This is a genomic window from Aeromonas taiwanensis, assembly GCF_000820165.1.
GTDB classification, from domain to species: Bacteria; Pseudomonadota; Gammaproteobacteria; order Enterobacterales; family Aeromonadaceae; genus Aeromonas; species Aeromonas taiwanensis.
Window position 1 is genome coordinate 1 of the sequence record NZ_CDDD01000032.1, and the last position, 57,671, is coordinate 57,671.

The following is a 57,671-nucleotide window of genomic DNA, read 5'->3' on the forward strand; positions in this document are numbered from 1 at the left end:
GCTCACAGTGCGCGAGGGCGGCGGGCAGGGACTCCCGGGGGAGGTGACCGCGTCTGACCCAGTCGAGCAGGGTCTGTCTTGAGGTGACGTGCATGGCGAGGCTCCTGATGCCGTCGTGCCTGAAATGTAAGGCATTATGGCATGGCGCCGTGCTGTGGGGCAGATCTGGCGGCGTGAAGGCGACGGCAGGGGGCGCAGAGATGAAAGCGCAGAGATGAAAAAGCCCCCGCCGTGAGGCGGGGGCCGGGGTGACGACCGGGGTGGCGGTGTTGATCAGTGCTCACGCTGATCCCACTGCCTTGTGTCCGGTTCGTCAGACGAAGATCAGGGTGCTGACGCCCAGGCCCACGAAGAGGATGGCGCAGGCGATGCGGATCCCCTTGAGGGGCAGCTTGTCGGCCCCGAGCTTGCCGATCAGCACCACGGGAACGTTGGCCAGCATCATGCCGAGGGTGGTACCGGTGATGACCTGGACCAGGGAATCGTACTTGGCCGCCAGCAGCACTGTGGCTATCTGGGTCTTGTCGCCGATCTCGGCGATGAAGAAGAGCACGAAGGTGGCCATGAAGGGGCCGTACTTGTCCAGGGAACTCTCTTCGTCGTCCATCTTGTCCGGCACCAGGATCCAGGCGGCCATGGCGATGAAGGCACCGGCCACCAGCCAGGTCATCACCTTGGGGTCCATCCAGCGGCTGATGAACTCCCCAATCCAGGCAGCACCCGCATGGTTGAGCAGGGTAGCGGCCAGCATGCCGGCGATGATGGGCCAGGGTTTGCGAAAACGACAGATGAGCAACAACGCCAGGAGCTGGGTCTTGTCGCCGATCTCGGCGATGGCCACGCTCAGGGTGGAGGTTAACAAGGCTTCCATAAATATGACCGGGGGACGGAATTGTTATAAACCAAAGACAAGCCTGCGCCATCCGTCCCCGGTTGTGGCACTGGCCCGTCAAAGGTCTTGTCAAATCCGGCTTTGACCGGATCACCCTGACCATGGTGAGTTGGCACCAAGTATGTTGATCAGGGTCGCGCCGGGTGATACCCGTGGCGAGACTACTCCCCCTCGATGGGAGCCGGCATTCTAGGGAAAAAGCGCGGGAGAGACAAGCAGATCAACCGCCTACCAGCTTGACCTGAAAGCCCGCCTTCTCCAGTTCGGCCTTGATCAGGTCCCGTTTGTCCCCCTGGATCTCGATGACGCCCTCCTTCAGGCCGCCGCCGGTGCCGCACTTCTTCTTGAGCAGGGTGGCGAGGGCCTTCTGCTGATCGGCGGGCACGCCGTGGATGCTGATGACCCCGGCGCCCTTGCGTCCCTTGGTTTCGCGGCGGATGCGCACGACCCCGTCGGCGGGGAAGGGGGAGGCGTTCTGGGCGGGGGCGGATTCCTTGATCATGCCGCCGTCCGTGCTGTAGACCAGGCGGCTGTTGTTGTCGTGACTCATGGCAATTCTTTGTCGGTTAGCGAAGCGGAGTTTGATTTTACGCAAATTAATGTTGGGGGCACAGCTTATAATCCCCCCATTAAAAGCGAATTATTCTTGTTTAACTTCAGGAGCCCGTCATGGTACTCACACAGTTGTCGCCGGGGCAGAGTGCTCGCATCAAGAACATGAACCACCTTGGTCGTCCCCTGCGGCGCAAGCTGATGGTGATGGGGCTGCTGCCCCAGACCGAGATCCTCTATCTGCGTACCGCCCCCCTCGGGGATCCGCTCCAGATCCAGTGTCAGGGGATCTGCCTCTCCATGCAAAAGAGCCTGGCCCGTCAGATAGAGGTGGAGCCGGTATGAATCACGCTTCACATTTCATCGTTTTCTCAATGCCGGGTCTTATCGGAATGAATGCCCCACAAGCACAGAGCCTGGCCCACAACAGTATCGAGGTGACACCGGTATGAGCTACAACCTGGTCACGGTCGGCAACCCCAACAGCGGCAAGACCTCCCTGTTCAACGCCCTGACCGGCGCCCGCCAGCAGGTGGGCAACTGGAGCGGGGTCACCGTCGATAAGAAGATGGGGGAGTTTACCGCCGGGGGGCACGATTACACCCTGGTGGATCTGCCCGGCATCTATGCCCTGGCGAACCAGGAGGCGAGCCTGGACGAGCAGATCGCCAGCCGCTTCGTCCAGCGCCAGCAGCCGGATCTGCTGCTCAACGTCATCGACGCCGCGAACCTGGAGCGCTCCCTCTACCTCACCCTGCAGCTGCGGGAGCTGGGGCTGCCCATGGTGGTGGTGCTCAACAAGCTGGATCTGCTGCAAAAACGCCGCATCACCATCGACGAGGGGCTGCTCGGCCAGGCGCTCGGCTGCCCCGTGGTGTCGCTCTCGGCCCACAACCGCCAGCAGGTGGCGGCCTTCAAGGCCAGGATCCATCAGTTCATCGGCCAGCCCCAGCAGGCCCTGGAGCTCGATTATGGCCAGCCCCTGGAGAGGGAGCTCGCCGAGCTGGAGGCCCTGCTCGCCCCCCACCACCTGAATGGCCGGGGTCGTGCCCTGCGCTTGCTGGAGGAGGACGTCGCCATGCAGGAGACCCTGATGGCGGGTCAGCAGGCCGCCGCCACCAACCTGGTGAGCCGCGCCCACCACGCCCAGGACATCGATCTGCAGCTGGCGGACTTGCGCTACGGCCACATCCATCACTGGTGCCAGCAGGCGTGCCGCCGGCAGGGCAAGCTCACCGTCGCCCAGAGCGAGCGGCTGGACAGGGTGCTGCTCAACCGCTGGGTGGGCATCCCCTTCTTCCTGCTGGTGATGTACCTGATGTTCATGTTCGCCATCAAGGTGGGCAGCGCCTTCATCGACTTCTTCGACATCCTGGGGGGGGCCCTGTTCGTGGACGGGGTGCACCACCTGCTGGGGCTGATGAGTGCCCCCGACTGGCTCGGGGCCGTGCTCGCGGACGGCATCGGTGCCGGCCTGCAGACGGTGGCGACCTTCATCCCCGTGGTGGGCTGCCTCTTCCTGTTCCTCGCCATGCTGGAGAGCTCCGGCTATCTGGCCCGGGCGGCCTTCGTGGTGGACGCCCTGATGCGCCGCCTCGGCCTGCCCGGCAAGGCGTTCGTCCCCATGCTGATGGGCTTTGGCTGCACCGTGCCCGCGGTAATGGCGACCCGCACCCTGGGGTCGGAGCGGGAGCGGCTGATGACCTCGGCCATGGCCCCCTTCATGTCGTGCGGCGCCCGTCTGCCGGTCTACGCCCTGTTCGCGGTGGCCTTCTTCCCCGAGTCGGGCCAGAACCTGGTGTTCGGTCTCTATCTGTTCGGCATCCTGGTGGCCGTGCTCACCGGCCTCTTCCTGCGCAGCACCCTGCTGCCGGGCAAGAGCGACGCCATGGTGATGGAGATGCCGGACTACGAGTGGCCCCGTCCGGTGGACGTGGGTATCCGCACCTGGCAAAAACTCAAGGGCTTCATCTTCGGCGCCGGCAAGACCATCGTACTGATGGTGGCGGTGCTGAGCGTGCTCAATTCCCTCGGCACCGACGGCAGCTTCGGCAACCAGGATCAGGAGCGCTCGGTGCTGAGCCAGCTGAGCCAGTCCGTGACCCCGGTGCTGCACCCCATCGGCGTGCGGGACGACAACTGGCAGGCCACGGTCGGCATCCTGACCGGCATCTTCGCCAAGGAGGCGGTGGTCGCCACCCTCAACAGCCTCTATGCAGGAAGTGCAGGCGACGGGGAGGAGAGTGAATACTCCCTGCTCGGCAGCCTGCAGGAGGCGCTGGCCACCATCCCCGCCAACCTGGCGGACATCGACCCTACCGACCCCATGGGGATCAAGGTGGGGGATCTGGCGGACAGGCAGGCGGCAGCCGAGGCCCAGGAGGTGGATACCTCCACCTACGGCAACATGCAGACCCACTTCGACGGGGTGGCCGGGGCCTTCGCCTACCTCTTGTTCGTGCTGCTCTACATGCCCTGCGCCGCCGCCATGGGCGCCCTGGTGCGGGAGACGGGCCGCCAGTGGGCCCTGTTCACCGCCGCCTGGTGCAACTACGTGGCCTTCCTGTGTGCCACCGTGTTCTACCAGCTCGCGACCTATGCCGCGCACCCTACCCAGAGCCTGATGTGGGTGGGAAGCTACGGCGGCTCGCTGGTGTTGATCTGGTGGCTCGGCCGCCGTCACGGCGACATCGTCGCCCGCAGGGTGGTCACCCTGTGACGGGACTGGCGGGCGCCAAAGAGGAGGCAAGCTCATGATATTGCGGGATCTGGGGGAGTACCTGGCCGAGCATCGGCGGGTGAGCCGGCAGGAGCTGGCCCGGCGCTTTCACACCTCCGAGGATGCGGTGGAGGCCATGCTGGGGGTCTGGATGCGCAAGGGGCGCGTCGCCAAGCGCGAGACCCGGCTCTGTGGCGGCTCCTGCTGCGGCAAGAGCGAGGAGGTGATGTTCGAGTGGTGCGAGCCAGGCCGGATAGGGCTGGTGCAGCGCGGCTGAACACGCATGAAAAAAGGGAACCCGAGGGTTCCCTTTTTGTTGCCTGCTGTGCGGCTAGAACAGATCCTCATCGTCCTTGGTGGGTTCCAGGCTCCAGCCGCTGGCCGCCGCGCTGTTGCCTATCTGCCCCTTCTCGCGCCAGAGTTTGATCTTGAGGCGCAGGTTGTTCTGGGAGTCCGCGTTCTTCACCGCCTCCTCCTCGTCGATGACCCCCTCCACCACGAGATCGAACAGGGTGCTGTCGAAGGTGACCATGCCAAGGGCCCTGGATTTCTCCATGATCTCCTTGAGGCCGCCAAACTCGCCGCGCTTGATGAGGTCGCGCACCGTGTGGGTGCCGAGCATCACCTCCACCGCCGCCCGCCGTCCGCCGTCCGTGGTCTTCACCAGACGCTGGGAGACGAAGGCCTTGAGGTTGTTGCCCAGATCGTTGAGCAGCTGGGGGCGGCGCTCCTCGGGGAAGAAGTTGATGATGCGGTCCAGCGCCTGGTTGGCGTTGTTGGCGTGCAGGGTGGAGATGGCCAGGTGCCCGGTCTCGGAGAAGGCGAGGGCATGCTCCATGGTCTCCCGATCGCGAATTTCGCCGATGAGGATGACGTCCGGTGCCTGACGCAGGGTGTTCTTCAGCGCTGCGTGGAAGCTGCGGGTATCCACCCCCACCTCCCGCTGGTTGATGATGCACTTGTGGTGGCGATGGACGAACTCCACCGGATCCTCGATGGTGATGATGTGGCCGCCGCTGTTGCGGTTGCGGTGATCGATGAGGGCCGCGAGCGACGTGGACTTGCCCGAGCCTGTGCCACCGACGAAGAGCACCAGGCCGCGCTTCTCCATGATGGTATCGAGCAGCACGGGGGGGAGCTTCAGGTCCTCGAAGCGGGGGATCTCGGTCTTGATGTTGCGCGCCACCAGGGAGACTTCGTTGCGCTGCTTGAAGATATTGACCCGAAAGCGGCCTATCTGGGGCAGGGAGATGGCGAGGTTCATCTCCAGCTCCTTCTCGAACTGCTGCTTCTGCTCGGCATCCATGATGCCGTCGGCGATGCGGGCCACTTCACCGGGTTCGAGCAGGGCCTGGCTGAGGGGGCGCAGGGCGCCGTTGAACTTGGCGCAGGGGGGGGCGCCGGTCGAGAGATAGAGGTCGGAGCCATCCTGTTTGGCCAGCATCTGTAGCATGTCTCTCAATTCCATGTGTTGCCTCGTCAATCAAAGGGATAGGGGAGCGCCGTGCTTGAGTGTACAGCCTCAGGCACCGGTCAGTTTTTCACGGAACACAAAAAACACCGCGCCCAGGATGCACAGGCCGGCCCAGAGGTAGTCCCATTTCAGATCCTCTTTGAGGTAGAAGATGGAGAAGGGCACGAACACGGTGAGGGTGATCACCTCCTGCAGGATCTTGAGCTGGCCGACCGACAGCACGGTGTGGCCGATGCGGTTGGCGGGCACCTGCAACAGGTATTCAAACAGGGCGATGCCCCAGCTGACCAGGGCGGCGATGATCCAGGGTTTGTGGTTCATGCTCTTGAGGTGGGCATACCAGGCAAAGGTCATGAAGACGTTGCTGCAGATGAGCAGACCTATACTGGTCACGATAGGGTTCATTAGGTTCTCCTTTAAAATCAATGCATTTTATCTCGACTCCCTGGGTTTCCATAAGGGGCGTCAGAGGGTATTTTTAACCCACAGGATGTCAAAATAAGGTTGAACGGGATGGGCAAGACAAGCCGGGGTGTGCTTGGTCTGCTGTTTGCCAGCTGGGCGCCTGTGATGGTTTTGGCAAAGGGCGCGCCAACCCTGACAGTGGTCACCGATGTGTGGCCGCCATTTCGCATGATCACGCAGAATGATGAGTTCCATGGTCTGGACATCGACATTCTGCGCCAGTTGCAGGCGCGCAGCGGCATAGCGATGACCCTCAAGCGGGTGCCCTGGGGGCGTGCCCTCAAGCAGATGCAGACCGGTCAGGCGGATCTGATGATAGGGCTGGCCCACACAGAGGCGCGGGCGACCTTCATCGACTACCTGCAACCGGCCTATTACCAGTGCCAGCCGGCCTTCTATGGCAAGGCGGCGGCGGTGGCGACCCTGAACACCTACGGGGATCTCCGTGGCCGGGAGATAGGCTATGTGCTCAACTCCGCCTATTTCTCCCCCTTCGACGGGGACACCGGGCTCAAGAAGCACGGCGTGCCCACCGAGGATCAGCTGCAGCGCATGGTGGAGCGGGGGCACCTGCCCCTGATGATCGGCACCGACTGCCAGGTGGACTACGCACTGAGCCAGCACAATGCCGGCGAACTCGTGAAGGCGGCCTATCGTCCCCCTCATCCCGTGGTGCTCTATCTGGGCATGAGCAAGCGCTCACCCCACCACGCCCTCGGCCCCAAGCTGGCGCAGGCGTTGCAAGCCATGGTGGAGAGCGGCGAGATAGCGGCGCTGGCCAAGCCCTACCAGCCTTGACCTCGGGTGGTAACACGCTGTTATCATGCAGCTTTCCTGCCTGTCCCCCGGGGACGGGCATCCGTCTCATCTCGGGGACCCCGCGTGTATCTCGCTCTCATCCATCGCCAGCAGCGCTGGCAGCGCCGCTGGCTGCTCGCCCTGGCGCTGTTGACCCTGGCCCTGTTCCTGCTCTCCCTCGCCTGGGGGGAGTTCGTGCTGCTGCCCTGGCATCCCCTGGGGGAGCTGGAGCTGCGCATCCTGCTGGATCTGCGGCTGCCCCGTGCCGTGCTGGCTCTGCTGGCAGGGGCGGCGCTCGCCTGTGGCGGGGCCGTGCTCCAGGTGATGCTGCACAACCCGGTGGCCGAACCCGGCCTGCTCGGGGTCTCGAGCGGTGCGGGCCTTGCCGCCATGGTGGCCATGGCGGTGGCCAAGGCCCTCGGCATCTACCTGCCGGGATGGGGGCTCTCCTTCGCGGCCTTTGGCGGCGCCCTGGTGGTGACCATGCTGCTCATACAGCTGGCCCGCCGGGCGCGGCTCGGCCATACCCGGCTGCTGCTGTTCGGGGTGGCCATCGGCATCCTCACCAACGCCGCCATGACCTGGCTGATGTACTTTGCCGATGACGGCGCCCTGCGGGAATACATGTTCTGGATGATGGGCAGCCTCGCCTACGGCAGCCAGCAGTTCGCCTGGTGGTGGCTGGTGCTGCCGCTGACCCTCGGCTGGCTCTGCCTGCAGGGGCGGGCGTTGCAGCAGTTGCTGCTGGGGGAGACCCAGGCCCGCCTCATGGGTATGAACGTGGAGCGCATGCGGGTGCGGTTGGTGCTGGCGGTCTGCCTGCTCACCGGCGTGGCGGTGTCCCTGTGCGGGGTCATCGGTTTCGTCGGCCTGGTGGTGCCCCATCTGCTGCGCCTGTGCGGTGGCAGCGATCAGCGCTTCCTGCTGCCCGCCTCGGCGCTGGGCGGCGGGGCCCTGCTGCTCGGCGCCGATCTGGTGGCCCGCTCGGCACTGCACGCCGGGGAACTGCCCATCGGCGTCATCACCGCCTCGGTGGGGGCGCCACTCTTCATCTATCTGTTGCTGAGGCAAGATGCCCATGCCGGCTCCTGAATTGTCGGGCAAGGGGCTCCCCGTGCTGGAGGCCCGCGCCCTCGCCATCGCCCACCGTCTCGCTCCCCTGGATCTCGCCTGGGGCGGGGGCCAGCTGGTGGCGCTGCTCGGCCCCAACGGCAGTGGCAAGTCGAGCCTGCTGGGGGCCCTGGCCGGCATCTTGCCAGCCGAGGGCGTCGTCTTGCTGGGAGGGGAGGCCCTCACAGCCCTGAGCTGGCCCGAGCTTGCAAAGCGGCGGGCCATGCTGCCCCAGCGCCAGCCCCAGCTGTTTCATATCCCGGTGTTCCAGGTGCTGAGCCTGGGGCTGGGGGAAGAGGGGGAGGCGCAGGCGCAGAATCGGGCCGTGGCCGAGATCTGTGGGGCCCTGGAGCTGGAAGCCCTGCTGGCGCGGGACTTCAGTCGCCTCTCGGGCGGGGAGCAGCAACGGGTGCTGATCGCCCGCACCCTGCTGCAGCTGTGGCCGGGCCTGAACCCGGCCGGGCGGCTCCTGCTGCTGGACGAGCCCCTGGCGGGGCTGGATCTGCACCATCAGCTGGCGCTGCTGCGGTTGCTGAAGCGGCTGGCCGGACAGGGGCTGCTGGTGGTGGTCGCCATCCACGACATCAACCTGGCCATCGACTGGGCGGATCGCATTCTCTGCCTGCAGCAGGGCAAGGTGGTGAGCGAGGGGGGCGTCGAGGCCATCGACGCGGCGCTGCTGGAGCGGGTGTTCCAGATAAGGACGGAGCGCATCGAGGCGGCGGGCCGGGTCTGGTTTATGCCGAGTCTTTGAGAACGGAGCGCAGAGGAGAGATAGCGTTTGTAGGGTCGATTAGCGAAGCGTAATCGGCCGCCTGCAAGAATAAGGGGCCAGTATCAGGAATACCGGCCCCTTTGCTTTTATTCGCTGTTCAGCCCAGCTTCTCCAGACGCACCTTGGCGGCCTCTGCCAGCATGGCCAGCAGGGTTTCGGTGTCTTCCCAGGACAGGCAGGCATCCGTGATGCTCTGGCCGAAGGTCGCGGCACAGCCGTTTTCCACGTCCTGACGCCCTTCCACCAGGAAGCTCTCGGCCATGATGCCGGCGATGCCGGTGCGGCCGCGGCGCAGCTGATCGCAGATGTCCTGGGCCACCAGCAGCTGACGACGGTGATCCTTCATGCTGTTGCCGTGGCTGAAGTCCACCACCAGGCGCTCGGGCAGGCCCACCTGGGCCAGGGCTTCACACGCCTCGTCGATGCTGGCGGTGTCGTAGTTGGGTCGGTGGCCACCACGCAGGATCACATGGCCATAGGGGTTGCCGGCGGTACGGTAGATGGTCATCTTGCCGTCCTTGTCCGGGGAGTAGAAGATGTGGCTGTGACGGGCGGCGCGCACCGCATCGATGGCGATGCGGGTATTGCCGTCGGTGCCGTTCTTGAACCCCACCGGGCAGGAGAGAGCGGAGGCCATCTCGCGGTGGACCTGGGATTCGGTGGTGCGGGCACCGATGGCACCCCAGGTGATGAGATCGCTGATGTACTGGCCGGTCACCATGTCGAGGAACTCGGTGGCGGTGGGCATGCCGGTCTCGTTGATGTCGACCAGCAGCTTGCGAGCCAGCTTCAACCCTTCATTGACGTCGAAGCTGCCGTCGAGGCGCGGATCGTTGATGAGCCCCTTCCAGCCGACGATGGTGCGCGGCTTCTCGAAGTAGGTGCGCATCACGATGCACAGGCTCTCTTTGTACTCTTCACGCAGTTTGTTCAGACGCAGGGCGTATTCGTGGGCGGCGGCGGGATCGTGGATGGAGCAGGGGCCGACGATGACCAGCAGGCGCTGATCTTCCCCGGCCAGAATGGCTTCCACTTGGCGGCGGGCATCCAGCAGGTTCTGGGCCACGGTGTCGTTTAACGGGAAGGCGTGCGCCAGCTCGCTGGGCGTGATCAGGGACTCCAGGCGACGGGTGCGCAATTCATCGGTGTGAATGGACATACGACTCAATTCTCGAGTGGATAAGGGGGGCGGGACGCCAAAATGCAAGGGAATAAAATAAAGCAAAACTCCCCCGATGGAAACCTCGGGCGGCTCTGATAGGATGTGAGCCTAAAAGCCATTTCAAATGAGGTAGTTATCGTGGCAAAGCCAGGCGCAACCGGGATCACCCGCATCATCAACGCAACCGGTTACAGCATGAAGGGTCTCAAATCAGCCTGGGTCAACGAGGCCGCCTTCCGCCAGGAGCTGGTGCTGATCCTGCTGCTGATGCCGCTGGCATTCTGGATAGGTGACTCCCTCAACGAGATCCTGCTGCTGGTCTGCATCAGCTGGCTGGTGGTGATCGTCGAGGTGATCAACTCCGCCGTGGAGGCGGTGGTGGATCGCATCGGCTCCGAGCATCACGAACTCTCCGGCCGCGCCAAGGATCTGGGCTCCGCCGCCGTCTTCATCGCCCTGGCCCTCAATGCCCTGGTGTGGGGCGCCCTGGTGGGCCGCAATCTGCTGGGGTGGTGGTAGGTTGCGGGAGCAACCTTTCTCCTGACATAAAAAAGCCCGTCAACACGACGGGCTTTTTGTTGTGCAGATAAGGGCTTGTCAGTGGAGGATACGGGCACGGATGGTGCCGCCGATCTCCTTGAGACGGGCCAGGGCCTTCTCGCTGTGCTCGGTTTCCACGTCGATCACCACGTAGCCGATTTCGCTGCTGGTCTGCAGGTATTGGCCGGCGATGTTGATCCCCTCGTCGGCGAAGATCTGGTTGATCTGGTTCATGACGCCGGGCTGGTTGCGGTGAATGTGCAGCAGGCGGCTGGAGCCCTTGTGACCCGGCAGGGAGACTTCCGGGAAGTTGACGGCAGAGAGGGTGGAGCCGTTGTCGGAGTATTTGACCAGCTTGTTGGCCACTTCCAGACCGATGTTCTCCTGGGCCTCCTGGGTGGAGCCGCCGATGTGGGGGGTCAGGATGACGTTGTCCAGGCCGCGCAGGGGGGTCAGGAACTCCTCGTCGTTGGACTTGGGCTCCACCGGGAAGACGTCGATGGCGGCGCCGGCCAGGTGACCGCTCTTGATGGAGTCGGCCAGGGCCTCGATGTCCACCACGGTACCGCGGGAGGCGTTGATGAAGATGGCGCCCGGTTTCATCATGCGCAGCTGTTCGGCGCCTATGAGATCCTTGGTGGAGGCGGTCTCCGGCACGTGCAGGCTGATGACGTCGGACATGTTGAGCAGCTCGACCAGGTTGGGCACCTGGATGGCGTTGCCCAGGGAGAGCTTGTTCTCGATGTCGTAGTAGTAGACCTTCATGCCGATCATCTCGGCGATGATGCCAAGCTGGGTGCCGATGTGGCCGTAGCCGATGATGCCGAGCTTCTTGCCACGCGCCTCCACCGAACGGTTGGCCAGCTTCTCCCAGACGCCGCGATGGCACTTGGCGTTCTTCTCCGGGATACCGCGCAGCAGCAGCAGGATCTCCCCCAGTACCAGCTCGGCCACGGAGCGGGTGTTGGAGAAGGGGGCGTTGAAGACGGGAATGCCGCGCACGTGGGCGGAATCCAGGGAGACCTGGTTGGTGCCGATGCAGAAACAGCCGATGGCCACCAGCCTGGTGGCGGCGTCCAGCACCTTCTCGGTGATCTGGGTGCGTGAACGCAGGCCCACGAAATGCACGTCACGAATGCGCTCGATCAGCTCCTCTTCCGACAGGGATGTCTTCAGATACTCGATATTGGTGTAACCGGCGGCCCGAAAGGTCTCCACCGTGTTGGGATGGACTCCCTCCAGCAGCAGTACCTTGATCTTATCCTTGTCCAGCGAAAACTTGGCTGTCATGACGTTCCCTCTATTGTTTTTGAAAATGCGTTCAGGCTTGCAGTGTGAAGAAAACCGTAAAGTAGCAAAAACGTTTGGGAGAGGGAATATTTGTGACGAAAGTCAAATTCTTTGAAGTTATCAACGATTTTTGCAGAGGGGCTGCGCCAAGCCATTGAGGGATAAATAGAAACGGCGCCATCAGACGCCGTTGTCCATTCGGGACAGCCAGATTAGGGGAGCCGGCCGCCCGCTGGCCGATCCTTAGCGGGTGACCACGCCCTCGGGCGTACCGATCAGCACCACGTCTGCGCCGCGGTGGGCGAACAGGCCGTTGGTGACCACGCCCACGATGGCATTGAGCTGCATCTCCAGCCCCTTGGCGTCGGTGATGGCCATGCCCTTCACGTCCAGGATGTGGTTGCCGTTGTCGGTGACCACCCCTTCACGCCACACCGGGTTGCCGCCCAGGGCACGGATCTCGCGGGCCACGTATTCGCGGGCCATGGGGATCACTTCCACCGGCAGGGGGAAGGAGCCCAGGACGTCGACGGTCTTGGTGTTGTCGATGATGCAGATGAACTGGTCGGCTACGGCGGCCACGATCTTCTCGCGGGTCAGGGCGGCACCGCCCCCCTTGATCATGTCGCGGGTGGCGTTGATTTCGTCGGCACCGTCCACGTAGACGGAGAGGGCGTCGATGTCGTTGAGGTCAAACACCGGGATACCAAAGCCCTTGAGGCGCTCGGTGGAGGCCACAGAGCTCGATACCGCGCCCTTGATCTGGTCTTTCATGGTCGCCAGTGCGTCGATGAAGTGATTGACGGTAGAGCCGGTGCCGACGCCGACGATGGAACCGGGCACCACGTATTTGAGCGCAGCCCAACCGGCCGCCTTCTTCATTTCATCTTGAGTCATGATGGATCCTTATGGAAAAAGCGGGCGCATTATATCCAAGCCGCCTCCCCAGAGCGACCATGGCGCTCACCTTATGGCGCAAAAATCCCCAAGATGTAAATCGTTTGCCTGTTTATTGAGCCGGGGGGCGGGGAAGGAGGCAATCCTGGCTCCGTCTGCAGGGATCACGCAAAGTGCCAGCAGCGGCTGGGGGTGATGATCTGGGGGAGCGGCACGTCCCACTGCTCCTGCGGCACGGCATCCACCTGCTGGCAGTCGTGGGCCAGTCCCAGGGGCCTTGGGCCCAGCCCGTGCTCGTGCCAGCAGGCCAGGGTGCGATCGTAGTAGCCGCCCCCCATGCCGAGCCGGTTGCCCGTGGCATCGAAGGCCACCAGGGGCGTGCAGATGAGATCCAGCATGCTGTGGGGCACCACCTGCTGCACATCGAGCTCGGGCTCGGCGATGCCGTAGCGGTTGCGGGTCATGGGGCTGGTGGCGGTGTAGCGCAGGAAGAGCAGGTGACCCGGAGTAAAGGGGTGGAGCACCGGCAGGAAGACCTCTTTTTGCTGGGCCCAGAGCCAGTGAATGGCGGGCAGGGGATCGAGTTCCCCGTCGTTGGCCAGATAGAGGGCGATGCGCCTGGCCGCGAGGATCCCGGGGTGTTCCTGGAAACGGCTGACCAGCTGCTGGGCCGCGGCCTGCTGCTCGGCCTGGGTCAGGCTCTTTCTGCGCTGGCGGATGAGCTGGCGCAACGTCTGCCGCTCGGGCTGGGTATCCGGCATGGGGACTCCTGTGAGAGGAAGGGGGTGGCGCTACCTTAACAAGGGGCCGGCGGGATGAAAAGCGCACCGACCAGGGCCGCCTTGGCGGCAGCCCTGGGAGGGACAATCAGGCGCGGGGGGAGGGCGCCGCCACCGCGCTCATCTGGTGCTTGATGAAGACAGCCGCGACGGCGGCCAGGGCCAGCGCCATGGGGTAGAAGCTCATGCTCACCACCGCCAGGGGCGAGAGCGCGAAGATGGAGCCCAGCAGCAGCGCCTGGGCGCCCCAGGGGATGAGCCCCTGCACCACGCAGGAGAAGATGTCGAGCATGGAGGCGGCACGGCGCGGGGTGACCCCGTGCTGCTCGGCGAGATCCCGGGCCACCTTGCTCGCCACTATGATGGCCACCGTGTTATTGGCGGTACAGAGGTTGGTGAGGCTCACCACCCCGGCGATGCCGAGCTCGGCCGCTTTCTCGTTCTGCTCGCCGTCGTGGCTGCGGGTGAAGCGGGCGATGAGGGCGCTGATGCGCGCGCTGATCCAGGCCAGGCCACCCTGGCGCTCCATCAGGGCGCCGAGGCCGCCGATGAGCATGGAGAGCAGGAAGATCTCCTGCATGCTGGTGAAGCCCTGATAGATGTCCTTGCTGAACTGGCCGAGGGGATAACCGCCAATCATCCCCACGCCGCCGGCGGCGATGATGCCGAGCCCCAGCACCATGAAGACGTTCATGCCAGAGAGCGCCAGCACCAGGATCAGCAGATAGGGCGCGACCTTGAGCACGTCCGCCTCGGCGGTGGGGGCCGGCGCCTCCCCCGTGGAGCCCAGCATCAGATAGGCCAGGATCACCAGCACGGCGGCGGGGGCGGCAATCTTGACGTTCTCGCGGAACTTGTCCTTCATCTCGCAGCCCTGGCTGCGGGTCGCGGCTATGGTGGTGTCGGAGATGATGGAGAGGTTGTCGCCAAACATGGCGCCGGAGAGGATGGTGCCCGCCATCAGCACCGGATCGATGCCGGTGGCCTGGGCGACGCCGAGGGCCACGGGGGCGATGGCGCCTATGGTGCCCATGGAGGTGCCCATGGCGGTGGCAATAAAGGCAGAGATGAGGAAGAGCCCCGGCAGCAGGCACCAGCCCGGGATGAGCGACAGACCGAGGGCGACCGTGGCATCCACCCCGCCGGTGGCCTTGGCCACGGTGGCAAAGGCGCCCGCCAGCAGATAGATGAGGCACATGGCCATGATGTTGCTGTCGCCGACCCCCTTGAAGAAGGTCTCCAGGTTCTTGTTGAACCCCTCGCGTCCCAGCATCAGGGCCAGCATGACGGCGGGCAGGGCGGCGACGGGGGCGGGCAACTGGTAAAAGGCGAACTCGACCCCCTGCAGGGTCAGCCAGGTACCGGTACCGATAAAGAGAGCAAGAAAGACCAGAAGGGGCAGCAGGGCTCTGGCACTGGGTTGGGTCTGGATCATGTGTTCCTCGAAACTTGAACAATGACCTCCTGTCGCAACCTGTGTCGGGCCGGATTGACTCTACACAGGGCGGGCATCCTGCCACCATGGGGGGCCTACAGTAGTGAGTCGGGGGCAAGGGGTCAAGATAGACGTCCAGATGGATAATTCTTTTTACTTTATGATTCTGTCCTGGGTTTTTGTTTTGTCGATTATTCGGTGTATTGGTTATTTAGTTGATAAAAAATCGGATGCCCGTGGGTGGCCACGCCGGGCTTTTCAAAGGGGGCGCGGGCTGGTAAAACGGTCTCTTTCCAAAATAAAGAGATGAGAGGGTGGAGATGGACAATCCGATCCGTGTGGCCGTGATGGGCTGTAATGGTCGTATGGGCAAGGTGCTGCTGGAGGCTATCGCCAACGCCGAGGGCGTGGTGGTGGGGGCGGCGCTGGAACGGCCGGGCTCTGCCGTGATTGGTCTGGATGCGGGTGAACTCAACGGCTTGGGCCGTCTCGGGGTGGCCATCAGCGACAGCCTGGACAAGGTGCGCGATGAGTTCGATCTCATCATCGACTTCACCCGCCCCGAGGTGACCCTGGCCAACCTGGCCTTCGCCCTGGCTCACGACAAGCGGATGGTGATAGGCACCACGGGCTTTGACGAAGCGGGCAAAGCGGCGCTGCACGAGGCGGGCAAGCAGATCGGCATCGTCTTCGCGTCCAACTACTCGGTCGGTGTCAACCTGGTGTTCAAGCTGCTTGAGCAGGCCGCCAGGGTGATGGGGGATTACACCGACATCGAGATCATCGAGGGGCACCACAGACACAAGGTGGACGCTCCGTCCGGTACCGCCCTCTCCATGGGTGAGGTAGTGGCGAAAACTCTGGGCCGCGATCTCAAGGAGTGCGCCGTCTATGGCCGCGAGGGGATCACCGGCGAGCGGGATCGCAATACCATCGGCTTTGCCACCATCCGCGCCGGGGATCTGGTGGGGGAGCACACCGTCATGTTTGCCGACATCGGCGAGCGGGTGGAGATCAGCCACAAGGCCTCCAGCCGGCTCACCTTTGCCAACGGCGCGGTGCGGGCGGGCAAGTGGCTCAGTGGCCAGCATGCCGGCCTCTACGACATGCAGGATGTGCTCGGCCTGAAATAAGGTGCCGCGAGGAGAGAGGGAGCGCATCCGCGCCCCCGCCCTGATTGCCAGACCCCGGTTCGCCGGGGTCTTTCGTATAGTTTTTGTAGAAACAAGCCTTAGTCATCACTTTTTAAGTGAACCCGCCTAAATCCTGCAATTCTTACAAACTCGCCAAACTCTCGCGACATGGATGTCATCAAAGGGTAACGGGTTTGGGTCTCAATAGTCCCCTATAACCCCCTTTTTTTCTTGTCATCAATCAGACTAAAAATTCAAACATAGAAAAACGTTTTCCACCGAATTGGTGATTTTTTCTGCCTGTAAAAAGGGGTTTATGTTTAATGTTATTTCTTTTTAAGAAAATCAATTAATTGATTTATATGAAAAAAAATATGATTTGTTTGCTTTGTGGGGCGCACAAAGTGGCTTTTTGTCGGGGTTTTTACTTTTCTTTTCGGGGAGGGGGTTGCAAAGCTATGAAGTGCATAGATAATGGGTAATGTTGCTTGTTTATTGAATTTAGATGCATTTCAGACGAGAAAAGACGTTGAAATGAGATCGTTTTTAAGTAGAATGCGCCCAATTTGCCAGAAATCTGCCGGGTTTGAACCCTGTTTCAAACAGCGTCCGGACCCGCAACACCCAGGTAAATTGCTGAATTTAAAGCTAAATAACTGGAGGTTGTCTTGAATCACACTGCATTGCTAGTGCTGGAAGATGGAACTGTGTTCAAAGGCGTGTCGATAGGCGCCGAGGGATGTTCCGTTGGTGAAGTGGTTTTCAACACGTCGATGACGGGTTACCAGGAAATCCTCACTGATCCCTCTTATTCCCGTCAGATCGTTACCCTCACTTACCCCCATATAGGCAACACCGGCACCAACAGCGAAGATGAAGAGTCCAGTCAGGTCCATGCTCAGGGCCTCATCATCCGGGACCTTCCGATACTGGCCTCCAACTTCCGCAATCAGCAATCCCTCTCCGATTACCTCAAGTCCCACAACATCGTTGGCATCGCCGACATCGACACCCGCAAGCTGACCCGTATCCTGCGCGAGAAAGGTGCCCAGGCCGGTTGCATCCTGGCGGGCAAGCAGCTCGACGAGGCCCATGCCCTGAGCCAGGCCCGCGCCTTCCCCGGCTTGAAGGGAATGGATCTGGCCAAGGAAGTGACCGTGAGCGAATCCTACCGCTGGACCGAAGGCAGCTGGCAGCTTGGCAAGGGGCACGTGACCCCGGCAGAGGGCGACTTCAAGTACCACGTGGTGGCCTACGACTTTGGCGTCAAGCGCAACATCCTGCGCATGCTGGTAGACCGCGGCTGCCGCCTGACCGTGGTACCGGCCAAGACCCCGGCTGCCGAGGTAATGGCGATGAACCCGGATGGCATCTTCCTCTCCAACGGCCCCGGCGACCCCGAGCCGTGTGACTACGCCATCGAGGCCATCAAGAGCTTCCTTGAGACCAACACCCCGGTGTTTGGCATCTGCCTGGGCCACCAGCTGCTGGGCCTGGCCTCCGGCGCCAAGACCGTCAAGATGAAGTTCGGCCACCACGGTGCCAACCACCCGGTGAAGAGCCTGGACGACAACACCGTGATGATCACCGCCCAGAACCACGGCTTCGCAGTGGACGAGAACACCCTGCCCGAGTGCCTGCGCGCGACTCACGTCTCCCTGTTCGATGGGTCGCTCCAGGGCATCCATCGCACCGACCGTCCGGCCTTCAGCTTCCAGGGCCACCCCGAGGCGAGCCCGGGTCCGCACGACTGTGCCGGTCTGTTCGACCACTTTATTGAATTGATTAAGCAGTATCGCGCCTAAGAGGATAAAGAGAGCCATGCCAAAACGTAACGACCTACAGAGCATCCTGATCCTCGGCGCCGGCCCCATCGTCATCGGCCAGGCCTGCGAATTCGACTACTCCGGCGCCCAGGCGTGCAAGGCCCTGAAAGAAGAGGGCTACCGCGTCATCCTGGTGAACTCCAACCCGGCCACCATCATGACCGACCCGGAGATGGCCGACGCCACCTACATCGAGCCCATCACCTGGGAAGTGGTGCGCGAGATCATCAAGAAAGAGCGCCCGGACGCCATCCTGCCCACCATGGGTGGCCAGACAGCCCTGAACTGCGCCCTGGCGCTGGAGCAGCACGGCGTGCTCAAGGAGTTCGGTGTCGAGATGATCGGTGCCACCGCCGACGCCATCGACAAGGCCGAGGATCGCTCCCGCTTTGACAAGGCCATGCGCAGCATCGGCCTGGAGTGCCCGCGCGCCGGCATCGCCCACAACATGGAAGAGGCGTGGAAGGTGCAGCAGATGGTCGGCTTCCCCTGCATCATCCGTCCCTCCTTCACCATGGGTGGCTCCGGCGGTGGTATCGCCTACAACACCGAAGAGTTCGTCGAGATCTGCGAGCGCGGCCTGGATCTGTCGCCAACGAAAGAGCTGCTTATCGATGAGTCCCTGATCGGCTGGAAAGAGTACGAGATGGAAGTGGTGCGGGATCGCAACGACAACTGCATCATCGTCTGTGCCATCGAAAACTTCGACCCCATGGGCATCCACACCGGTGACTCCATCACAGTCGCGCCAGCCCAGACGCTGACCGACAAGGAGTACCAGATCATGCGCAACGCCTCCATGGCGGTACTGCGCGAGATCGGCGTCGAGACCGGCGGCTCCAACGTCCAGTTCGGCATCAACCCGAAAGACGGCCGCATGGTCATCATCGAGATGAACCCGCGGGTTTCCCGCTCCTCCGCGCTCGCCTCCAAGGCGACCGGCTTCCCCATCGCCAAGATCGCCGCCAAGCTCGCCATCGGTTACACCCTGGACGAGCTGATGAACGACATCACCGGCGGTCGTACCCCGGCCTCCTTCGAGCCGGCCATCGACTACGTGGTCACCAAGGTACCGCGCTTCAACTTCGAGAAGTTTGCCGGCGCCAACGACCGTCTGACCACCCAGATGAAGTCCGTGGGCGAAGTGATGGCCATCGGCCGCAACTTCCAGGAGTCCCTGCACAAGGCGCTGCGCGGCCTCGAGACCGGCAAGACCGGCTTCGACCCCATGGTCGACCTCAATGCCCCTGACTCCCTGACCCGCATCCGCCATGAGCTGCAGGACGCCGGCAGCGATCGCATCTTCTACATCGCCGACGCCTTCCGTGCCGGTCTCTCCATGGACGGTGTGTTCCGCCTGACCAAGATTGACCCCTGGTTCCTGGTGCAGATTGAAGAGCTGGTGAAACTGGAAGAGCAGGTGAAAGAGCGCGGCATGGCCGGTCTCGATGCCGACTTCCTGCGCGCCCTCAAGCGCAAGGGCTTTGCCGACGCGCGTCTGGCCAAGATCCTCGGCGTGGCCGAAGGTGAAGTGCGTAAATTGCGCGCCCGTCACAACATCTTCCCGGTCTACAAGCGGGTCGATACCTGCGCGGCCGAGTTCGCCACCAACACCGCCTACATGTACTCCAGCTATGACGAGGAGTGCGAGGCCAACCCCACCAACCGCGACAAGATCATGGTCATCGGTGGCGGCCCGAACCGTATCGGTCAGGGCATCGAGTTCGACTACTGCTGCGTGCACGCGGCCCTGGCCCTGCGCGAAGACGGTTACGAGACCATCATGGTCAACTGCAACCCGGAGACCGTCTCCACCGACTACGACACCTCGGACCGTCTCTACTTCGAGCCGGTGACCCTGGAAGACGTGCTGGAAATCGTGCGGGTCGAGCAGCCCAAGGGCGTCATCGTCCAGTACGGCGGCCAGACTCCGCTCAAACTGGCTCGCGCCCTGGAAGCCAACGGCGTGCCGGTGATTGGCACGAGCCCCGATGCCATCGACCGTGCCGAAGACCGCGAGCGCTTCCAGTCCGCCGTCGAGCGTCTGGGATTGAAGCAGCCGGAAAACGGCACCGTCACCGCCCTGGAGCAGGCCGTGCAACTGGCCACGCGCATCACCTACCCGCTGGTGGTTCGCCCCTCCTACGTGCTGGGTGGCCGCGCCATGGAGATCGTTTATGACGAGCAGGATCTGCGCCGTTACTTTGCCGAGGCGGTGAGCGTCTCCAACGAGTCGCCTGTGCTGCTGGACCGCTTCCTGGACGACGCCACCGAGGTGGACGTGGACGCCATCTGCGACGGTACAGACGTGGTCATCGGCGGCATCATGGAGCACATCGAACAGGCCGGTATCCACTCCGGTGACTCCGCCTGCTCCCTGCCGCCCTACACCCTGTCCAAGGCCATTCAGGACGAGATGCGCGAGCAGGTGCGCAAACTGGCCCTGGAGCTCGGCGTGGTCGGCCTGATGAACGTGCAGTTCGCGGTGAAAGACAACGAGATCTACCTCATCGAGGTGAACCCCCGTGCCGCCCGTACCGTGCCCTTCGTCTCCAAGGCCACCGGTGCGCCGCTGGCGAAGATCGCCGCCCGCGTGATGGCAGGTCAGAGCCTGAAAGAACAGGGCTTCACCACCGAGATCATCCCGCCTTACTACTCCGTGAAAGAGGTAGTGCTGCCGTTCGCCAAGTTCCCGGGTGTCGACCCGCTGCTGGGGCCGGAGATGCGCAGTACAGGTGAAGTCATGGGGGTGGGCAGCAGCTTCGCCGAGGCGTACGCCAAGGCCCAGCTGGGTGCCGGCCACCAGGTGCCGCGCGAAGGTCGCGCCCTCTTGTCCGTGCGCCACGGCGACAAGGAGCGGGTGGTCAACCTGGCCGCCAAGCTGCTGGAGCTGGGCTATGACCTCGACGCCACCCACGGCACTGCGGTAACCCTGGGGGAAGCGAGCATCAACCCGCGCCTGGTGAACAAGGTGCACGAGGGTCGTCCGCACATCCTGGATCGCATCAAGAATGGCGAGTACACCTACATCGTCAACACCGCCGAGGGGCGTCAGGCCATCGAGGACTCCAAGCAGCTGCGCCGCGGCGCCCTGCAGCACAAGGTGGCCTACACCACCACGCTGCACGCGGCCTTCGCCACCTGCATGGCCATCACCGTCGATGCCACCGCCAACGTGAGCTCGGTGCAGGAGCTGCACGAGAAGGTGAACAACCGCTAAGAGCGCCGGCAGCACGCTGTCCGCTCGATGCACGCAAACCCCGCCAGCGATGGCGGGGTTTTTTATTGCCTGCGCCCTGTCAAACCAGAGGTACCACCCGGAAGCAACATGGGTGACATGGCGAATAATGCATCATGGGTGGTGATACTCACCCCATTAATGGACTTTTACTGTATCAACATTGCTTAATTGGCATATTAAAGTGCAATCTTCGCAATCTCTCTCCCTCCCGGCCTCCCTATACTGGGTTCTCATACAAACAAGGTCGTCTGCACCGACATGCCCCCGGGCCTCCCGGGCACTGTGCGAGAGGATCAGCGCCCGCAGCCCAATCCGGCTGTCGTGGCCGGCCCCGGTGACCGACCGGGGCCACCGGAAAACCGGTCGCGGGGTTACCGCCGCGCGACTCGTCAGGGCCGGCGTTACCGCGCCAACCCGCTTCCCCTCCTTGCCCCGCCCGTTGTCCGTCGCCTCGCATATCAGCCAAGGGAATCAGAATATGAGCTTCGATCATCGCAAATACCGTCGTGCCCCCGTGATCAACCTGGCGGATCGCCAGTGGCCCAACCGGGTGCTGGAGCGGGCGCCGCTCTGGTGCGCCGTGGATCTGCGCGACGGCAACCAGGCGCTGGTCGAGCCCATGACGGTGGCCCAGAAGCTGCAGATGTGGGCGCTGATGACCCACATCGGCTTCAAGCACATCGAGGTGGGCTTCCCGGCGGCCTCCCAGCCCGACTTCGACTTCGTGCGCGAACTCATCGAGCGCAACCTCATCCCCGATGACGTTACCATCCAGGTGCTGGTGCAGGCCCGGGAAGATCTCATCGCCCGTACCTTCGAGGCCCTCAAGGGGGCGAAGCGGGCCATCGTCCACGTCTACAACTCGGTCAACCCGACCCAGCGCAACTATGTGTTCAACACAGGTCGCGACGGGGTCAAGGCCATCGCCGTGCAGGGAGCTCGCTGGGTGCGGGAGTACGCGGCCCGCAACCCTGGCACCGAGTGGAGCTTCCAGTATTCCCCGGAGAGCTTCAGCAGCACCGAGGTGGAGTTCGCCGTCGAGGTGTGTGACGCTGTTATCGACGAGTGGCGCAGCGCTTCCCGTCCCATGATCCTGAATCTGCCCGCCACCGTCGAGGTGAGCACCCCCAACGTGTTTGCGGATCAGGTGGAGTGGTTCTGCCGAAACCTCAAGGCGCGGCCCGAGGTGAGCATCTCCATCCATACCCACAACGATAGAGGCTGCGGGGTGGCCGCCGCCGAGCTGGCCGTGCTGGCGGGGGCGGATCGCATCGAGGGTACCCTGCTCGGCAACGGCGAGCGCACCGGCAACATGGACATCGTCACCATGGCCATGAACCTCTACAGCCAGGGGATCGACCCCGAGCTGGACTTGTCCGACATGGATGCCATCGTCGCCACCGTGGGGGCCTGCACCCAGATTGCCCTGCACCCGCGCCACCCCTATGCCGGCGAGCTGGTCTACACCGCGTTTTCCGGCAGCCACCAGGATGCCATCCGCAAGTCCCTGGCGGCGGAAAAACCGGACCATTACTGGGACGTGGCTTACCTGCCCATCGACCCTGCCGATCTCGGCCGCAGCTACGAGGCGGTGATCCGCATCAACAGCCAGTCCGGCAAGGGAGGGGTGACCTATCTGCTGGAACGGGACCTCGGTCTGCAACTGCCGCGCTGGCTGCAGATCGACTTCAGCCGCCGGGTTCAAGCCGAGGCCGAGGCCAGCAGCAGCGAGATCAGCCCGGAGCAGATCCGCGCCCTGTTCGAGCAGCACTACCTCGAGCCCGCTCACGGCTATCGCATCGGGCGCTTCCAGCTCGGCCACGACAGTCAGGAGAGCCTGCGCCTGGAGCTGCAGACCCCCCACGGCACCCTGCAACTGTGCGGTGAAGGGGAGGGGGCCATCACGGCCCTGGTCAACGGCTGGCAGCGCCAGACCGGCATGCACATCGACGTGCTGGATTACTCCGAGCATGCCCTCACCGCCGGCACCGAATCCCGCGCCGCGGCCTATGTGCTGCTGAGCGTCGAGGGCACCCGCATGTGCGGGGTGGCCGTGGGTCGCGATGTGGTCAATGCCTCCCTGCAGGCGGTGATCAACGGGGCTGCCCAGCATCAGGCCCTGCGCCGTAGCGCCTGAGCTAGCACGTCTCTTCGCCCATAAAAAAACGCCACCGCAAGGTGGCGTTTTTTTATGGCTGTCCGGCTCAATCGGCCAGGGCATTGCGCCCGCGCGGGCGGGGCAGGGCGCGCCACAGCTTGCGCGCCGTCACCAGGAAGGGGCGCAGGATGAGCACGCTCAGGCGGCTGTAGCGCTCGTTGTCCCTGGGACCGACCCCGAAGGAGAGGGGCTCGGGCTGGCTGCTGGTCACATAGAGGGTGCCAAACCACCAGTCCCAGAGGGAGAGGTTGGTGCCGAAGTTGTGGTTGAAGTGGCGGGGATCCCGGCTGTGGTGGATCTGGTGCTGGGCCGGGCTGTTGAAGACGTGCTCGATGACGGGGCCAAACGAGAGCCAGACATGGGTGTGGCGCAGGTTGGCGGCCAGGGAGTTGAACACCAGCACCAGGTAGCTCACCCCGAACAGGGTGTAGGGGCGCACGGTGCCGCCACACAGCCAGTGGAAGGCGCCGGCGTAGAGGGCGAGACAGCTCCCCTTGACCAGCATCTCGCACAGTTTTTCCACCAGATGGATGCGGCTTGCCGTCGGCGGCACCATCACGGTCGCGCTGTGGTGCACCTTGTGAAACTCCCAGAGCCAGCGACTGTGGAAGGCGCGGTGTAGCCAGTAATGCACCAGATCGCTGATGAGAAAGACGCCCAGACCGTAGAGCATCATCAGCCAGCTCGTCTCGGCCAGCCGGGGACGCTCACCCCACAGCCGGGTCAGGGCCGACTGGACATCCTCCGCCTGCAGCAGCCAGGGGTGGAGCAGGGCCAGGATCGGCAGGATCAGCGCCACATGGAGCAGCGCCCGCACCAGATAGTACTGGTAGTCGAGCAGGGCCGAGGGGTGCAGCCAGACGGCCCGCCCCCCGAGAAAACCGGCAAAGCTGCGGGCGCCGGGATCCCCCTGGCGGCGACGATGGCGATAGAGCAGATAGGCGACCGTGCCCGAGATGAGCAGAAAAGGGGCTCCCAGGCGGCCGTTGAGATCGAGCAATCCGGTGAGGCAGTGCCAGAGCGGTGTGATCAGCCACTGCTGCACGGGGTCAAAGAGAAGGGTCAGTCTGTCCATGGGATCCATACCGTGAGCGTCCGGGCGGCGGCATTCTAAATGTAAATCACTCTCGATAAAAGCCCGTGTCGTGCTGTTCATCGGCTTGCAAGGGATGCGACAGAGGTTGCTTGAGCGAGGGTGGTGCCGCTGCCATCAGGCTTTAGCCTTGCGGATCAATCCTCTACAATGAGCGACCATTTGCTCGCCTGACGCAGGTCGGGCACAGTCTCTGTACCGGATGCCTTGATGATCATGTCTCTCTCCTCTCATTCTGTTGTCGTGCGCGGGTTGCCGCTGCTCGTCACCTTGCTGCTCGCCGGTTGTGCCAGCGAGCCGCCGGCACCGACCAGCCCGGCGACCCCGGCGGGGCGCCCCATTCCCAAGGCGATGCAGCCACAGAAGCCGGCCGACATGAAGACCCGCATCGTGCACTTCCTGCCCAAGCAGGTGCCGGACAAGCAGGGCTGGGCCAACGACGTGGTGACCTCCCTCACCACCCAGAACTTGACGGTGAGCGATCACAACGTCTGTACCGTGCTGGCGGTGGCGGAGCAGGAGGCCACCTACCAGGCCGATCCCGTGGTGCCAGGCCTTGGCAAGATAGCCTGGAAGGAGATCAACGCCCGGGCCGGCAAGCTGCTCATCCCCGAGTTCATGGTGCGCACCGCGCTCTCCATCAAGTCCCCGACCGGCAAGTCCTATGCCGAGCGGATCGACAAGCTGCGTACCGAGCGGGAGATGAGCGAGATTTTTGAAGACATGATAGGCACAGTGCCCATGGGCAAGCAGCTCTTTGGCAACATGAACCCGGTGCGTACCGGGGGCCCCATGCAGGTGAGCATCGCCTTTGCCGAGGCCAACGCCCGCGGCTACCCCTATTCCGTGAAGGAGAGCATCCGCCACGAGGTGTTCACCCGTCGCGGCGGCATCTGGTTTGGCACCAGGCACATCTTCGGCTATCCGGCCGACTACCCCGACACCCTCTATCGCTTCGCCGACTTCAATGCGGGCTGGTACGCAAGCCGCAATGCCGCCTTCCAGGCCGCGGTCAGCCGCCTGAGCGGCAAGACCCTGGCGCTGGACGGGGATCTCATTCGCTACAACTCCGACAAGCCTGGCAATACCGAGCTGGCGGTCTACACCCTCGCCAGCCGGGTCAACATGAGCAAGACGGCCATCAGCCAGAGCTTGAAACTGGGGGATAGCAGCGACTTTGCCAAGAGCGATCTCTACCACAGGGTCTTTGCCCTGGCCGACAAGCAGGCGGGCAAGCGGCTGCCCCGCGCCATCCTGCCCGGCATCCAGCTGAAAAGCCCCAAGATCACCCGCAACCTCACCACCGCCTGGTTTGCCAAGCGGGTGGATGAGCGCGAGCAGCGCTGCGTGCAGAAGATGGCGACGATCCGCTGATACCTTTAACCAACAAGGGCGGCCCATTGGCCGCCCTTCAATTGTGCATCCCTCGCTCCGTCTTTCCTTCTACCTCATCAGCGCTCTGATCCCCCGGCATGCCGGAAAATCACGGCATCCCCAGAACCGTTTTCCCTTGTTGTCACCCCGACTGGCGGTGCGCAGCACCATGGGGCTGCCGCAGTTGGGGCACATGGGGCTCTGGTTGTTCGCCTGATGGATGGCCGTTGGTTGAGCCGGGTTGTGAGCGGTCGGGGTGCTGGCGGACACAGGCTTGACGGGGGCTTCCCCGTGGCGCGCCTTGAGCTGTGCCACATGTTGTCTGTGGGTCTGCCAGTTGGCGGCCAGTCGTCCTCGCTGGATGGTGTCGATCACTAGGGGGACTTCGGCAGGAGTTAAAACCGGTGTGGTTTTGCCTTTGATATAACGAATGAGCCCGCGGTTCATCACGTTCTGTGGCATGGGGGTCTTGAAGGTGCAGTCCCCGATAAAGAAGATGACGGAGTGAAGCTGGTGGTCCGCCAGCCCCAGCAGGGATTTGAGCGTCATCATGTGCAGGTGGTTCTGGCGCAAGGGGTTCTGAAAGCTGTGCCTGCGGCGATAGATCTGCTGGGTCCAGCTTTGATGGGCCGGGTTGCCGAAGATCCACCCCTTCATGTTCTTGGTCTCGATGACGAAGACCCCGAAGCGGGAGACGATCACGTGATCGATCTGGGTCGTGCCCTGTGGGGTGGGCAGGGTGACGTCCTTGAGCAAGCGGTATTCCCGTCTGTCGAGAAAGAGGCGGATGCTGACATTGATAAACCACTCCCCGATCATCCCCTTGAACCAGGGCGTCTTGATCACCATGGCAATCAGCAGCAGGGGGAGCAGATAACCGAGTTGGGACAGCAAGGGGGCAATCACGGGAGTGAAGTCCATGTCATCGATCCTTCATGGGGGGTTGCTCAAGGGGCAGGCATTGACAGGGCACGGGTGGCGAGACTTGGAGCATCCAGATCCAGAGGTGGTTGTCAGCCTCTCGGGCGCTTGGAACCACAGCCTGCCTAGACCCGCAAGCTGCCGCGAAAGCCCCTGGCGGCATAGTAGGACTGGGCTCCGTTGTGGTACAGGAAGACGCAGTCATAGCGGCGATCGCAAAACAGGGCGCCGCCGAGCGCCCTGATCTCCTCGGGGGTCTGGATCCAGCTCGAGGTCTTGGCATCGAAGCAGCCGAGCGTCTGCAGCGCCCGATACTCGGTCTCCGTCAGCAGCGCTATGCCCATCTTCGCGGCCATTTCGGTCGCAGCTCCTGCCGGCCTGTTCTCCTTCCTCGACTCCAGCGCTGCCCGGTCATAGCAGAGGCTCCTGCGTCCAGCGGGGCTCTCTGCACTGCAGTCGCAGAAGATGAACTGCCCGGTCTTTGGATCCTGGCCGATGACATCGGGCTCACCGCCGCTGCTCTCCATCTCGTGGAGCGAGCACAACGACTGGGGGTTGGCATCCAGCCTGGCGCGTACCTGTGACCAGCTGATCCCCTCGTGGCGATGTTCGTGCTGTTCGAAGCGGGTCTGCAGCGTCGTGAGCAAACCGTCCATCTGCGCATTCGTCACACTCATGTGTCACCTCGTTTTCGTGTGGCCCTGCTGCCTAGAAACTCATCGCCAGCCCGAGGGAGTAGCCGCTGGTGTTGTTGCTGAACATATAGCGGGCCACCAGGCGGGTGCGGGTGACCAGCACCTTGTATTTGCTGCTGTCGAGTTCGATGCCAAGGCCGAGGGAGTTGAGGTTGCTGAAGCCGAGCTGCCCCCGTTGCGCCCCCAGGTATTCGGTTCTTGCCCCCTCCAGCACGTAGCGCAGGGGCCTGTCCAGCAGGGTCCAGTTCCACATGGGGGCGCGGCGGCGCAGGTACAGGCCGAGGTTTTCCGCCTCGGCATGACCCGTGATGCTGTCGGCGGTGCCGGTGAAGCTTTGCAGGTGCTGGTAGGAGTAGCGCAGCTCGGCGTCGATGTCCTGGGACTTGGAGAAGAGCTCGTAGTCGAGCATGAGGGAGCCCCCGAGACCATAGACATTGAGGGTGCCGCCGTCGAGAAAATCGAGGCTCTTGCCGGTCTTGTGCTTGATCAGGGCCGCCCCGATGCGCAGGTCGCTGGCCACCGTGCCCAGGGTGAAGTTGGCGATGGGGCGCAGCACCAGGTTGCCGCCCAGGCGGTCGCGGTGCAGGTTGAAGTCCCAGCCGATGCCGCCGGTGGCGCTCAGGCTGTTCCACTTGGTGGGAATGGTGCGAGTCTCGTTGCCGTTGGTGAACACGAACTGGGGATCGTAGCGGCTGTATCCCAGGGTGCCCTCGAGATAGATGGGGAAGCTCTCGCTCATGGTGGCGCCGCCGCCGAGCTGGGTGATGGTCAGGGCCGCGCTCTCGTTGGTGCCGCTGCCGATGTCCAGGTTGCTGGCGGTGATGTCCGGCACCACCGTGTAGCTCATCAGGGAGACGACCGCATTGGCGCGTTGCTGCACCAGGCTCTCGTCGCTGGCGTGTGCGCCAGGGCAGAGCAGCCAGAGTCCGGCCATCAGAACGGGGATTGCATGAGAAGAGGGGGTTCGCGCCATACCTAGCTCCATGAGTCTCCCCGTCCACTGGGGAGTCCTCACACTGTAACGTTTTTCGCGGGACTTGGCAGCCAGGCCGGGTGTCAACTGACCATAATCTCTGCCCCGTGATGGCCAAGGTTCGCTGCCGGGCATCTGACGAAGGCCCGGGTCGGCCGACCTCGATGCCCTGCCGATGGGCAGAAATAGTGATCATTAATTTATTGTTCAGTTCCCCGGGTGTATAAGAGGCCTCCCATACGAACTTTGGGGTGGTATCAGGGATGGATTACCAGGCGGGGCCTTAGGGTCATCACGACGAATGCGCATTACGTTGATGGGAGTCGCACCAGATGCAGGACATGCTGCTTGCCATATGGCATCAGGATTTTGATCAGCTTATACAAATGCAGGCAATCGGCCTGCTCGTCACCTGCCTGGTGGTGATCCTCTTTCTCGAGTCGAGCTTCGTCTTTCTGCCGTTGCCGGGCGACAGCCTGGTGTTGCTGGCCGGTGGGCTGGTGGGCATGGGGGTGCTGGGGCCCGAGGTGACGCTGCTCTACCTGCCGCTCGCCGCCGGGATAGGCAGCGTGCTCGCCTACTGGCAGGGCCAGGCGCTTCATGGCACCCGCTTCATGGGCCATGTGGAGCGGATGATCCCGGAGGGGAGCCTGCCCCGGGCCTCCAGACTGCTCGATCGCTACGGCTTCTGGGCCATGTTCGTCTCCCGCTTCATCCCCTTCGTCCGGGTACTGACTCCCATGCTGATGGGGGTGTCACGCCTCAACTTGCTGCGGGTGGCGATGGTCAGCTTTGCCAGCGCCTTCCTCTGGTCCCTGCTGCTCAGCCTGGTTGGCAAGGCCATGATGGCGACCCCGGTCCTGGCCAATCACCACGAGCTGTTGACCAAGTGCCTGCTGATCACCTCTTTTGCACTCTTCATCATCGCGGTGGCCGCCATCGGCATGCGGCTGCTCAAGCGCCCGACCAAGCGTGTGCGCTGACCCCGCTCCTCGGCGGCGCCTTCCCTCGGGCGGGCGCCGTCCATGGAAAAATACAGGCCATTTGAGGCGGCAATCCCGCCGCCTATCTGTTACACTTCGCGCCCGCCATTTTCCGGCTCACTTTCTGACGTGATGTCAGTCCCAGCCGTCCTTGGCCCCAAGCCGCGCCAACGCAGGGCCAGACGCCCGCTCAGGCCACTCACGCCAACTACAGCCCAGCTGGAACACAGGAACCCAAGATGAGATTTGAATCGTTCGATTTTGCCCCCGAGATTTTGCGCGCCATCTCAGATTGCGGTTATCAGGAGATGACCCCTGTGCAGCAGCAAGCCATCCCGGCCGTGCGCCGTGGCCGCGACCTGCTGGCGAGCGCCCAGACCGGGACCGGCAAGACCGCGGCCTTTGCCCTGCCCATCCTGCAACGCCTGGTGGACAATCCGGCGCCGGTGCAGCCGTCCAACGCCCGGGTGCTGATCCTGACCCCGACCCGCGAGCTGGCGGCCCAGGTGGCGAGCAATATCAATGACTTCGCCAAGTACCTGGATATCACCACCCTGACCCTCGTTGGTGGTGGCAAGCAGGACGTGCAGGCCAAGCGGCTGAAAGCGGGCGCTCACATTATCGTGGCGACCCCGGGCCGTCTGCTCGAACACCTCACCGCCTGCAACCTGAGCCTCTCCGGGGTCGAGACCCTGGTGCTGGACGAGGCGGACCGCATCCTCGACATGGGCTTCAGCGCCGATGTGCAGCAGATCCTGCAGGCGGTCAACAAGACCCGTCAGAACCTGCTCTTCTCCGCCACCTTCTCCGAGGCGGTGAAGAAGCTCGCGAACCTGATGCTGGACAAGCCCCAGGTGGTGAGCGTCAACAAGCAGAACTCCACCGCCGACACCGTCAGCCACACCGTCTATCCGGTGGAGCAGAAGCGCAAGCGCGAGCTGCTCTCCGAGCTCATCGGCAAGCAGAACTGGCAGCAGGTGCTGGTGTTTGCCAGCACCCGCGAGAGCTGTGACGAGCTGGTGGAAGAGCTGAACCTCGACGGCATCAAGTCTGCCGTGGTGCACGGTGACAAGGCCCAGGGCAGCCGTCGCCGCGCCCTGCGCGAGTTCACCGAAGGCAAGCTGCGGGTGCTGGTGGCCACCGAAGTGGCCGCCCGCGGTCTGGACATCCCGGATCTCGCCTACGTGGTCAACTACGATCTGCCGTTCCTCGCGGAAGATTACGTGCACCGCATCGGCCGTACCGGCCGCGCCGGCAAGAGCGGCATGGCCATCTCCTTCGTCAGCCGCGAGGAGGAGCGCACCCTGCTGGAGATCGAGGCCCTCATCGGCCAGAAGATCCGCCGCATCATGGTGCCGGGCTACGAGGTGAGCAGCCGCGACGACCTGATCAAGCAGCTGCAGGAGCGCCGCCGTTTCGGCAAGCGCCCGGAGCGCGCCGACAATGCCGCCGCCCAGGCCATGGCCGAGTCCAGGTTGCAGGGGCAGCGCCTCAAGCGCCTGGCGGCCGCCAAGAAGCCCCGCCAGCCGAAGTAAGCGCGCCGGGCCACCCCATTGCACTGCAAAGGCGCCACCGGCGCCTTTGCCATCTCTGTCATCACGCGAGGATCCGCCATGACCCTTCCCACCTACAACCAGGCCCTGTTTGACATGGCCAGCCAGAGCCTGGCCGAGCTGGCCCGCACCGCCGCCCAGAAGAGCGGCAAGCGCACCCCGGCCCAGGAGAGCCACTTCCTCTGCACCTGGATGGCGGACTCCCTCAAGGAGAAGCGCTTCTCCCGGCTGGTGATGGAGGACTTGAAGGCGTGGGTGCAACTGGGCCGCACCCTGGGGGCTGGCGCCGATCTGAAAGGCTTGCTGGAGCGGATCCTGCGCCAGTACGAGCGCGCCATGGCCGAGCCCGTGCAGCTGGGGGCCCGGCTGGCCGACCTGCTGGCGGAGCTGGAGGCGGCGGGCTGGCTGGTGCTGACCACCAGCGAGGTGAACGCCAAGCTGCGCCTGCAATCGGGTGGCCAGTCGAGCCTCATCATCAGTGCCAGCGAGTATCAGGGCCACATCGAGGCGGGCGAGCTGGTCAAGCCGCTCACCCTCTATGTGCGCGGTGACGAGCGGGTGCTGGCCGAGGCGGCCTTCGCCCGCGGCCTGCTGCTGAGCCAGGGCAACAAGAAGACCAGCCTCGTCAAGCACCACAAGAGTTATCGCGTGATGCCGGGCAACGAGCAGCCGGCCCTGGCGCTGCTGGCGGGCGCCTGATCCCGGTCGCCACCCGGCATGACCTTCACTACCCGGCCCTGTGCCGGGTTTTTTATGGATGCTCGCCGGTGGCAGGAGGGCGTCATGATGCAGCGCCAAGGGGGCAGCTTTTGTCGTAGCCGGGGAAGGCCCCCTCTGATGGGGGGCGTCCCCCATATGGAGGGGGGGAGGCGCCGTGCTTCTGCTCTAGGGTGGATGGGCCCCGAAGAGGGCCACATGGAAGCAAACCGCCTGATGGCGCCACTCAATGAATGAGGAAAAATGATGAAAGCGACTCCCCTTGCCCTGCTGCTGGCCGGCGTGATGGCCTCTCCGCTCTGCGCCGCAGGGCTCGACGCCCGGCTCACCCTGGTGGATGGCAGTACCGACGACGTGCGCGTCAACCTGACCCTGACCAATACCGGGGACAAGCCGGTCCGTCTGCTCAAATGGCAACTGCCGGGCAGCGAGGATGCTCCCCTGTTCCTGGTGGAGCGGGATGGCCAGAAGGTGGGCTACGAGGGTGCCCTGATCAAGCGGGCGGCCCCGACCGACAAGGACTTCCAGCTGCTCAAGGCTGGCCAGAGCCTGACGGTGCAGGCGGAGGTCTCCGGTCTCTACGACATGAGTGCCCAGGGGCAGTACAGCATCCGCTACCTGCTGCCAGCCGTGCCGCAGGAAGGCAAGGCCGCCAAGGCCAAGCAGGCCCAGGCGAGCGAGTCCAATGCGGTGACCCTCTGGGTGGAAGGGGTAAACGATGACAGGGTACAGGCCAAGGTTGCCGTCTCCGAGCCCCAGGCGGTGACCGCCTCGGTCAGCTTCAGCGGCCGCTGCACCAATACCCAGAAGAGCGACATCCTGGCGGCTCTCGATGCGGCCAGCAGCATCACCAACAACGCCAGCAGCTATCTGGCGGTCGACAAGCCGAGCGGCCAGCGCTATCGCAGCTGGTTTGGTGCCTATGACGCCTCCCGCTGGGATCAGGCCGAGACGAACTTCAGCAAGATCAAGGATGCCATCGACAACAAGCCGCTCACCTTCGACTGCGGTTGCAAGCAGAGCTACTTTGCCTATGTCTATCCGGATCAGCCCTACAAGGTCTATCTGTGCAAGAGCTTCTGGACCGCGCCCGTCAACGGGACCGATTCCCGCGCCGGCACCATAGTCCACGAGCTGAGCCACTTCAACGTGGTGGCGGGCACCGACGATCTGGGGTACGGTCAGGCCAATGCCCGCAACCTGGCGAGCACGGATCCCCAGAAGGCGCTGAACAACGCCGACAACCACGAGTATTTCGCCGAGAATACCCCGAGCGAAAACTGAGTCACGAACAGGGGCCCCCAGGGCCCCTTTTTTGATGGAGGCACCATGATGACACTCCTGCTCACCACCCTGGCGCTGGCCCCCCTGCAGTGCGAACTGTCGGTCAAGGCCGAGAGCGGGGTGAACGAGCCCCTGCCCCTGGTGATGACCCTGACCAACCGGGGGGAGGGGGCGCTGCAGGTCCTGACCTGGTTCACCCCCTTCGAGGGCTGGTTTGCCGATGCCATCGAGCTGCAGCGCGATGGCAGGCCTGTGCCCTACAAGGGGCCCCTGGCCAAGCGCGGCGCGCCCGGGGCCGACGACTTCCTCCTGCTGGAGCAGGGCAGGCAGGAGAGGGCGGATGCGGATCTGACCCTGGTCTACGATCTGTCGCAGCCGGGCCACTATCGGCTCAACTACCGCCCCCTGCCGCTGGCCCTGACCGAGGGAGTGGCGCCCAGCTGCCCTACGGTGAACTTTACCCGGGTGGCTACACCCTGAGGCTGTTGACTATCAGCCAGAAAAAAACAGCCCCGCATAAGCGGGGCTGTTTGTTGGTTGGTACAGATCAGGGATGGCGGGTTACACGGCCAGATAGTCCATGATCCCTTCGGCCGCCTTGCGACCCTCGTAGATGGCGGTCACCACCAGATCCGAGCCGCGCACCGCGTCACCACCGGCAAACACCTTGGGGTTGCTGGTCTGGAAGGCGTACTCGGCCTTCTCCGGTGCCTTGATACGATCCCGGTTGTCGAGCTCGACCCCGTGCTCTGCCATCCAGGGCTGGGGGTTGGGCTGGAAGCCGAACGCCATCACCACCGCATCGGCGGGCAACACCTGCTCTGAGCCTTCGATCACCACAGGGTTGCGTCGGCCATTGGCATCGGGCTCACCGAGCGCGGTGCTCACCACCTTGATGCCACAGGTGCGGCCATGGGCATCCAGTTCGACCCCGACAGGTTGCAGGTTGAACATAAATTCCACCCCTTCCTCCTGGGCGTTCTTCACCTCCCGCTTGGAGCCCGGCATGTTCTCGGCATCCCGGCGGTAGGCACAGATCACCCGATCGGCCCCCTGACGGATGGCGGTGCGCACGCAGTCCATGGCGGTGTCACCGCCCCCCAGCACCACCACCTGCTTGCCGGCGAAGTCGATGTAGTCGGCTTGCGCCTTCTCGAAGCCCAGCAAGCGGTTCGCGTTGGAGATGAGGTAGGGCAGGGCGTCGTAGACCCCCGGCGCCTCTTCGTTGGCAAAGCCGCCCTTCATATATTTGTAGGTGCCGACCCCGAGGAAGACTGCATCGAACTCGCCGAGCAGGTCGGCGAAGGTGACGTCACGGCCCACTTCGGTCTCGAGGCGAAATTCCACCCCCATCCCCTCGAAGATCTCGCGACGGCGCTGCATCACTTCCTTTTCCAGCTTGAAGGAGGGAATGCCGAAGGTGAGCAGGCCACCTATCTCCGGGTATTTGTCGAACACTACCGGGGTCACGCCGTTGCGTGCCAGCACGTCGGCGCAGGCAAGGCCGGCAGGGCCTGCACCGATGACGGCGACCCGCTTGCCGGTCTTGACCACCTTGGAGAGGTCCGGGCGCCAGCCCATCTCGAACGCCTTGTCAGTGATGTATTTTTCGATGTTGCCTATGGTCACGGCACCGAATCTGTCGTTGAGGGTGCAGGCACCCTCGCACAGACGGTCCTGCGGGCAGACGCGACCGCACACCTCCGGCAGGCTGTTCGTCTGGTGGGAGAGTTCCACCGCCTCCAGGATGCGCCCCTCGTTGGCCAGTTTCAGCCAGTTGGGGATGTAGTTGTGGACCGGACACTTCCACTCGCAATAGGGGTTGCCGCAGTCGAGGCAGCGATCCGCCTGCATGCCGACCTGGGCCTGGTTGAAGGGCTCGTAGATCTCCACGAACTGGATCTTGCGGATCTTGAGCGGCTTCTTGGGCGGGTCGACCCGCTGGACATCGATAAACTGGAATACGTTCTGGCTCATAGGGTTCCCTCCTTATTGCGCCTGGATTCTGAGTTCTGCACTGGAACGGCTGGTGTGGCCCAAGAGGGACTTGACGTCGCTGGACTTGGGTTTGATCAGCCTGAACTTGGGCACATAGGAGTCGAAGTTGGCCAGGATCTCCTCGGCGCGCGAGCTGCCGGTTTCGTTGAGGTGCGCCGTGATGATGCCGCGCAGGTGCTCCTGGTGGATGGCGAGATCCGCCACCTCCAGCAGCTCGACCAGCTCGGGGTTGGTGCGCTTGGCGAAGCTGCCGCACTCGTCGAGCACGTAGGCAAAGCCGCCTGTCATGCCCGCCGCGAAGTTGACGCCGGTCTCGCCGAGCACGGTGACGATGCCGCCTGTCATGTATTCACAGCCGTTGTCGCCGATCCCCTCGACCACAGCGAGGGCCCCTGAGTTGCGCACCGCGAAGCGCTCGCCGGCGGTGCCGGCCGCATAGAGCTTGCCGCCGGTGGCGCCGTAGAGGCAGGTGTTGCCGATGATGGCCGCCTCGTGGGACTTGAACGCCACGCCGACGTGGGGCTTGATCACCAGCTTGCCGCCGGTCATCCCCTTGCCCACGTAGTCGTTGGCATCCCCGGTGAGGATCATCTCAAGACCGCCCGCGTTCCAGACGCCGAAGCTCTGGCCTGCGGTGCCGTTGAAGTGAACCCGAACCGGATCAGCCGCCATGCCCTGGTTGCCATGGCGTTTCACTATCTCGCCGGAGAGGCGCGCACCCACGGAGCGGTCGGTGTTGCGGATGTCGTAGCGGAACTCGCCGCCACTCATGTTCTCGACGGCCTCCAGCAGGTCTTCCACCATCTTGAGGTTGAGCGGCCCCTTGTCGAAGGTGGGGTTGTGCTGCTGGCTGAACAGGCTGGAGCCTTCCGGTGCCACCGGGCGGGCCAGCACGCCGGACAAGTCCAGCTTGGCCTGACGGGCGGTGAGGCCGGGCAGGGCTGCCAGCAGGTCGGTACGGCCAATCAGGTCAGTCAGCTGGGTGACACCGAGTTCGGCCATCAACTCGCGGGTCTCCTCGGCGATGAACTTGAAGTAGTTCATCACCATCTCCGGCAGGCCGGTGAAGTGCTCGCGACGCAGCTTCTCATCCTGGGTGGCGACGCCGGTGGCGCAGTTGTTCAGGTGGCAGATACGCAGGTATTTGCAGCCCAGCGCCACCATGGGGCCGGTGCCGAAGCCGAAGCTCTCGGCGCCGAGGATGGCCGCCTTGATGATGTCCAGACCCGTCTTGAGACCGCCGTCCACCTGCAGGCGCACCTTGTGGCGCAGGCCGTTGGCGACCAGGGCCTGCTGGGTTTCGGCCAGGCCCAGCTCCCAGGGGGAGCCGGCGTATTTGACCGAGGTGAGGGGGCTTGCACCGGTGCCGCCGTCGTAGCCGGAGACGGTGATGAAGTCCGCGTAGGCCTTGGCCACGCCGCAGGCGATGGTGCCGACGCCGGGCTCGGAGACCAGCTTGACCGACACCAGGCAGTTCGGGTTGATCTGCTTGATGTCGAAGATGAGCTGGGCCAGATCCTCGATGGAGTAGATGTCGTGATGCGGCGGCGGCGAGATCAGGGTTACGCCGGGCACGGAGTAACGCAGCTTGGCGATCTGGGCCGTCACCTTGTCACCGGGCAGCTGGCCACCTTCGCCGGGCTTGGCGCCCTGGGCGACCTTGATCTGCACCACGTCAGCGTTCATCAGGTAGTGGGGGGTAACGCCGAAGCGACCCGATGCCACCTGCTTGATGCGGGAGTTCTTCTCGGTGCCGAAGCGCTTGGGATCTTCGCCACCTTCGCCGGAGTTGCTCTGACCGCCGAGGCGGTTCATGGCGATGGCCAGGGCCTCGTGGGCTTCCGGGCCCAGGGCGCCGATGGACATGGCGGCGGAGTCGAAGCGGGGGAACAGCCTGGCCGCAGGCTCGACCTGATCCAGCGCCACCGGTGTGGTCTCTTTCTTGAGCACCAGCAGATCCCGCAGGGTGGCGACCGGGCGCTCGTTCACCAGGCGAGCGTACTCCTTGTAGTCGGCATAGTTGCCGGAGCGCACCGCCACTTGCAGGGTCTGCACCACGTCCGGGTTGTAGGTGTGGTATTCGCCGCCGTGGACGAACTTGAGCAGCCCGCCCTGGGCCAGCGGCTTGCGACCGAGCCAGGCCAGGCGAGCCAGGTTCACCTGATCCTGCTGGATGTCGACAAAATCGGCACCCTGGATGCGGCTCGATACGCCGCGGAAGCAGAGCTCGACCACGGCGCTGGACAGACCCACCGCCTCGAACAGCTGGGAGCAGCGGTAGCTCGCCACCGTGCTGATGCCCATCTTGGACATCACCTTGTAGAGGCCCTTGTTGATGCCGTTGCGGTAGTTGAGCATGGCCTGGCGCAGGCTCATCTTGAGCACGCCTTCTTCTACCTGCTTGGCGAGGGTCTCGTAGGCGAGATAGGGGTAGATGGCGGTGGCGCCGAAGCCCAGCAGGACGGCGAAGTGGTGCGGGTCGCGCACGCTCGCGGTCTCCACCAGGATGTTGGCGTCACAGCGCAGGTTGTTGTCCACCAGGGTGCGCTGCACCGCCCCCACCGCCATGGCGGCCGGGATGGGCAGGGTATCCGGGCTGATGTCACGATCCGACAGCACCAGCAGCACGGTGCCGCTGCGGGCCGCGGCCTTGGCCTCTTCGCACAGGCGCTCCAGAGCCGCCTGCAACCCCTCTTCGGGCTGGTAGTTGAGGCTCAGCACCGCATGGCGATAGTGCTCCCCTTCCAGGGCCAGCAACTGGTGGAAGTCGGAGTAGAGCAGGATCGGTGACTGGAACAGCACCCGGTGGGCGTGGCCGAAGGTCTCGTTGAACACGTTCTGCTCGCGGCCGATACAGGTGGCCAGGGACATGACGTGGTTTTCACGCAGGGGATCGATGGGCGGGTTGGTCACCTGGGCGAACATCTGGCGGAAGTAGTCGTACAGGGTGCGCTGGCTGGAGGAGAGCACCGCCATGGGGGTGTCATCCCCCATGGAGCCCACCGCCTCCTGGCCGTTCTCGCCGAGCACGCGGATCACCTGATCCAGCTCCTCGTAGGAGTAGCCGAACAGCTTCTGATAGGTCTTGAGGCGGTCGTCCGGGAACTCGCGGGCACCGGTGCTGGCGTCATCCATCTGCTCGAACGGCACCAGTCGCTTGCAGTGCTTGTCCATCCACTGCTTGTAGGTGTGACGGCTCTTGAGGTCGTCGTCGATCTCGAAGCTGGTCCAGATCTTGCCGTTGCTGGTGTCGACCACGAACAGCTCGCCCGGGCCGACGCGGCCCTTCTCCAGCACTTCGTCCGGGGTGTAGTCCCAGGTGCCGACCTCGGAGGCGAGGGTGATGAACTTGTCCTTGGTGATGACGTAGCGGGCGGGACGCAGGCCGTTGCGGTCGAGCGCGCAGGTGGCGTAGCGACCGTCGGTCATGACGATGCCGGCCGGGCCGTCCCAGGGCTCCATGTGCATGGAGTTGAAGTCGTAGAAGGCGCGCAGGTCGTCATCCATGTTCGGGTGCTTCTGCCACGCAGGCGGGATCAGGAGGCGCATGGCACGGAACAGATCCATGCCGCCAGCCAGGAAGAGATCCAGCATGTTGTCGAGACTGGAGGAATCCGATCCCGTGGTGTTGACGAAGGGGGCGGCTTCCTGCAGATCCGGGATGAGCGGGGTCGCGAACTTGTAGCTGCGCGCCTTGGCCCACTGGCGGTTGCCGGCGATGGTGTTGATCTCGCCGTTGTGGGCGAGGTAGCGGAACGGTTGTGCCAGCGGCCAGCGCGGGCTGGTGTTGGTGGAGAAGCGCTGGTGGAAGACGCAGATGGCCGCCTGCATGCGGATGTCGGCGAGATCCAGATAGAAGCGCGGCAGGTCCACCGGCATACACAACCCTTTATAGACGGTGACCAGGTTGGAGAGGCTGACCACATAGAAGTAGTCGTCGCTGATGCGCTTTTCGATACGGCGGCGAACTATGTAGAGGCGGCGCTCGAGATCCTTGTCGACCCAGCCCGGGGGGGCGTTGACAAAGACCTGTTCAATGCTGGGCAGAGAAGCCTTGGCGATGGTGCCGAGTACATTGGTATCGATGGGCACCTTGCGCCAACCGACCAGACTCAGGGTTTCCTTTTCCAGCTCCTCGTCGATGATGTCGCGCGTGGCCTGGGCCAGGATGGGATCGGGGTTCAGGAACAGCATGCCGACCGCATAGTTGCGGCCAAGGTGCCATCCCTTCTCTTCGGCGACCGCTCTAAAGAAGCTGTCGGGTTTTTGCAGCAACAGGCCGCAGCCGTCGCCGGTCTTGCCGTCGGCGGAGATACCGCCACGGTGCTGCATGCGAGCCAAGGCTGACATCGCGAGACGGACAAGCTTGTGGCTGGCTTCCCCTTCCATGTGGGCCAACAGGCCGAAGCCACAGTTATCCCTCTCCAGCTTTGGATCATATAGTGACATTGCATTTCTCCCTTGCTCGGCCTTCCATCGCACTGTCATCAACAGATTGCATAAATTGCGATTGGCTCTTGTGGTTCCGTCCGCCTGAGGTGGCGAATCTCCAAACTAATGGGATTTTTCGGCAAGGTCAATTGGACATCCCGCCTGTTTGCAATGTTACATCGCCATAACAAAATGTGGGTTTCAGAGACTCGATTAGGATTTTTATGTATTTAATGCTGCGTATCAGTTGTTGTTTGGTCATATTGACTGTTATTGGTGGCTTTGATGGTTGAGTGCTTCGCTGCGGAGAACTGTAGTAATTTTACAAATCCATGCGGCCTGGGTCCGACAGGGATCACATTTCAGGATCCTGCACCTTGCATTTGCCCAGATGCGGTCTAATCAGGATTTTTTCATTTTGAACAGATGCTTATAGGTTGGTTGCACTTTCTTTTTCCGTTCGGTGTGGCGCTTCGCTAGTTTCCAAAAGTAGCCATAAATGCCTTCTATTGGGTATTTATCCTGTCTGATTTGAATATTTATATGGTTTTGGGGGAGGGTTGCCCTTGATCCAGCGCAGCCTGTCAGGCGACCCGTCCCGGTAAAATGGCGTCTCATTTCGGAGGTGTCATGCAGTTACACGAACTCATCAATACGTTTGGCCAGGATCTCAAGCAGCGTCACGGCCAGAAGATCCACAAACTCTCCATTCATGGCGCCTTCACCTGCCCCAACCGGGACGGTACCCTGGGGCGCGGCGGCTGCACCTTCTGCAATGTCTCCTCCTTCGCCGACGAGTCGGCCCAGCAACTCTCCGTGGTGCAGCAACTGCTGGCGCGCCGGGACGAGGTGACCCGTGCCAGGCGCTACCTCGCCTATTTTCAGGCCTACACCAGCACCTATGCCGAGGTGGAATACCTGCAACGCATGTATGAGGAGGCGCTGTCGGTCAGCGACATGGTGGGGCTATGCGTGGGGACTCGCCCCGACTGCGTGCCGGACGCGGTGCTCGACCTCCTGGCCGGCTATCAGGCCCGGGGCTACGAGGTGTGGCTGGAGCTCGGGCTGCAGAGCGCGAGCGACAAGACCCTTGCCCGCATCAATCGGGGCCATGGCTACGCCGCCTACGCCGATGCGGTACGGCGAGCCCATCTGCGTGGCATCAAGGTGTGTGCGCACCTTATCGTCGGCTTGCCAGGTGAAGTGCCCATGGACAGTCTGGAGACCCTGCACCGCGTCGTGGAAACCGGGGTGGAGGGGATCAAGCTGCATCCGCTCCACGTGGTGCAGGGTAGCACCCTTGGCAAGGCGTGGCAGGCGGGCAGGCTGGAGGTGCTGACCCAGGAGCAGTATGTGGAGGCGGCGGTCGCCATGATCCAGCACACGCCCCCCGAGGTGGTCTATCACCGCGTGTCGGCCTCGGCGCGCCGACCGACCCTGCTGGCCCCCGCCTGGTGCGAGAACCGCTGGACCGCCATGGCGGCTATCGCCGCCGAGCTGGCTCGTTCCGGCCCCCAGGGGCAGCGACTGGGGCGCCCCTTCACCCTCTCAGATGCATGAACATCAGCTCTAATTTCATTAAAAAAACAGAGGGTTATTAGATGATTTTCAGTCTTTGCAGTATAGTTTCGGGCAGGTCGCCTTGATAAGATGGTCGGCTTAAAAAGATATGGTTATCAATAACTCTTTGCCCTTGATGTGCCGTGCGAGCCTGTTTCGCACGCAGTGGCAGGTTCTTTGACGACACCGCGAGCCCTGCCCCCTTCCCGGCATGAAAACAGGTGAGTCTGGCTATGGCATGCCATCTCAATGCCCGATGCGCTGACGGGGGTGCCGGTGTATGGCGGGGCCTGCCCTGTGTGCATGGAACGCCGCACGGTGCCGGGAGAGGATGCCAGTGACCACCTTCTGAATCATGTTTTGATGGGATGCTATGCAAGCTGAAACCAGCCATATAGATGAGCTATTGGAGTGCCTGGTCTTTTTGACCCGTTTTTATGGGGTGCCCAATAGCCAGGATGCTCTCACCACGGGCTTGCCACTGGTCTCGGGCCGTCTGAGTACGGCCCTCTTCAGCCGCGCCGCCGAGCGTGGTGGTCTCTCCGCCCGGGAGGTGATCCAGCCCCTCGAACAGATCTCCCCCCTGCTGTTGCCCTGTGTGCTGCAGACGCGCAATGGCGGGGCCTGCATCCTGCTGGAATGGAATGAAGACCGCAGCCAGGCCAAGGTCATCTTCCCCCAGGCAGGGGATGCGGCCCAATGGGTCAGCACTGCCCAGCTTGGTGACGAATACAGTGGCCGGTTGTTTTACGTCAAGCGGCAGTTCAAGTTCGATGAGCGTTCTCCCAAGGTGCTGGAGACCCGCGACGGTCACTGGTTCTGGAGCACGCTGTTCGAGTCCCGCGGCATCTACCGTGATGTGCTGGTGGCGTCCATTCTCATCAATCTGTTTGCCATCGCCAGCCCCCTGTTCACCATGAACGTGTACGACAAGATAGTGCCGAATCTGGCGTTCGACTCCCTCTGGGTGTTGGCCGTCGGGGCCATGGTGGTCTTTACGTTTGACTTCGTGATGCGCCAGCTGCGCAGCTATTTCATCGACATCGCCGGCAAGAAATCCGACGTGCTGCTGTCGGCCAAGATCTTCGCCAAGGTGATGGGGATGAAGATGGAGTCCCGTCCGGCATCGACAGGTGCCTTTGCCAAGCACCTGCAGGAGTTTGAATCGGTGCGGGAGTTCTTTACTTCGGCCACCGTCTCCACCCTGATCGACCTGCCGTTTGCCATCTTCTTCCTGTTCATCATCTGGCTCTTCGCCGGCGTCATGGTGGTGGTCCCCATCGTCGCCATCCTGATCCTGGTGGCCTACAGCTTCTATATCCAGGCGCCGCTCAAACAGTCCATCGAGGAGGGATCCCGCCTCGCCTCCCAGAAAAACGCCAACCTGATCGAGAGCATCTCGGGCCTAGAGACGGTGAAGATCTTCGGGGCCGAGAGCATGTTCCAGCACCGGTGGGAGCAGGCGGTGTCCCACATTTCGACCTGGGGTGTTCAAACCCGGCGCATCACCAACTCCATGTCGTCGCTCGCGAGCTATATCCAGCAGGTGGTGACTGTGGGGCTGGTCATCGTCGGCGTCTACCAGATCTCGGAGGGGTTGGTGACCATGGGGGGCATGATAGCGGCCGTCATGTTATCGAGCCGTGCCATCGCCCCCATGGTGCAGCTCTCCGTGCTCTCGACCCGCTACAACCAGGCCAAGTCTGCTCTGGAGATCCTGGAGAAAATCATGATGACCCCGGGGGAACAGGAGGAGGGCAGGCAGTACATCCACCACCCCGTGATCCAGGGCCGTATCGAGTTCGAGAATGTCTCCTTCAAGTATCCGGGCATGGAGAGCAGCACCCTGCACAACATCAACCTGCGTATCGAGCCGGGCGAGAAGGTTGCCATCATCGGTCGGATAGGGGCGGGCAAGACTACCCTCGAAAAACTGCTGATGGGGCTCTATCGCCCGACGGATGGCCTGGTGCGCCTGGACGGGTTCGAGCTGGATCAGCTGCCACCGACCGCCATTCGCCGCAACATCGGCTGCGTGCCGCAGGATGTGACCCTCTTCTTTGGCTCGGTACGTGACAACATCATGCTGGGCAATCCCCTGGTGGACGATACCCGGGTGTTGCGCGCCGCCAAACGGGCAGGGGTGACCAACTTCACCAACCGGGATCCCAATGGTCTCGACAGACAGATTGGCGAGGGGGGGCGTCAGCTCTCCGGTGGTCAGCGACAGGCCATCCTGCTGGCCCGTGCCCTGCTCAACGATCCGCCCATCCTGGTGATGGATGAGCCCACTTCCAACATGGACAACCAGTCAGAGATGCACGTCAAGCAGGAGCTGGCACGCCTCGGGCCAGAGACTACCCTGATCCTCATCACCCACAAGACCTCCATGCTGGACGTCGCCTCCCGGGTCATCGTCGTGGAGCAGGGAAAAATCGTGGCGGACGGTCCCAAGGAGGCGGTGCTGCAACAGTTGAAGGAAGGCAAGGTGCGGGTGCAGGAGACGGCTAATGTCTAACAACTGGTTCAAGAAGGCGAGTTCGGACACCGTCTTGCCCGCACCCGAGCACCTGGAGTTCGTGGACGACGGTGCTGCCGCCGTCCTGCTGACGACGCCGACCCGTGCCAGGGTACTGCTCTGGGCCTGCTTCCTGTTTTTCATGAGTGCCATCGTCTGGGCCGCCTGGGCCGAGCTTGACGAAGTCACCGTTGGCCAGGGCAAGGTGATCCCGTCGCGTCAGCTGCAGGTGATCCAGAATCTGGAAGGGGGGATCGTCAAGGAGATCTTCGTCAAGGAAGGGGACATCGTCGAGAAGGGACAGCCTCTGCTGCGCATTGACGACACCCGTTTCAAGTCCGATTTTCGCGAGCGGGAGCAGGAGCTGGTCACCCTCAAGGGGGATATTGCCCGCCTGCGCGCCGAAATCCGCAGCGTGGTGGTCAAGAACGAGCCCAATCTGGGCTGGCGTGAGCAGGTCGTCATCGACAAGCAGGCCATCGACTTCCCCGAGGGGTACGAGAACGTGTTTGCCGAATATGCTGCCCGTGAAAGATCGGTGCAGGAGGCGCGGCTCAACAATCTGAAGAACCAGCTCTATATCCTGGGGCAGCAGATCGAGCAGAAAGAGCAGGAGACGATCGAACTCAACGCCAAGATCAGGACCGTGAGCCGCAGCGTGGATCTCGCACGTCAGGAACTGAACATCAGTCGCCCCCTTGCAAAAGAGGGTATAGTTCCCCAAGTGGAGCTGATAAAGCTGGAGCGGCAGGTGAACGAGATGCAGGGAGAGCTGGAGGCGAATCGTCTGCTGGTGCCCAAGCTCAACTCCGTGCTGCGGGAGACCATCTCCAAGCGCAACGATATCGCCCTGAAATTCAGGGCCGACTCCCAGACCGAGCTCAATGAGCGTCAGGGCAAGTTGAGCCAGCTGTCCGAGGGGCAGGTTGGCCTGCGAGACAGGGTCGATAGAACCAGCGTGATAGCGCCTCTCAAAGGCACCATCAAGAAGCTCAAGATCAATACCCTGGGAGGGGTTGTCCAGCCGGGCATGGACCTGATGGAGATAGTGCCGCTGGAGGACACCCTGCTGGTGGAGGCCAAGGTATCACCCAAGGACATTGCGTTCCTGAGACCCGGATTGGAGGCAGTGGTCAAGATAACCGCTTATGATTTCACTGTTTATGGAGGTTTACATGGAAAGGTTGAACAGATAAGCGCCGACTCTATCCAGGATGAGGAGGGCAACTCCTTCTATCTGGTGCGAGTACGAACCGAGAAGAGTTATCTGGGCGATGAGCTTAACGCACTTCCCATCATCCCCGGTATGTTAGCCAGTGCAGATATCATTACTGGTAAAAAAAGTGTCCTAGACTACTTGCTGAAACCCATCTTGAGGGCTAAGCAGTCGGCACTGAGAGAACGATAAGCCAACAATCAAAAAACAACATGACTGGAGATACCATGAAGAAGACGATTGTTGCCATGCTGGTTAGTGGCACCATACTGTTCCCGGGCCTGAGCCAGGCACAGACGCTGGAACAGTCAGTGGCACAGTCCCTGGCTACCCATCCGAAAATCAAGGAAGCTTTTGATCTCTATCAGGCACGGCTGTACCAGCATGATGGAGCCAAGGGCGGCTACTATCCCACCATCGATCTGCGTGGTGGCGTCGGCTACGAGAAGACCGACAGCCCCACGACCCGTGCAGCAGGCGCCAATTCGCAGACGATCGATGATTCCATGACCCGCAAGGAGGCCGGGATCAGCCTGCGCCAGATGCTGTTTGACGGTTTCGATGTCAGCAACAACGTGGCCCGGACCGACGCCGCAGCCCAGGCACAACGCCTGGCCCTGATCTCCGAGGCGGAGAACACAGCGCTGCGCGTGGCGGAGGTGTACCTCAACATGCTGCGTCAGCAGGAGATCCTGGAGCTCTCCAAGCAGAACCTGGAAACCCACGAGCAGATCCGCAGCGACATCCAGAAACGGACCGACTCCGGTCTCGGGTCGACGGCGGATCAGACCCAGATCGACGGCCGGGTGGCGCGTGCCTATTCCAACCAGGCGGCAGCGGAGAACAACTATCGGGATGCCGAGAGCGAGTTCATCCGTGTCGTGAATGAAGTGCCCAAGGACTTGGTGCAGCCCGTCCCGAACGCCCAGCTGTTGCCCACCACCCTGGAGGATGCGCTGAAGACGGCGACCGAGGTACACCCGACCCTGCTCTCTTCCCTGCAGGATATCGAAGAGGCCAAGTATCAGCATGAAGGTTCCAAGTCCGGGTTCTACCCGAATGTGGCCTTCGAAGTGGATCAGAACTGGAACGAGGATATCGATGCAGTCAAGGGTCGCAACGACGATCTTACCGCCATGGTCCGGATGCGTTACAACCTGTTCCGTGGTGGCTCCGATCTGGCCGAAAGCAAGGCCACCTCTGCGCTCTATTCCCAGGCAAAGGACATTCACCTGAATGCCTTCCGTCAGGTGGAGGAAGGGACTCGTCTGGCCTGGAATGCCAAGGAGTCGCTGGCCAAACAGAAAGTCTTCCTGAAAGAGCACGTGGACGCCAGCTACGACACCGTGCAGGCATACAAGAAGCAGTTTGGCCTGGGACAGCGGACCTTGCTGGACGTCCTGAACACGGAAAACGAACTGTTCGAGGCGCGCCGCAGCTACATCACGGCCGAGTATGACTCCCTGCTGGCGGATTATCGCATCCTCAATGCCACGGGGGGTCTGCTCAATGCCATGAATGTGCAGCAGCCAGCCGAGTGGCAGGCCAACAACAACTGATGGCCATCGCGCTGATGCAATGTCAGGCAAGAGGAATGGCTGCAGCTTGCTGCAGTCATTCTTTTATGTGTCCGGCGTTCACCTGAAGAGTGTGATGACATGCTGCAGGGAAACCGTGTTATATCGGGAGACAAGTTCGAGGGCATGCTGCGTCGACCGTGGTGGCGCATCCGCCCGACGCTCCCCTGGTCTTTCCGCGTGTTGTGGCTGGCTCTGCTCGCCATTCCCCTGTTGCTCAGCGCCAGCCAGCCCTTGTCATCGGAGGATATGAAACTGGTCAAGCGGGCGGAGGAGACCTATGGTCCTCGCGCCGGGAAGCGGGTGACCAGTTGGCGTACCCTGGCGGTTCAAAACAAGGCTGCGGGTCTGACGGACAGGCAGAAGCTTGAAAAGGTAAACCAGTTTTTCAACCAGATGCGCTTTGTCGATGACATCAAGTTGTGGCGCAAGAAGGATTATTGGGCGACACCTCTGGAGTTTCTGGGGGCTGCGGGCGGAGATTGTGAAGACTTCAGCATTTCCAAGTATTTTACGCTGCTGGAGCTTGGCATTCCGGATGAAAAAATGCGAATGGTATATGTCAAGGCATTGGATTATAACCAGTTTCATATGGTTGTTGCCTATTATGAGACGCCAGCATCAGTTCCTCTCATTCTGGACAATCTTGTCGGTTCCATTCGTCCGGCCAGCCAGCGGGCGGATCTGAAACCAATATACAGCTTTAACGGTAGTCACCTGTGGTTGATGAAAGAGCGTGGTCAAGGGGAAATGGCCGGCCAGTCATCGCGCCTGGGACTATGGAATGACTTACGCAATCGCATGACTTCAGGGCGATTGGCTCGGCCTGTGGTGAATTTGGATGGTTAACCTATGACGCTCTACAAACAACTATTGGCAACCATGCTGTTGCTGTTCGGATTGCTGTTTGCCGCCACTTACTGGGTGCAGTTCGATTCGACCCGCAGCTATCTGGCTCAGCAGCAGGAGACCACCGTCATCAATACGTCCACCGCACTGGGTCTGGCACTGACGCCTTATCTGGAGAACGGTGACAAGGTCGGGGCCGAGTCAGTCATGAAGGCCGTCTTTGACGGGGGTTACTACAAGCTGGTCCGCCTCGATTTGCTGGCATCCAAAGATGTCATCGAACTGGAGAACAGCAGCAATATTCAGGGGGTGCCCCAGTGGTTCATCGGGCTGGACCTGTTCCCTGAGGTATCCAATGAATCGATTCTGACCTCGGGTTGGTTGCAACTGGGCAAGTTGAAAGTTGTGGGGCACCCCGGGCAGGCCTACTACAAGCTTTGGCAGGGGATGAGCGAGCTGGCGACCTGGTTCCTGATCGGGTTCCTTGTCACGACACTCCTGTTGATGCGGGCGCTCAACTTCCTGCTCAAGCCACTCAAGCTTATCTGCGATCAGGCGGTCGAGATAGAGCTGCACCATTTCGGTCACGCCATTCCCGAACCCAGAACCCGTGAGTTGAAGCAGGTGGTGCAGGCCATCAACACCCTCTCGAGCAAGCTGGCTGTGCAATTCAAGGAGCAGGCTGACGAAGCGGAGAGCCTGCGTGCCCGTGTCTATGTCGATGCGGTATCCGGACTTGGCAACCGTTCCTACTTCGTCGGGCAGGTCAATGCCTGGATTGCCGAGGCAGGCCAGGGCGGGGTGATGCTGGTGGCCGTCGACATGCTGGACGATCTCTATCGTGACGAGGGTTTTGCCGCGCGAGACAACATGGTCAAATCCATTGCCCAGGTGCTGAAGGAGCTGTTGGACGGCTGGAGCGGGGCGGCCCTTGCCCGGATCTCGGCCACGGAATACGCCTTGCTCTGTCCTACCGATGATCTGTCACAGCTCAAGGATATGGCGGAACTCATCAACAGCCGTATCGCGGACCTGGTGGTGAATCCCATGGGAGAACGCGGAGCGCTCTCCGTGGTCGGGATCGCCGGGCGCGATGGCAACGACGATCTCTCTGCCCTGCTGACCAAGGCGGACAATGCGCTGGGCAAGGCGCGCAACGAACGACGGGGGGCCGTTGTCATGGAGGGCGGGGCCGATCAAGGCCTGATGGGACGCCTGGCCTGGCGTGATCTGGTGCAGGACGCCATTACCAGAAACCTCTGGCGTTTCAAGGCGCAGCCCGCTTGCCGTTTCGATGATGGCGCGCGTCTGCATGCCGAGCTGTTCGCCTCTATTTCACGAGATGGGACCGACTACTTCGCTGGCCAGTTCTTGCCCGCCATCGAGCAATTCAAGATGGGGGCCGAGTTTGACAAGGCGGTGCTGGACGCTTGCCTCCCCTTGTTCAGGCAGCAGCCTGAGCTGGTGCTGGCGATCAATATTACGGCAGGCTCTCTCTGTTCAGATGACTTCCTGTCATGGCTGAAGGAATATCTGACGCAAAATGGCGAGCTCAAGGAGCGGCTGCTGTTCGAGATCCCCGAAGCGGCCATCATGAAGCACAGGGAACATGTGACCCGCCTGGTTGAGGCACTGAGAGAGCTGGGCTTCCAGTGGGGGGTCGATCACTATGGCCGCCACTTCCAGTCCCTGGGTTATCTGGAAGAGCTGGCCCCCGCTTACGTCAAGGTGGATCATGGCTATACCAGTCAGGTGATGGAGCCAGGTGCAGACACCTCCTTCCTGGCGGCCGTATGCCGGGCTGCCCACAACGCTGGGGTGACGACCATCGCGACCCGGGTGGAGGATCAGCAACAGGTTGAGGTACTCTCCAGCCTGCACATCGATGGTTATCAAGGCTTCGTTCACCCGGCCTTCCCACTGCCATAAACAGCACTACACGATAGAAAGGGGTCCATTAAGGGCCCTTTTTTATATCTATTTGAAATATATGCGTCGTTATTGTGCAGTAGATGAACAAAAGCGCGGCTGGTCTGATTGGTATTTCATTGATTTTTAAATGTAAAAAATATTCGTTCGATTTGCTTCATCGCATGAAGCCAAAGAGATTCGATTCCATACATTTTTGCAACGGAATCATGATCCACGGGCATATAGAGTGTAGGCATCAAGATCTGTCACCCTGGAGCAATGGATATGCGCACCCAAATCATCGACAAAACCGTCGTCGTCTCTTCAGTAGAAGGCAATGTTCAGATCCTGCTTGCCGATGGCAGTAGCCGTCCTCTCCAGCCCGGCGAGATCTTGCAGCCGGGCGCCAGGCTCAATATTGCTGACGACGCCAAACTGATGTTGGCCCCCTACGATGACAGCCAAGCCCCTGCCAATGCAGCTCCAACCGGGCCAGAGACACCGGCAGATGGACAGCCCTCCTCATCGGTAGCCAATCAGCAGCCCGGTTCGCCAGAGGTGTCACCTGAAATAGCGGCCCTGCAACAATCCATCTTGCAAGGGGTGGACCCGACCAAGAATTTTGAGGCGTCTGCCGCAGGTGGTGCACCAGCAGCGGGTGGCGGTGGTGGCGGCGTAGGCGGGGTGGCAGGAGCCAGCGGCAACGGAGGCTTCGTCACGATCGATCGGATAGGTGATGCTACCATCGCCGAGGCCGGTTTTGACACCGGCCATGACGCCCTGGCCCTGCAGAATATCTTGCAGGAGGATCAACTGCCGCTGGGCAATCAGCTGGATGACCAGGATGAAGTCGTTGCTTCCCTGGAAGAGCAGGCCATCAGTGGCAATCTCCTGGACAACAGCACCAACCTAGATGGCCCCCTGGATACCTCGGTCGTCTCCTACAGCTGGGGCAATAATGTCGATGTCGCCCCGGGCGTCGAGACGACACTGGAGGGCATCGGCACGCTTATCATCAATGCCGATGGCTCCTATACCTTTACCCCGTTTTTGAACTACACGGGGCCCGTGCCTGTGGTCAGCTACACAGTAACGGATGGTGATGATACCAATGATTCAACCCTGACCATTACCATTACCCCCGTGGATGAGCCCGTCATTCTGGAGGGGTTGCAAGTAACAGGGGGTGAGCTTGTTCTGAATGAGGCAGCCCTGGTAGAGGGCAGTGCTCCTGATGCTGCAGAGTTGACCAAAGGCAGCACCTTCACCTTCAGTGCGGCGGATGGCGTGCAGAGCCTGACCTTGGGTGGAGTGACCCTCATCAGCAACGGCCAGGTCATCACCTCGTTCCCTCAATCGATCCCCAGCCCCCTGGGCAATCAATTGGTGGTGACGGGGATCAGCTTCAATCCTGTGACGGGGGCAGGGAGTGTGTCTTACAGCTACACCCTGCTCGATAACGAGGCCCATGCTCAACCAGCGGATGACACCGCCCTGAGTGAAAGCTTCAGCGTCGTATTGACGGACAGCGATGGCGATAGCACCAGTGCAAGTCTGGATGTCGTGATCCGGGATGATGTCCCGAGTGCGAAAGATGATGCTGGCGGGAGTGTCACCGAAGATGCTGCTGGCAGTTTGAGCGGCAGCGTGCTTGGCAACGACTTTGCCGGTGCCGACACTCCCACGGCCTTTGTGGGGTGGAGTGCGAGCGGGCATGACAATACGGCAGCCCTGGCTGCGTTGAATACCTATGGCACCTTTACCCAGAATCCTGACGGAACCTGGGCGTATGCGCTGGACAACACCATGGTGGCAACCCAGGTGCTGAATGCTGCATCGAGCCTGAGCTATGACGTCTGGTACACGATGACGGATGCCGATGGGGATCAAAGCATCGCCAAACTGACCGTCAATATCCAGGGGGCCGATGACTCTGCCAAAGTAACGGTGGCAGCGAGAGGGGCTGATACGACTGTATTCGAAGCCGGGCTGAATCCGAACGGTTCGGCTGCCCAGACCAATGCAGAAACAGACGGTAGTACCTTCCAGGTATTTGCCAGCGATGGCATCAAGCAACTGGTGATTGGCGGCGCCATCTTTACGGTAGCGCAGTTGCAGGATCCTGCTTATCTGGCGGCTCATCCCATCAATACCGGCGAAGGAACGTTGACGCTGACGGGCTATAGCAGTGCGGACGGCAAGACGGCGGCCATCACTTACAGCTACACCCTGGATGCCGCCCAGACACACACTCAGCCAGAAAATGGCACTATTCTGACTGACCAGATTCCAGTTTCTGTCATTGGAGTTGGCGGTAGTAGTGCAGCCGGAACTCTCAAAATCGACATCGTAGATGACACCCCGCTTGCAAACAATGATACCGGTGGCACGGTCACGGAGGATGGTGCCGGCAGCCTGAATGGCAACGTGTTGGACAACGATGTGTCCGGTGCAGATACCCCGGCGGTGTTCGTGGGTTGGAGTGCGGCCGGGCATGACAACAGTGCTGCGGTCAGTGCCCTTGGTACTTACGGTACCTTTACCCAGAACCCGACCACTGGCGCCTGGAGCTATACGCTGGACAACAGCAAGGCGGCCACGCAGGCGCTGACGGCGGGCTCGAACCTGAGCTACGACGTCTGGTACACGATGAAGGATGCGGATGGGGACGAGAGCATTGCCAAGTTGACCATCAACATCAAGGGGGCGGATGACAGCCAGAGTGTCACTGTCGTGGCAGCCGGTGGGGCCACCACAACGGTCTACGAAACGGCGTTAGCGGATGGGCGCAATGAGCTGTCAGACCCGGCCCTGAACAGTGACACCCGAGAGGCGGTGAGTGGCACCTTCACGGTGAGCGCAACCGATGGTGTGGCGAGCATCACCGTGCTGGGTCAAAACTTTGTACCGGGCGGCGTGTTGCCACAGGGCATCAATACCGGTAATGGGTTGCTGGATATCACCAGCGTGACGTTGAGCGCGGATGGCAAGAGTGCGACGGTTGGGTACACCTATACCTTGTCGGACAATGTGCTGACCCCGCCGGCAGCCACGGATCATTTCGACGACATAGGTAACTTCATCACGGTGACTGGGGTCAGTGGTGTGACCTCGTCGGCAGCTGACCTGCAGATCCGGATTGTCGATGACGTGCCGACGCTGGGCAACTTTATGTCAGGTTTCATGGCAAATGAACCGATGACATCCCTCAAGGGGTTCTTTGATATAGAGCCGGGAGCTGATGGCCTGTCTGCCTTCAACATCACTGGGCCAGCCATAACTGGTGTGAGTTATAGCTCATCCAGTGCATACAATCTGGATGGCAGTTTGTTGAGTACCACCTTGTTGGCAAGCGCCAGTGGGAGTGGCTTGTTCTCCTTGACCGTATTTGCTGACGGGCATTATCAGTTCAATCTGATCAACTCGGAGGTCGCCCGTGACGAGACGTTCTCGTTGTTGAATCTCACGGCAGGGGGGCCGCAGCCATGGGTACAAACGACGGATGGGCGGATAGAGTTTACGGGTACCAGTAATGGTGTGAACTCTTCTACCCAGGGTTTTGGTATCGATAACCAGTTCCTGGGCAATGGTGAGAGTGTCACCATGGAGTTTCATAATGTGGGGGCTGCTGGTGACAACCCTTCTACATCCGATCCCAAGTTGATCGATAAATTGACGCTGACCAATAACAGTATCAATGGTTCTTTGACCATACAGTGGACTGCCGTAAACACCCTACTGGATCCGTCAGACCCTCTGTATACCCAGACGGGCACGATGGTGGTGAGCGGTACGAGTACGGTGATTGATCCATCGATCAGCTTCAACGTAGTAACAATTACAGGTATCAGTGGATCAGGGCAAGGTGTGCGTTTTACGGAAGCAATTGTCTCGACACGGATTTTGCCTGCTAATCAGGATCTGTCTTTTGGCATTCAAGGAACGGATGGAGACGGTGATACAACAGCCACTTCGACTCTCCACATTGGCGTCGTATCGGGGGATGGGAGTTATACCCTGACAGGCACTGGCGGTGATGATGTTCTCGCGGGTAGCTCACAAGATGATGTGATCTCCGGCGGTGGGGGACATGACTTGGTGGATTACAGCGACGACGGCGCTGCGCATACCATCAATCTGCTCACTGGTACCGGTTCTGGGGGCGATGCAGAAGGAGATACATATAGCTCCATTGAAGGTGTGATTGGTGGAGCTGGCAGTGATACTTTGATCGGCAATGGGGCAGATAATTTACTGATTGGCGGGTTGGGCAACGATATTCTGACAGGAGGAGATGGCAAGGATACCTTCAAGTGGCAGTCTGGTGAAGCTGGTAGCACCGACGTCATCAAGGACTTCACCACGGGGGCCAATGGAGATGTGTTGGATCTGAGTGAGTTGCTGAGTGGCGAGCATGCCAACGCAACTTCCCTGGATCAGTATCTGAACTTCGCCTCAGGTCCGGGGGTGAACAAATCGACCCTGACGATCGATCTGGATGGTTCGGCCGGAGGTACTGCGACCCATACCATCTTCTTTGACAACGTGGATCTGACGGTCAATTCGACACGGAGTGACCAGCAGATTATTCAGGATTTGTTGAATCAGGGAAATCTTAAGGTCGATCCTTAATCAAGCCAGGGGCCGGGCTTGCCCGGTCCCTGTTATTTGGTTGAGAGGATGGCTAAGATAGCGGCAGTATCGGGAGAGAGTCACCATGCAGTCATTCAACTGGGTCGACATCGATGGCATTCGTTATAGCTGGGACGGGCAGGACAACATTGTCTGCACCGGCCGTTTCGGCTATCAGGCCACCATGACGGGTGACAAACTCAACGGTCTGGAGCTGGAGAGCGAGGATGGGGACGTGGCAGGACTGCTCGACGTGGACTTTGCCGCCCCCAGCATTCACTTCACGCCTGCCGAGGATGCGCCTTTGCCCCACATGGTGGTGCTGGTTGGCCACGAGTGGGGGCAGCAGGAGTATTCATTGCAGAGTCTGAGCAGCACCTCCTTGCAGGGACTACTCAGCCACAATGAAGAGATCGACTGGAGTGGTCTAATGATGGCGACTGCCCCGGAGTCGAGTGCGCCATCGCAAGGTCACGTTCTGTCGTGGGACTCTTTCCACTTCGACGATGAGCCCTTGCTCGGAGCACAGGTGCCTGTGTCCGTGATGTCGAGCCATGGCAGCCCGCTTGGCAACGAGATCAGCATCAACATCGACATGACCAACCAGGTGCTGGAACAGCTCCCTCCGTCGCACGAGATATGAATCCCAATCGACGACGTGCATAATGGCCTCCATCTAATCGATGGAGGTTTTTTCTATGTGGCGTCCCCTTCTTACCCTGTCTGCGCTGGTTGTCAGTACCCCGCTGCTTGCCATCGAGGTGCCGCAGGCGCCCCATCTTGTGGTCAGTGGCTATGCAGAGCAGAAGGCCGAGCCCGATATGCTGACGCTGAATGTGGCGGTGACCGCGCTGGAGAAGCAGGGCATCAAGGCCAAGCAAAAGGTGGATACCAAGGTCGCCGCTTTCTTTGGACAGCTGGAGAGTCTCGGCATCAAGCGCAGCGATGTGGAGGCCGGCAACCTGGTGATCTCCCCCGAGTACCAGTATCCCCAGAACAAGCAGCCCGAGATGGTGGGCTATCGTGCCCAGCGTCAGCTGGCGGTCAAGCTCTATCAGCTCGACAAGCTCAGCCAGTTGATGGACACCGCCCTCAAGGCGGGCCTGGAGTCCGTCACCCAGATTGAATACGGCCTCAAGTCACCCCAGGTCATCAAGGAGCAGGCACGCCTTGGCGCGGTGGCGGATGCCACGAGCAAGGCGGAGTCTCTGGCCAAGGCCTTTGGCATGAAGCTTGGCAAGGTATACAGCGTCGAATATCGCAACAGCTCCCCTGTCCCTGTCTATAGCCGCGCCATGAAGGCCGCCGCTGCCCCTGCCGGCGACATGATGGAAAACAGCTACCAACAGCAGCAGATCAGCATCACGGACAACGTGGAAGCCGTCTTCCTCCTGGAGTGACGGACAGCAACCCTCTCTGTACTTGACCCAAACCCGGGGCCCTGCCTCGGGTTTGTCGTTTATGGGCCAAGGCGGGGCTATCGGCGTCAACAAACCAAGGTCGGTTGCTAACTCGAGCCAGATCAGGAAAAGAAGGGTGGCCGATATCACGCAAGCAGAGGCAGCAAGAAAAATGCCGGTCAGTGACCGGCATTCTGAGATGGCAGTGAGGGATCAACCGAGGTTGGTGGCTACCCGGCGCTGGCTCTTCTGCTTGAGCAGGTAGCCGATGCCGAGAACCAGGACCCAGGCCGGGATCAGCTCGACCGAGATGCGGGTGCCGTCGTTCATGTACATGATCACCAGGATGGCGGCCATGAAGGCGAGGCAGAGGTAGTTGCCAAACGGGCTCCACAGTGCCTTGAACTTGGTGGTGACCCCTTCGGCGGCCTTGACCTTGCGGAACTTGAGGTGTGCCAGGCTGATCATGGCCCAGTTGATGACCAGGGCGGAGACCACCAGGGACATCAAGAGGCCGAAGGCCTTGCCCGGGATCAGGTAGTTGATCAGCACGCACAGCAGGGTGGCCGCGGCCGAAATGGTGATGGCAGTCAGGGGCACACCGCTCTTGTTGGTCTTGAGCAGCGCCTTGGGACCGTTGCCCTGCTTGGCCAGGCCAAACAGCATGCGGCTGTTGCAGTAGACGCAGCTGTTGTAGACGGACAGCGCGGCGGTCAGCACCACCAGGTTCAGCACGTTGGCTACCAGGTTGCTGTCCAGGGCGTGGAAGATCATCACGAACGGGCTGCCGCCTTCCACCACCTTGCCCCAGGGATAGAGGGAGAGCAGTACGGTCAGGGCGCCGATGTAGAAGATGAGGATGCGGTAGATCACCTGGTTGGTGGCCTTAGGGATGCTCTTCTCGGGGTTGTCCGCTTCCGCCGCCGTGATGCCGACCAGCTCCAGGCCGCCGAAGGAGAACATGATGAAGGCCATGGCCATCACCAGCCCGCCGACGCCGTTGGGGAAGAAGCCGCCCTGGGCCCAGAGGTTGCTGACCGTGGCCTCGGGGCCGCCGCTGCCGGAGAACAGCATCCAGCCGCCGAATCCGATCATGCCGAGAATGGCGACGACCTTGATGATGGCGAACCAGAACTCCATCTCGCCGAACGCCTTGACGTTGGAGAGGTTGATGGCATTGATCAGCACGAAGAAGAAGGCCGCCGACATCCAGGTCGGGATCTCGGGCCACCAGTACTGTACATAGATGCCGACCGCCGTCAGCTCGGCCATGCTCACCAGCACGTAGAGCACCCAGTAGTTCCAGCCGGAGGCGAAGCCGGCAAAGTCACCCCAGTACTTGTAGGCAAAGTGGCTGAACGAGCCGGCAACCGGCTCTTCCACCACCATCTCGCCGAGCTGGCGCATGATGAGGAAGGCGATGAAGCCGCCGATGGCATAGCCCAGCAGCACCGAGGGGCCCGCCATCTTGATGGTGTCGGCAATGCCGAGGAACAGGCCGGTCCCGATGGCACCGCCCAGTGCGATGAGCTGGATGTGGCGGTTTTTCAGGCCACGCTTCAGCTCTTCGCCTTGTTGTTGAAGATCCATTCTTCCTTCCTTACGTCGCTGAATTCACTCGTTTTCGCCTCGTCGGCCATGGCACTTCCTGTGCCCGGCGCAGCATCTTGTGCCGAAAACGTGACGAAATCCGTATTTATATCGTTACGATTTGCCGCTGGCTGTTTTTTGTAGCGGCTACCAACCCGAGCAGAATAGTGATAAACGCCCCCTCATGCACCTGTTTTCATCATCATTGGCTGGCTTTTTGTGCGCCATGCAGGTTTTTTATGATCTGGGAAGGGGTTTTGGAAGTGATTGCTGGCTTTATGAGCGATTGATATTTCTGGTATTGACATGTTGGTGCGTTGGTGAGCTGATGGCCTTTTCTCAAGAAAGGACTCATATGATCGAACGTATTGTCGCCGGGCTGTGGAGCGCCGTGCTGTGGCTGGGGGTCTGGCTCTCCCCCATGTTGTTGACGATGGCGATGGCCTGCCTGCTCGTCTGGGGATGGCAGGGGGCGGATTATCTGGTGAGCCACATTGCCATGGTCCTGGCCCTTGCCGCCGGCCTGGGGTTGCTCCCCGCATGTTGGTTGAGCGAGCGGGTGCGCAGGCGCCACGGGCTGCTCCGCTTTCACGGCATGTTGATGAACAACAGGGAGCTCAACCAGCCCCCATCCCGTCCTCTCCCCTGAATGCCGTGACGCCTGCCAGCCGCAGGCGTCATCGCTCTTCTGTCTGGTTGTCTCGTTATCTTGCCACGGGGCTGATCCGGTGCGCGTCCCGTGCGTATCAGGCTGCCAGCACAGCGTTCCTTTAGCAGAGTTGGCGGCGCAGGCCGGTCGCCTCCAGGATCTTGGCGCTGATCTCCTCCACCGAGTGGGAGCTGGTATCGAGGAAGCGGATCGCCTCCTGGCGGAACAGCCGCTCCACGCTCGCCAACTCCTGTTCGCACTGTTCCAGCGAGGAGTAACGGCTGTTGGCCCGTCGCTGGTTGCGGATCTCGTGCAGCCGCTGGGGCGCAATGGTGAGGCCGAACAGCTTGTGGCGATTGGCCTTGAGGGCGGCGGGCAGATCCAGTGTACCCATGTCCTGCTCGATGAAAGGGTAGTTGGCGGCACGAATGCCGAACTGCAGCGCCAGGTAGAGGCTGGTTGGCGTCTTGCCGCAGCGGGAAACCCCGATGAGGATGATGT

44 protein-coding genes (1 of these 44 running past the window's edge) are annotated in these 57,671 nt (G+C 61.8%); 27 read left to right on the top strand and 17 right to left on the bottom strand.

Annotated features, from left to right (window positions below; genetic code table 11):
* Positions 1 to 313 precede the first annotated feature (313 nt).
* Positions 314 to 871 (bottom strand): TMEM165/GDT1 family protein, encoded by a 558-nt coding sequence (locus tag BN1136_RS05570; RefSeq protein ID WP_043759638.1) that lies wholly within the window; start codon positions 869 to 871, stop codon positions 314 to 316.
* A gap of 241 nt (positions 872 to 1,112) precedes the next feature.
* Entirely contained in the window at positions 1,113 to 1,442 is a 330-nt protein-coding gene (locus BN1136_RS05575; RefSeq protein WP_043759639.1) for a translation initiation factor, read from the bottom strand.
* Between the two features lie 119 nt (positions 1,443 to 1,561).
* Between BN1136_RS05575 and BN1136_RS05580 the strand changes: the two genes are divergently transcribed.
* The 3 genes from BN1136_RS05580 to BN1136_RS05590 all read left to right on the top strand — a co-directional run bounded on the left by BN1136_RS05580 (position 1,562) and on the right by BN1136_RS05590 (position 4,440).
* Positions 1,562 to 1,789: a FeoA family protein gene (locus BN1136_RS05580; protein ID WP_043759641.1), complete on the top strand. Its 228-nt coding sequence runs from the start codon at positions 1,562 to 1,564 to the stop codon at positions 1,787 to 1,789.
* 103 nt (positions 1,790 to 1,892) lie between these two features.
* On the top strand, positions 1,893 to 4,163 hold the full coding sequence (gene feoB, locus BN1136_RS05585) for a Fe(2+) transporter permease subunit FeoB (RefSeq protein WP_043759642.1): 2,271 nt from the start codon (positions 1,893 to 1,895) through the stop codon (positions 4,161 to 4,163).
* 34 nt (positions 4,164 to 4,197) lie between these two features.
* Positions 4,198 to 4,440 carry a FeoC-like transcriptional regulator gene (locus tag BN1136_RS05590; protein WP_043759644.1) on the top strand — a complete coding sequence of 81 codons (243 nt, stop codon included), beginning with the start codon at positions 4,198 to 4,200 and terminating at the stop codon, positions 4,438 to 4,440.
* 54 nt (positions 4,441 to 4,494) lie between these two features.
* Here BN1136_RS05590 and tapW read toward each other — a convergent pair whose 3' ends face one another.
* Positions 4,495 to 5,631 (bottom strand): type IVa pilus ATPase TapW, encoded by a 1,137-nt coding sequence (gene tapW, locus BN1136_RS05595; protein WP_043808178.1) that lies wholly within the window; start codon positions 5,629 to 5,631, stop codon positions 4,495 to 4,497.
* Between the two features lie 54 nt (positions 5,632 to 5,685).
* Positions 5,686 to 6,042 carry a DMT family protein gene (locus BN1136_RS05600; protein WP_025327402.1) on the bottom strand — a complete coding sequence of 119 codons (357 nt, stop codon included), beginning with the start codon at positions 6,040 to 6,042 and terminating at the stop codon, positions 5,686 to 5,688.
* A 108-nt stretch (positions 6,043 to 6,150) separates the two neighbouring features.
* On the opposite strand from BN1136_RS05600, the gene BN1136_RS05605 reads away from it, so the two are divergent.
* From BN1136_RS05605 to BN1136_RS05615, 3 genes are all read left to right on the top strand, one after another.
* Complete coding sequence (locus BN1136_RS05605; protein ID WP_043759646.1) at positions 6,151 to 6,900, top strand: substrate-binding periplasmic protein; 750 nt, start codon at positions 6,151 to 6,153, stop codon at positions 6,898 to 6,900.
* An 84-nt stretch (positions 6,901 to 6,984) separates the two neighbouring features.
* Entirely contained in the window at positions 6,985 to 7,992 is a 1,008-nt protein-coding gene (gene btuC, locus BN1136_RS05610) for a vitamin B12 ABC transporter permease BtuC (protein ID WP_043759648.1), read from the top strand.
* Complete coding sequence (locus BN1136_RS05615) at positions 7,979 to 8,764, top strand: ATP-binding cassette domain-containing protein (RefSeq protein ID WP_052365670.1); 786 nt, start codon at positions 7,979 to 7,981, stop codon at positions 8,762 to 8,764. Before btuC ends, BN1136_RS05615 begins: the two co-directional genes overlap by 14 nt.
* A 118-nt stretch (positions 8,765 to 8,882) precedes the next feature.
* On the opposite strand, the gene BN1136_RS05620 is transcribed toward BN1136_RS05615, so the two are convergent.
* Positions 8,883 to 9,944 (bottom strand): 3-deoxy-7-phosphoheptulonate synthase, encoded by a 1,062-nt coding sequence (locus BN1136_RS05620; RefSeq protein WP_043759650.1) that lies wholly within the window; start codon positions 9,942 to 9,944, stop codon positions 8,883 to 8,885.
* Between the two features lie 141 nt (positions 9,945 to 10,085).
* Here BN1136_RS05620 and BN1136_RS05625 point away from each other — a divergent pair, with 141 nt between their 5' ends.
* Positions 10,086 to 10,466 (top strand): diacylglycerol kinase, encoded by a 381-nt coding sequence (locus tag BN1136_RS05625; RefSeq protein WP_043759652.1) that lies wholly within the window; start codon positions 10,086 to 10,088, stop codon positions 10,464 to 10,466.
* Between the two features lie 78 nt (positions 10,467 to 10,544).
* Here BN1136_RS05625 and serA read toward each other — a convergent pair whose 3' ends face one another.
* The 4 genes from serA to BN1136_RS05645 all read right to left on the bottom strand — a co-directional run bounded on the left by serA (position 10,545) and on the right by BN1136_RS05645 (position 14,888).
* A complete protein-coding gene (gene serA / locus BN1136_RS05630) occupies positions 10,545 to 11,777 on the bottom strand; it encodes a phosphoglycerate dehydrogenase (protein WP_043759653.1) in 1,233 nt (410 codons plus the stop codon).
* Positions 11,778 to 12,020: 243 nt separating this feature from the next.
* Positions 12,021 to 12,674 carry a ribose-5-phosphate isomerase RpiA gene (gene rpiA / locus BN1136_RS05635; protein WP_043759655.1) on the bottom strand — a complete coding sequence of 218 codons (654 nt, stop codon included), beginning with the start codon at positions 12,672 to 12,674 and terminating at the stop codon, positions 12,021 to 12,023.
* Positions 12,675 to 12,838: 164 nt separating this feature from the next.
* Positions 12,839 to 13,435 carry a 5-formyltetrahydrofolate cyclo-ligase gene (locus BN1136_RS05640; RefSeq protein ID WP_043759656.1) on the bottom strand — a complete coding sequence of 199 codons (597 nt, stop codon included), beginning with the start codon at positions 13,433 to 13,435 and terminating at the stop codon, positions 12,839 to 12,841.
* Positions 13,436 to 13,541: 106 nt separating this feature from the next.
* A complete protein-coding gene (locus BN1136_RS05645; RefSeq protein WP_043759658.1) occupies positions 13,542 to 14,888 on the bottom strand; it encodes a Na+/H+ antiporter NhaC family protein in 1,347 nt (448 codons plus the stop codon).
* Positions 14,889 to 15,208: 320 nt separating this feature from the next.
* On the opposite strand from BN1136_RS05645, the gene dapB reads away from it, so the two are divergent.
* The 4 genes from dapB (at position 15,209) to leuA (ending at position 23,225) form a co-directional block, all read left to right on the top strand.
* Positions 15,209 to 16,021 carry a 4-hydroxy-tetrahydrodipicolinate reductase gene (gene dapB, locus BN1136_RS05650; protein ID WP_043759660.1) on the top strand — a complete coding sequence of 271 codons (813 nt, stop codon included), beginning with the start codon at positions 15,209 to 15,211 and terminating at the stop codon, positions 16,019 to 16,021.
* Positions 16,022 to 16,689: 668 nt separating this feature from the next.
* Positions 16,690 to 17,826: a glutamine-hydrolyzing carbamoyl-phosphate synthase small subunit gene (gene carA, locus BN1136_RS05655; protein WP_043759662.1), complete on the top strand. Its 1,137-nt coding sequence runs from the start codon at positions 16,690 to 16,692 to the stop codon at positions 17,824 to 17,826.
* Positions 17,827 to 17,842: 16 nt separating this feature from the next.
* Positions 17,843 to 21,067: a carbamoyl-phosphate synthase large subunit gene (carB, locus tag BN1136_RS05660; RefSeq protein WP_043759664.1), complete on the top strand. Its 3,225-nt coding sequence runs from the start codon at positions 17,843 to 17,845 to the stop codon at positions 21,065 to 21,067.
* A 499-nt stretch (positions 21,068 to 21,566) separates the two neighbouring features.
* Complete coding sequence (gene leuA / locus BN1136_RS05665; protein WP_043759666.1) at positions 21,567 to 23,225, top strand: 2-isopropylmalate synthase; 1,659 nt, start codon at positions 21,567 to 21,569, stop codon at positions 23,223 to 23,225.
* A gap of 67 nt (positions 23,226 to 23,292) precedes the next feature.
* On the opposite strand, the gene BN1136_RS05670 is transcribed toward leuA, so the two are convergent.
* Positions 23,293 to 24,321 carry a sterol desaturase family protein gene (locus BN1136_RS05670; protein WP_043759673.1) on the bottom strand — a complete coding sequence of 343 codons (1,029 nt, stop codon included), beginning with the start codon at positions 24,319 to 24,321 and terminating at the stop codon, positions 23,293 to 23,295.
* 228 nt (positions 24,322 to 24,549) lie between these two features.
* Between BN1136_RS05670 and BN1136_RS05675 the strand changes: the two genes are divergently transcribed.
* On the top strand, positions 24,550 to 25,713 hold the full coding sequence (locus tag BN1136_RS05675; RefSeq protein ID WP_043759674.1) for a DUF1615 domain-containing protein: 1,164 nt from the start codon (positions 24,550 to 24,552) through the stop codon (positions 25,711 to 25,713).
* A 69-nt stretch (positions 25,714 to 25,782) separates the two neighbouring features.
* Here BN1136_RS05675 and BN1136_RS05680 read toward each other — a convergent pair whose 3' ends face one another.
* The 3 genes from BN1136_RS05680 to BN1136_RS05690 all read right to left on the bottom strand — a co-directional run bounded on the left by BN1136_RS05680 (position 25,783) and on the right by BN1136_RS05690 (position 28,302).
* Positions 25,783 to 26,634, bottom strand: coding sequence for a nuclease-related domain-containing protein (locus BN1136_RS05680; protein ID WP_043759676.1), 852 nt, complete (start codon positions 26,632 to 26,634; stop codon positions 25,783 to 25,785).
* 125 nt (positions 26,635 to 26,759) lie between these two features.
* The gene (locus tag BN1136_RS05685) at positions 26,760 to 27,311 is read right to left on the bottom strand and encodes a DUF4256 domain-containing protein (protein WP_043759678.1); all 552 of its coding nucleotides are present in this window, start codon (positions 27,309 to 27,311) and stop codon (positions 26,760 to 26,762) included.
* A gap of 31 nt (positions 27,312 to 27,342) precedes the next feature.
* Positions 27,343 to 28,302 (bottom strand): autotransporter domain-containing protein, encoded by a 960-nt coding sequence (locus BN1136_RS05690; RefSeq protein ID WP_043759680.1) that lies wholly within the window; start codon positions 28,300 to 28,302, stop codon positions 27,343 to 27,345.
* A gap of 332 nt (positions 28,303 to 28,634) precedes the next feature.
* On the opposite strand from BN1136_RS05690, the gene BN1136_RS05695 reads away from it, so the two are divergent.
* The 5 genes from BN1136_RS05695 (at position 28,635) to BN1136_RS05715 (ending at position 33,319) form a co-directional block, all read left to right on the top strand.
* Positions 28,635 to 29,285 carry a DedA family protein gene (locus tag BN1136_RS05695; protein WP_043759682.1) on the top strand — a complete coding sequence of 217 codons (651 nt, stop codon included), beginning with the start codon at positions 28,635 to 28,637 and terminating at the stop codon, positions 29,283 to 29,285.
* Positions 29,286 to 29,524: 239 nt separating this feature from the next.
* Positions 29,525 to 30,820: a DEAD/DEAH box helicase gene (locus BN1136_RS05700; RefSeq protein WP_043759684.1), complete on the top strand. Its 1,296-nt coding sequence runs from the start codon at positions 29,525 to 29,527 to the stop codon at positions 30,818 to 30,820.
* A gap of 78 nt (positions 30,821 to 30,898) precedes the next feature.
* The gene (locus BN1136_RS05705; protein ID WP_043759685.1) at positions 30,899 to 31,537 is read left to right on the top strand and encodes a DUF2913 family protein; all 639 of its coding nucleotides are present in this window, start codon (positions 30,899 to 30,901) and stop codon (positions 31,535 to 31,537) included.
* A gap of 261 nt (positions 31,538 to 31,798) precedes the next feature.
* On the top strand, positions 31,799 to 32,839 hold the full coding sequence (locus tag BN1136_RS05710) for a M35 family metalloendopeptidase (protein ID WP_043759687.1): 1,041 nt from the start codon (positions 31,799 to 31,801) through the stop codon (positions 32,837 to 32,839).
* A gap of 45 nt (positions 32,840 to 32,884) precedes the next feature.
* The gene (locus BN1136_RS05715) at positions 32,885 to 33,319 is read left to right on the top strand and encodes a hypothetical protein (RefSeq protein WP_043808181.1); all 435 of its coding nucleotides are present in this window, start codon (positions 32,885 to 32,887) and stop codon (positions 33,317 to 33,319) included.
* 81 nt (positions 33,320 to 33,400) lie between these two features.
* Here the strand turns inward: BN1136_RS05715 and BN1136_RS05720 are convergent, their stop codons facing one another.
* On the bottom strand, positions 33,401 to 34,816 hold the full coding sequence (locus BN1136_RS05720) for an FAD-dependent oxidoreductase (protein ID WP_043808183.1): 1,416 nt from the start codon (positions 34,814 to 34,816) through the stop codon (positions 33,401 to 33,403).
* 12 nt (positions 34,817 to 34,828) lie between these two features.
* Positions 34,829 to 39,286, bottom strand: a complete 4,458-nt coding sequence (gltB, locus tag BN1136_RS05725) for a glutamate synthase large subunit (protein ID WP_043759693.1) — start codon at positions 39,284 to 39,286, stop codon at positions 34,829 to 34,831.
* A gap of 612 nt (positions 39,287 to 39,898) precedes the next feature.
* Between gltB and BN1136_RS05730 the strand changes: the two genes are divergently transcribed.
* From BN1136_RS05730 to BN1136_RS05770, 9 genes are all read left to right on the top strand, one after another.
* Complete coding sequence (locus tag BN1136_RS05730) at positions 39,899 to 40,828, top strand: tRNA modification radical SAM protein MnmL/YtqA (RefSeq protein ID WP_043759695.1); 930 nt, start codon at positions 39,899 to 39,901, stop codon at positions 40,826 to 40,828.
* Between the two features lie 373 nt (positions 40,829 to 41,201).
* Complete coding sequence (locus BN1136_RS05735) at positions 41,202 to 43,346, top strand: type I secretion system permease/ATPase (RefSeq protein WP_043759697.1); 2,145 nt, start codon at positions 41,202 to 41,204, stop codon at positions 43,344 to 43,346.
* A complete protein-coding gene (locus BN1136_RS05740) occupies positions 43,339 to 44,754 on the top strand; it encodes an HlyD family type I secretion periplasmic adaptor subunit (RefSeq protein ID WP_043759699.1) in 1,416 nt (471 codons plus the stop codon). Before BN1136_RS05735 ends, BN1136_RS05740 begins: the two co-directional genes overlap by 8 nt.
* A gap of 35 nt (positions 44,755 to 44,789) precedes the next feature.
* The gene (locus BN1136_RS05745; RefSeq protein WP_043759700.1) at positions 44,790 to 46,121 is read left to right on the top strand and encodes a TolC family outer membrane protein; all 1,332 of its coding nucleotides are present in this window, start codon (positions 44,790 to 44,792) and stop codon (positions 46,119 to 46,121) included.
* Between the two features lie 144 nt (positions 46,122 to 46,265).
* Positions 46,266 to 46,988, top strand: a complete 723-nt coding sequence (locus BN1136_RS05750) for a transglutaminase-like cysteine peptidase (RefSeq protein WP_043759703.1) — start codon at positions 46,266 to 46,268, stop codon at positions 46,986 to 46,988.
* A 3-nt stretch (positions 46,989 to 46,991) separates the two neighbouring features.
* Positions 46,992 to 48,917 (top strand): EAL domain-containing protein, encoded by a 1,926-nt coding sequence (locus BN1136_RS05755; protein ID WP_043759702.1) that lies wholly within the window; start codon positions 46,992 to 46,994, stop codon positions 48,915 to 48,917.
* Between the two features lie 267 nt (positions 48,918 to 49,184).
* The gene (locus tag BN1136_RS05760) at positions 49,185 to 53,531 is read left to right on the top strand and encodes a retention module-containing protein (RefSeq protein ID WP_043808185.1); all 4,347 of its coding nucleotides are present in this window, start codon (positions 49,185 to 49,187) and stop codon (positions 53,529 to 53,531) included.
* Positions 53,532 to 53,616: 85 nt separating this feature from the next.
* Complete coding sequence (locus BN1136_RS05765) at positions 53,617 to 54,174, top strand: hypothetical protein (RefSeq protein ID WP_043759713.1); 558 nt, start codon at positions 53,617 to 53,619, stop codon at positions 54,172 to 54,174.
* A 55-nt stretch (positions 54,175 to 54,229) separates the two neighbouring features.
* Positions 54,230 to 54,931: an SIMPL domain-containing protein gene (locus BN1136_RS05770; protein WP_043759715.1), complete on the top strand. Its 702-nt coding sequence runs from the start codon at positions 54,230 to 54,232 to the stop codon at positions 54,929 to 54,931.
* Between the two features lie 213 nt (positions 54,932 to 55,144).
* Here the strand turns inward: BN1136_RS05770 and BN1136_RS05775 are convergent, their stop codons facing one another.
* A complete protein-coding gene (locus BN1136_RS05775) occupies positions 55,145 to 56,521 on the bottom strand; it encodes an amino acid permease (protein WP_043759717.1) in 1,377 nt (458 codons plus the stop codon).
* A gap of 358 nt (positions 56,522 to 56,879) precedes the next feature.
* On the opposite strand from BN1136_RS05775, the gene BN1136_RS05780 reads away from it, so the two are divergent.
* Positions 56,880 to 57,170, top strand: coding sequence for a hypothetical protein (locus tag BN1136_RS05780; protein WP_043759895.1), 291 nt, complete (start codon positions 56,880 to 56,882; stop codon positions 57,168 to 57,170).
* Positions 57,171 to 57,291: 121 nt separating this feature from the next.
* Here BN1136_RS05780 and ppsR read toward each other — a convergent pair whose 3' ends face one another.
* A protein-coding gene (ppsR, locus tag BN1136_RS05785; protein ID WP_043759720.1) for a posphoenolpyruvate synthetase regulatory kinase/phosphorylase PpsR crosses the window boundary here: on the bottom strand, positions 57,292 to 57,671 show its final stretch. Its footprint extends 433 nt past the window's final position; 380 of the gene's 813 nt are visible here — the last part of the coding sequence; its start codon lies off the right edge, out of view; its stop codon occupies positions 57,292 to 57,294.

Coding starts and splice junctions, on each gene's coding strand:
- BN1136_RS05570 (WP_043759638.1), bottom strand. CDS start 871: ATGGAAGCCTTGTTAACCTCCACCCTGAGCGTGGCCATCGCCGAGATC.
- BN1136_RS05575 (WP_043759639.1), bottom strand. CDS start 1,442: ATGAGTCACGACAACAACAGCCGCCTGGTCTACAGCACGGACGGCGGC.
- BN1136_RS05580 (WP_043759641.1), top strand. CDS start 1,562: ATGGTACTCACACAGTTGTCGCCGGGGCAGAGTGCTCGCATCAAGAAC.
- feoB (WP_043759642.1), top strand. CDS start 1,893: ATGAGCTACAACCTGGTCACGGTCGGCAACCCCAACAGCGGCAAGACC.
- BN1136_RS05590 (WP_043759644.1), top strand. CDS start 4,198: ATGATATTGCGGGATCTGGGGGAGTACCTGGCCGAGCATCGGCGGGTG.
- tapW (WP_043808178.1), bottom strand. CDS start 5,631: ATGGAATTGAGAGACATGCTACAGATGCTGGCCAAACAGGATGGCTCC.
- BN1136_RS05600 (WP_025327402.1), bottom strand. CDS start 6,042: ATGAACCCTATCGTGACCAGTATAGGTCTGCTCATCTGCAGCAACGTC.
- BN1136_RS05605 (WP_043759646.1), top strand. CDS start 6,151: ATGGGCAAGACAAGCCGGGGTGTGCTTGGTCTGCTGTTTGCCAGCTGG.
- BN1136_RS05615 (WP_052365670.1), top strand. CDS start 7,979: ATGCCGGCTCCTGAATTGTCGGGCAAGGGGCTCCCCGTGCTGGAGGCC.
- BN1136_RS05620 (WP_043759650.1), bottom strand. CDS start 9,944: ATGTCCATTCACACCGATGAATTGCGCACCCGTCGCCTGGAGTCCCTG.
- serA (WP_043759653.1), bottom strand. CDS start 11,777: ATGACAGCCAAGTTTTCGCTGGACAAGGATAAGATCAAGGTACTGCTG.
- rpiA (WP_043759655.1), bottom strand. CDS start 12,674: ATGACTCAAGATGAAATGAAGAAGGCGGCCGGTTGGGCTGCGCTCAAA.
- BN1136_RS05640 (WP_043759656.1), bottom strand. CDS start 13,435: ATGCCGGATACCCAGCCCGAGCGGCAGACGTTGCGCCAGCTCATCCGC.
- BN1136_RS05645 (WP_043759658.1), bottom strand. CDS start 14,888: ATGATCCAGACCCAACCCAGTGCCAGAGCCCTGCTGCCCCTTCTGGTC.
- dapB (WP_043759660.1), top strand. CDS start 15,209: ATGGACAATCCGATCCGTGTGGCCGTGATGGGCTGTAATGGTCGTATG.
- carB (WP_043759664.1), top strand. CDS start 17,843: ATGCCAAAACGTAACGACCTACAGAGCATCCTGATCCTCGGCGCCGGC.
- leuA (WP_043759666.1), top strand. CDS start 21,567: ATGAGCTTCGATCATCGCAAATACCGTCGTGCCCCCGTGATCAACCTG.
- BN1136_RS05670 (WP_043759673.1), bottom strand. CDS start 24,321: ATGGACAGACTGACCCTTCTCTTTGACCCCGTGCAGCAGTGGCTGATC.
- BN1136_RS05675 (WP_043759674.1), top strand. CDS start 24,550: ATGATCATGTCTCTCTCCTCTCATTCTGTTGTCGTGCGCGGGTTGCCG.
- BN1136_RS05680 (WP_043759676.1), bottom strand. CDS start 26,634: ATGGACTTCACTCCCGTGATTGCCCCCTTGCTGTCCCAACTCGGTTAT.
- BN1136_RS05685 (WP_043759678.1), bottom strand. CDS start 27,311: ATGAGTGTGACGAATGCGCAGATGGACGGTTTGCTCACGACGCTGCAG.
- BN1136_RS05690 (WP_043759680.1), bottom strand. CDS start 28,302: ATGGCGCGAACCCCCTCTTCTCATGCAATCCCCGTTCTGATGGCCGGA.
- BN1136_RS05695 (WP_043759682.1), top strand. CDS start 28,635: ATGCAGGACATGCTGCTTGCCATATGGCATCAGGATTTTGATCAGCTT.
- BN1136_RS05700 (WP_043759684.1), top strand. CDS start 29,525: ATGAGATTTGAATCGTTCGATTTTGCCCCCGAGATTTTGCGCGCCATC.
- BN1136_RS05705 (WP_043759685.1), top strand. CDS start 30,899: ATGACCCTTCCCACCTACAACCAGGCCCTGTTTGACATGGCCAGCCAG.
- BN1136_RS05710 (WP_043759687.1), top strand. CDS start 31,799: ATGATGAAAGCGACTCCCCTTGCCCTGCTGCTGGCCGGCGTGATGGCC.
- BN1136_RS05715 (WP_043808181.1), top strand. CDS start 32,885: ATGATGACACTCCTGCTCACCACCCTGGCGCTGGCCCCCCTGCAGTGC.
- BN1136_RS05720 (WP_043808183.1), bottom strand. CDS start 34,816: ATGAGCCAGAACGTATTCCAGTTTATCGATGTCCAGCGGGTCGACCCG.
- gltB (WP_043759693.1), bottom strand. CDS start 39,286: ATGTCACTATATGATCCAAAGCTGGAGAGGGATAACTGTGGCTTCGGC.
- BN1136_RS05730 (WP_043759695.1), top strand. CDS start 39,899: ATGCAGTTACACGAACTCATCAATACGTTTGGCCAGGATCTCAAGCAG.
- BN1136_RS05735 (WP_043759697.1), top strand. CDS start 41,202: ATGCAAGCTGAAACCAGCCATATAGATGAGCTATTGGAGTGCCTGGTC.
- BN1136_RS05740 (WP_043759699.1), top strand. CDS start 43,339: ATGTCTAACAACTGGTTCAAGAAGGCGAGTTCGGACACCGTCTTGCCC.
- BN1136_RS05745 (WP_043759700.1), top strand. CDS start 44,790: ATGAAGAAGACGATTGTTGCCATGCTGGTTAGTGGCACCATACTGTTC.
- BN1136_RS05750 (WP_043759703.1), top strand. CDS start 46,266: ATGCTGCGTCGACCGTGGTGGCGCATCCGCCCGACGCTCCCCTGGTCT.
- BN1136_RS05755 (WP_043759702.1), top strand. CDS start 46,992: ATGACGCTCTACAAACAACTATTGGCAACCATGCTGTTGCTGTTCGGA.
- BN1136_RS05760 (WP_043808185.1), top strand. CDS start 49,185: ATGCGCACCCAAATCATCGACAAAACCGTCGTCGTCTCTTCAGTAGAA.
- BN1136_RS05765 (WP_043759713.1), top strand. CDS start 53,617: ATGCAGTCATTCAACTGGGTCGACATCGATGGCATTCGTTATAGCTGG.
- BN1136_RS05770 (WP_043759715.1), top strand. CDS start 54,230: ATGTGGCGTCCCCTTCTTACCCTGTCTGCGCTGGTTGTCAGTACCCCG.
- BN1136_RS05775 (WP_043759717.1), bottom strand. CDS start 56,521: ATGGATCTTCAACAACAAGGCGAAGAGCTGAAGCGTGGCCTGAAAAAC.